This window comes from Jiella marina (genome assembly GCF_024359545.1).
Classification (GTDB): domain Bacteria; phylum Pseudomonadota; class Alphaproteobacteria; order Rhizobiales; family Rhizobiaceae; genus Jiella.
Genome location: NZ_JAKQZG010000001.1, coordinates 1 through 56835, shown reverse-complemented (window position 1 = coordinate 56835; position 56835 = coordinate 1). Strand labels below are relative to the sequence as shown.

General features: G+C 63.5%; 54 protein-coding genes and 1 pseudogene (1 of these 55 only partly in view). 34 read left to right on the top strand and 21 right to left on the bottom strand.

Annotated elements, in window-relative coordinates; translation table 11 throughout:
* Positions 1-399 carry the 5' portion of a cytochrome c oxidase assembly protein gene (locus MF134_RS00280; protein WP_255337395.1) on the bottom strand. It extends 285 nt beyond the left edge of the window, so 399 of the gene's 684 nt are visible here — the first part of the coding sequence; the start codon lies at positions 397-399; its stop codon lies off the left edge, out of view.
* Positions 400-641: 242 nt separating this feature from the next.
* On the opposite strand from MF134_RS00280, the gene MF134_RS00275 reads away from it, so the two are divergent.
* From MF134_RS00275 to MF134_RS00235, 9 genes are all read left to right on the top strand, one after another.
* A complete protein-coding gene (locus tag MF134_RS00275; protein WP_255337394.1) occupies positions 642-1112 on the top strand; it encodes a hypothetical protein in 471 nt (156 codons plus the stop codon).
* Positions 1113-1381: 269 nt separating this feature from the next.
* Positions 1382-3253, top strand: a complete 1872-nt coding sequence (locus MF134_RS00270) for a PQQ-dependent dehydrogenase, methanol/ethanol family (protein ID WP_457589936.1) — start codon at positions 1382-1384, stop codon at positions 3251-3253.
* Complete coding sequence (locus MF134_RS00265) at positions 3237-4064, top strand: substrate-binding domain-containing protein (protein ID WP_255337392.1); 828 nt, start codon at positions 3237-3239, stop codon at positions 4062-4064. The genes MF134_RS00270 and MF134_RS00265 overlap by 17 nt, the downstream gene beginning before the upstream one ends.
* A 137-nt stretch (positions 4065-4201) precedes the next feature.
* Complete coding sequence (locus MF134_RS00260) at positions 4202-4963, top strand: c-type cytochrome (RefSeq protein WP_255337391.1); 762 nt, start codon at positions 4202-4204, stop codon at positions 4961-4963.
* Positions 4960-6045 (top strand): cytochrome c oxidase subunit II, encoded by a 1086-nt coding sequence (gene coxB, locus MF134_RS00255; protein ID WP_255337390.1) that lies wholly within the window; start codon positions 4960-4962, stop codon positions 6043-6045. Before MF134_RS00260 ends, coxB begins: the two co-directional genes overlap by 4 nt.
* 11 nt (positions 6046-6056) lie before the next feature.
* Entirely contained in the window at positions 6057-8003 is a 1947-nt protein-coding gene (gene ctaD / locus MF134_RS00250) for a cytochrome c oxidase subunit I (protein ID WP_457589921.1), read from the top strand.
* Entirely contained in the window at positions 7996-8613 is a 618-nt protein-coding gene (locus MF134_RS00245; protein WP_255337389.1) for a cytochrome c oxidase subunit 3, read from the top strand. The genes ctaD and MF134_RS00245 overlap by 8 nt, the downstream gene beginning before the upstream one ends.
* Positions 8610-9071, top strand: coding sequence for a hypothetical protein (locus tag MF134_RS00240; protein ID WP_255337387.1), 462 nt, complete (start codon positions 8610-8612; stop codon positions 9069-9071). Before MF134_RS00245 ends, MF134_RS00240 begins: the two co-directional genes overlap by 4 nt.
* Positions 9059-9439, top strand: coding sequence for a c-type cytochrome (locus MF134_RS00235; protein ID WP_255337386.1), 381 nt, complete (start codon positions 9059-9061; stop codon positions 9437-9439). The genes MF134_RS00240 and MF134_RS00235 overlap by 13 nt, the downstream gene beginning before the upstream one ends.
* A 167-nt stretch (positions 9440-9606) precedes the next feature.
* On the opposite strand, the gene MF134_RS00230 is transcribed toward MF134_RS00235, so the two are convergent.
* The 7 genes from MF134_RS00230 to MF134_RS00200 form a co-directional block, all read right to left on the bottom strand.
* On the bottom strand, positions 9607-10485 hold the full coding sequence (locus tag MF134_RS00230; protein ID WP_255337385.1) for an SMP-30/gluconolactonase/LRE family protein: 879 nt from the start codon (positions 10483-10485) through the stop codon (positions 9607-9609).
* 66 nt (positions 10486-10551) lie between these two features.
* Positions 10552-11508 (bottom strand): BKACE family enzyme, encoded by a 957-nt coding sequence (locus tag MF134_RS00225; RefSeq protein ID WP_255337384.1) that lies wholly within the window; start codon positions 11506-11508, stop codon positions 10552-10554.
* A gap of 125 nt (positions 11509-11633) precedes the next feature.
* A complete protein-coding gene (locus MF134_RS00220) occupies positions 11634-12587 on the bottom strand; it encodes a 3-hydroxyacyl-CoA dehydrogenase (protein ID WP_255337383.1) in 954 nt (317 codons plus the stop codon).
* On the bottom strand, positions 12587-13387 hold the full coding sequence (locus tag MF134_RS00215; protein WP_255337381.1) for an SDR family oxidoreductase: 801 nt from the start codon (positions 13385-13387) through the stop codon (positions 12587-12589). Before MF134_RS00215 ends, MF134_RS00220 begins: the two co-directional genes overlap by 1 nt.
* A 3-nt stretch (positions 13388-13390) precedes the next feature.
* A complete protein-coding gene (locus MF134_RS00210; protein WP_255337380.1) occupies positions 13391-15475 on the bottom strand; it encodes an ABC transporter permease in 2085 nt (694 codons plus the stop codon).
* On the bottom strand, positions 15472-17055 hold the full coding sequence (locus tag MF134_RS00205) for a sugar ABC transporter ATP-binding protein (RefSeq protein ID WP_255337379.1): 1584 nt from the start codon (positions 17053-17055) through the stop codon (positions 15472-15474). Before MF134_RS00205 ends, MF134_RS00210 begins: the two co-directional genes overlap by 4 nt.
* Positions 17056-17265: 210 nt before the next feature.
* Positions 17266-18396: a sugar ABC transporter substrate-binding protein gene (locus tag MF134_RS00200; protein ID WP_255337377.1), complete on the bottom strand. Its 1131-nt coding sequence runs from the start codon at positions 18394-18396 to the stop codon at positions 17266-17268.
* A 213-nt stretch (positions 18397-18609) separates the two neighbouring features.
* Here MF134_RS00200 and MF134_RS00195 point away from each other — a divergent pair, with 213 nt between their 5' ends.
* Positions 18610-19233, top strand: coding sequence for a GntR family transcriptional regulator (locus tag MF134_RS00195; RefSeq protein ID WP_255337376.1), 624 nt, complete (start codon positions 18610-18612; stop codon positions 19231-19233).
* 84 nt (positions 19234-19317) lie between these two features.
* Here the strand turns inward: MF134_RS00195 and MF134_RS00190 are convergent, their stop codons facing one another.
* The 9 genes from MF134_RS00190 to MF134_RS00150 form a co-directional block, all read right to left on the bottom strand.
* Complete coding sequence (locus MF134_RS00190) at positions 19318-20205, bottom strand: shikimate dehydrogenase family protein (RefSeq protein WP_255337375.1); 888 nt, start codon at positions 20203-20205, stop codon at positions 19318-19320.
* A complete protein-coding gene (locus MF134_RS00185) occupies positions 20202-21032 on the bottom strand; it encodes a sugar phosphate isomerase/epimerase family protein (RefSeq protein WP_255337374.1) in 831 nt (276 codons plus the stop codon). Before MF134_RS00185 ends, MF134_RS00190 begins: the two co-directional genes overlap by 4 nt.
* Before the next feature lie 47 nt (positions 21033-21079).
* Positions 21080-21919 carry an ABC transporter ATP-binding protein gene (locus MF134_RS00180; protein ID WP_255337373.1) on the bottom strand — a complete coding sequence of 280 codons (840 nt, stop codon included), beginning with the start codon at positions 21917-21919 and terminating at the stop codon, positions 21080-21082.
* Positions 21920-21936: 17 nt separating this feature from the next.
* Positions 21937-22809, bottom strand: a complete 873-nt coding sequence (locus MF134_RS00175) for an ABC transporter permease (protein ID WP_255337372.1) — start codon at positions 22807-22809, stop codon at positions 21937-21939.
* 143 nt (positions 22810-22952) lie between these two features.
* The gene (locus MF134_RS00170) at positions 22953-23951 is read right to left on the bottom strand and encodes an ABC transporter substrate-binding protein (protein ID WP_255337371.1); all 999 of its coding nucleotides are present in this window, start codon (positions 23949-23951) and stop codon (positions 22953-22955) included.
* 121 nt (positions 23952-24072) lie between these two features.
* On the bottom strand, positions 24073-24831 hold the full coding sequence (locus MF134_RS00165; protein ID WP_255337370.1) for an ABC transporter permease: 759 nt from the start codon (positions 24829-24831) through the stop codon (positions 24073-24075).
* On the bottom strand, positions 24828-25664 hold the full coding sequence (locus MF134_RS00160; protein ID WP_255337369.1) for an IclR family transcriptional regulator: 837 nt from the start codon (positions 25662-25664) through the stop codon (positions 24828-24830). The genes MF134_RS00165 and MF134_RS00160 overlap by 4 nt, the downstream gene beginning before the upstream one ends.
* Positions 25665-25770: 106 nt before the next feature.
* Positions 25771-26586, bottom strand: coding sequence for a shikimate dehydrogenase family protein (locus tag MF134_RS00155; protein WP_255337368.1), 816 nt, complete (start codon positions 26584-26586; stop codon positions 25771-25773).
* Complete coding sequence (locus MF134_RS00150) at positions 26580-28550, bottom strand: FG-GAP repeat domain-containing protein (protein WP_255337367.1); 1971 nt, start codon at positions 28548-28550, stop codon at positions 26580-26582. The genes MF134_RS00155 and MF134_RS00150 overlap by 7 nt, the downstream gene beginning before the upstream one ends.
* A gap of 88 nt (positions 28551-28638) precedes the next feature.
* Here MF134_RS00150 and MF134_RS00145 point away from each other — a divergent pair, with 88 nt between their 5' ends.
* The gene (locus MF134_RS00145) at positions 28639-29580 is read left to right on the top strand and encodes a dihydrodipicolinate synthase family protein (RefSeq protein WP_255337365.1); all 942 of its coding nucleotides are present in this window, start codon (positions 28639-28641) and stop codon (positions 29578-29580) included.
* 176 nt (positions 29581-29756) lie between these two features.
* Here MF134_RS00145 and MF134_RS00140 read toward each other — a convergent pair whose 3' ends face one another.
* The 3 genes from MF134_RS00140 to MF134_RS00130 are packed head-to-tail and all read right to left on the bottom strand — an operon-like array spanning position 29757 to position 32877.
* Complete coding sequence (locus MF134_RS00140; protein WP_255337364.1) at positions 29757-31274, bottom strand: tripartite tricarboxylate transporter permease; 1518 nt, start codon at positions 31272-31274, stop codon at positions 29757-29759.
* A 1-nt stretch (position 31275) separates the two neighbouring features.
* The gene (locus tag MF134_RS00135) at positions 31276-31722 is read right to left on the bottom strand and encodes a tripartite tricarboxylate transporter TctB family protein (RefSeq protein ID WP_255337363.1); all 447 of its coding nucleotides are present in this window, start codon (positions 31720-31722) and stop codon (positions 31276-31278) included.
* Between the two features lie 9 nt (positions 31723-31731).
* A complete protein-coding gene (locus tag MF134_RS00130) occupies positions 31732-32877 on the bottom strand; it encodes a mandelate racemase/muconate lactonizing enzyme family protein (protein WP_255337362.1) in 1146 nt (381 codons plus the stop codon).
* A 135-nt stretch (positions 32878-33012) separates the two neighbouring features.
* Between MF134_RS00130 and MF134_RS00125 the strand changes: the two genes are divergently transcribed.
* The 6 genes and pseudogenes from MF134_RS00125 to MF134_RS00100 all read left to right on the top strand — a co-directional run bounded on the left by MF134_RS00125 (position 33013) and on the right by MF134_RS00100 (position 38964).
* Positions 33013-34005, top strand: coding sequence for a dihydrodipicolinate synthase family protein (locus tag MF134_RS00125; protein ID WP_255337361.1), 993 nt, complete (start codon positions 33013-33015; stop codon positions 34003-34005).
* Between the two features lie 12 nt (positions 34006-34017).
* A complete protein-coding gene (locus MF134_RS00120; protein ID WP_255337360.1) occupies positions 34018-34788 on the top strand; it encodes a FadR/GntR family transcriptional regulator in 771 nt (256 codons plus the stop codon).
* 126 nt (positions 34789-34914) lie between these two features.
* Complete coding sequence (locus MF134_RS00115; RefSeq protein WP_255337359.1) at positions 34915-35889, top strand: Bug family tripartite tricarboxylate transporter substrate binding protein; 975 nt, start codon at positions 34915-34917, stop codon at positions 35887-35889.
* A 15-nt stretch (positions 35890-35904) separates the two neighbouring features.
* On the top strand, positions 35905-36909 hold the full coding sequence (locus tag MF134_RS00110; protein WP_255337358.1) for an NAD(P)-dependent oxidoreductase: 1005 nt from the start codon (positions 35905-35907) through the stop codon (positions 36907-36909).
* A 137-nt stretch (positions 36910-37046) separates the two neighbouring features.
* A pseudogene (locus MF134_RS00105) lies at positions 37047-37236 on the top strand (IS21 family transposase); the annotation flags it as partial.
* Between the two features lie 534 nt (positions 37237-37770).
* Positions 37771-38964, top strand: a complete 1194-nt coding sequence (locus MF134_RS00100) for an L-tyrosine/L-tryptophan isonitrile synthase family protein (RefSeq protein WP_255337357.1) — start codon at positions 37771-37773, stop codon at positions 38962-38964.
* A 654-nt stretch (positions 38965-39618) separates the two neighbouring features.
* Here the strand turns inward: MF134_RS00100 and MF134_RS00095 are convergent.
* A complete protein-coding gene (locus MF134_RS00095) occupies positions 39619-41763 on the bottom strand; it encodes a TonB-dependent siderophore receptor (RefSeq protein WP_255337356.1) in 2145 nt (714 codons plus the stop codon).
* A 303-nt stretch (positions 41764-42066) separates the two neighbouring features.
* Here MF134_RS00095 and MF134_RS00090 point away from each other — a divergent pair, with 303 nt between their 5' ends.
* From MF134_RS00090 to MF134_RS00005, 17 genes are all read left to right on the top strand, one after another.
* A complete protein-coding gene (locus MF134_RS00090) occupies positions 42067-43059 on the top strand; it encodes a helix-turn-helix transcriptional regulator (protein ID WP_255337355.1) in 993 nt (330 codons plus the stop codon).
* A 58-nt stretch (positions 43060-43117) separates the two neighbouring features.
* A complete protein-coding gene (locus MF134_RS00085) occupies positions 43118-43897 on the top strand; it encodes an alpha/beta hydrolase (RefSeq protein WP_255337354.1) in 780 nt (259 codons plus the stop codon).
* 114 nt (positions 43898-44011) lie between these two features.
* Entirely contained in the window at positions 44012-44989 is a 978-nt protein-coding gene (locus tag MF134_RS00080) for a siderophore ABC transporter substrate-binding protein (protein ID WP_255337353.1), read from the top strand.
* Between the two features lie 52 nt (positions 44990-45041).
* Positions 45042-46139, top strand: coding sequence for an ABC transporter permease (locus MF134_RS00075; RefSeq protein ID WP_255337352.1), 1098 nt, complete (start codon positions 45042-45044; stop codon positions 46137-46139).
* An 85-nt stretch (positions 46140-46224) separates the two neighbouring features.
* Entirely contained in the window at positions 46225-47157 is a 933-nt protein-coding gene (locus MF134_RS00070; protein ID WP_255337990.1) for an iron chelate uptake ABC transporter family permease subunit, read from the top strand.
* Positions 47154-47912, top strand: coding sequence for an iron ABC transporter ATP-binding protein (locus MF134_RS00065; RefSeq protein ID WP_255337351.1), 759 nt, complete (start codon positions 47154-47156; stop codon positions 47910-47912). Before MF134_RS00070 ends, MF134_RS00065 begins: the two co-directional genes overlap by 4 nt.
* 212 nt (positions 47913-48124) lie before the next feature.
* Complete coding sequence (locus MF134_RS00060; protein WP_255337350.1) at positions 48125-49924, top strand: DUF6538 domain-containing protein; 1800 nt, start codon at positions 48125-48127, stop codon at positions 49922-49924.
* A gap of 51 nt (positions 49925-49975) precedes the next feature.
* Positions 49976-50614 (top strand): hypothetical protein, encoded by a 639-nt coding sequence (locus MF134_RS00055; RefSeq protein WP_255337349.1) that lies wholly within the window; start codon positions 49976-49978, stop codon positions 50612-50614.
* An 88-nt stretch (positions 50615-50702) separates the two neighbouring features.
* Entirely contained in the window at positions 50703-51956 is a 1254-nt protein-coding gene (locus MF134_RS00050) for a phage portal protein (RefSeq protein WP_255337347.1), read from the top strand.
* The gene (locus MF134_RS00045) at positions 51943-52296 is read left to right on the top strand and encodes a gene transfer agent family protein (protein ID WP_255337346.1); all 354 of its coding nucleotides are present in this window, start codon (positions 51943-51945) and stop codon (positions 52294-52296) included. The genes MF134_RS00050 and MF134_RS00045 overlap by 14 nt, the downstream gene beginning before the upstream one ends.
* Positions 52293-52808: an HK97 family phage prohead protease gene (locus MF134_RS24165; protein WP_457589920.1), complete on the top strand. Its 516-nt coding sequence runs from the start codon at positions 52293-52295 to the stop codon at positions 52806-52808. The genes MF134_RS00045 and MF134_RS24165 overlap by 4 nt, the downstream gene beginning before the upstream one ends.
* A gap of 2 nt (positions 52809-52810) precedes the next feature.
* Complete coding sequence (locus tag MF134_RS00035) at positions 52811-53959, top strand: phage major capsid protein (RefSeq protein WP_255337345.1); 1149 nt, start codon at positions 52811-52813, stop codon at positions 53957-53959.
* Between the two features lie 93 nt (positions 53960-54052).
* On the top strand, positions 54053-54427 hold the full coding sequence (locus MF134_RS00030; protein ID WP_255337344.1) for a phage tail protein: 375 nt from the start codon (positions 54053-54055) through the stop codon (positions 54425-54427).
* Positions 54428-54429: 2 nt separating this feature from the next.
* Positions 54430-55011 carry a phage tail assembly chaperone gene (locus tag MF134_RS00025; RefSeq protein WP_255337343.1) on the top strand — a complete coding sequence of 194 codons (582 nt, stop codon included), beginning with the start codon at positions 54430-54432 and terminating at the stop codon, positions 55009-55011.
* A 689-nt stretch (positions 55012-55700) separates the two neighbouring features.
* Positions 55701-56066 (top strand): phage tail protein, encoded by a 366-nt coding sequence (locus MF134_RS00015; protein WP_255337341.1) that lies wholly within the window; start codon positions 55701-55703, stop codon positions 56064-56066.
* A gap of 14 nt (positions 56067-56080) precedes the next feature.
* Positions 56081-56275, top strand: a complete 195-nt coding sequence (locus MF134_RS00010; protein WP_255337340.1) for a hypothetical protein — start codon at positions 56081-56083, stop codon at positions 56273-56275.
* A 4-nt stretch (positions 56276-56279) separates the two neighbouring features.
* Positions 56280-56591, top strand: a complete 312-nt coding sequence (locus MF134_RS00005) for a hypothetical protein (protein WP_255337339.1) — start codon at positions 56280-56282, stop codon at positions 56589-56591.
* Positions 56592-56835 lie beyond the last annotated feature (244 nt).

The following is a 56835-nucleotide window of genomic DNA, read 5'->3' as shown; positions in this document are numbered from 1 at the left end:
CAGAAGTCCGGCTGCGAGAAACGAGGCTTGCTGAAAGACGAAAACACCGTCGTTTCGCGCCGCCGCCTCGTGCAGCGCCGGCGCATGCCAGAGCCACACGACGACCATGTCGAAAAGCGAGGCGGCAACCGCCGACCGGACTCCAAACAGGCCGGCCAAGGGTCCGGCCGGCATCAGCGCGACCGCGAGGGCGATCAGGGGCGCCGCAAGCGATACGATCCCGAGATGCAGGATCATATGGGCAGAAAAGGAGATGGCAGAGAGGCCGACCAGCGGGCCACCCCAAAGCAGTGCGAGGACAGCGAGCCCTGCCAGGAGCACCGCAAGAGAGATGAACGACCGGTGCCTACCCGCCGATTGGCGGCCGGCCGCTCCCGATCGAATGACGTTCTCGCTCATGAATCGCATGCTCACGCGCTCTCGGGTTGATAACGCTCAACTGGGCGCGACCTGCATGCCCGCCAGTCGATTGCAGGGTCGCGCAATCGCCCGGACGAGGAAACCTTCTAGGCGGCCAGCGATATTCTGCCACCATCCGGGGCGGACATGGATGCGGGTAACCGTAGCTCTCCGCCCCGATAGCGACAGAGACAAGCCGATCTCCATGCCGCACAGAAGCCTTAGTCAGGAAAGGGTTCCCGATGCGTCGAACCGCTCTTCCCGCCATCTTCTTCGCAACCGCCCTCGTCACGGCCTTCCAGACCATGGCGCCCGCCGAAACCTCCGAGGACACCCAAGCCGACTGGCATGTGGAGAAAACCCGAACCGAACACCGCTACCAACTTCGGTCGGGAAAGAACCGTCTGACCATTGAATGCGTGACTCCGCGCTTCGGGGGCGGCGCTGTGCTCGACATCGTCGTCGACGGGACGGATCCCGAGCCGCGTTCCACGACCGAAATTTTTGTGGGTGACGACCGATACCTGATCAGCCACGACATCGCCGGCATCGGCGTGACGGACTGCCCTGCCTGCCGAGAGACTTTCCTCGCGCTCTGGGCCGCACTCAAACGGCCGGAGGTGAAGGAAGTCACCATCAAACGAGGTCAGAAGCGCGAATACCTGCCGGCGCGAGGCGGTACCGAGGTGCTCGGCGCATGCCCGCCAGGGTAAGCAGACAGGGACCATGGAGAAGTTCCGTAGTCCGCTAATCACATTTTCTGGAACATCCACCATCCGAAGGCGGTTCGAAAACTACTGGTTTCTGCGTTGTGGGCTTTGGCCCCCATTGCCATCCCCATCTCGCGGCCGACGATGTTGAGTCCGACACGACGAGGGGAGACGTCATGGCAATCGCTCATCGGCATTTCACGAGAGAAGGCCGCAATCGGCCCGCATCGCGCCGCGGTCTGATCGCCCCGATGACCGCCCTCGCCGCACTCATGGCCCTTCCGGCCATCGCGCTCGCTCAGGACGATGACGATACGGGGGGATCCGGCTCTGATCCCGAGACCTCGAATGCTTCGGAAATCGGCCAGCTTCAAGATGACCCCGCCCAATGGGTGATGCCGGCCAAGAACTATTCGAGCACCCGTTACAGCGAACTCGACCAGATCGACACCGAGAACGTCGACCAGCTGCAACTCGCCTGGAGCTTTTCCAACGGCGTAAACCGCGGCCAGGAGTCGATCCCGCTCGTCGTGGGCAACACGATGTATATCGTCGGGCCGTTTCCGAACGATCTTTTCGCGCTCGATGCGACGACCGGCGAACTGAAATGGGTGTTTTCGCCGCCGACCGATCGTGCCGCGCAAGGGGTTGCCTGCTGCGACGTCGTCAATCGCGGCGCGACTTACGGCGACGGCAAGATCTTCTACAACACGCTCGACAATCATACGGTCGCGGTCGATGCCAAGACCGGCGAAAGGGTCTGGCACACCAAGCTCGGCGAGATCTCCAAGGGCCAGACCATGACGATGGCGCCCCTCTTCGTGAAGGGGAAGGTCTTCGTCGGCAATTCCGGCGGCGAAATGGGTGTACGCGGCTGGCTGACGGCGCTCGATGCCGAAACCGGCGAGATCGCATGGCGGGCCTATCATACCGGCCCGGACGAGGACGTTCTGATCGGCGAGGATTTCGAGGCGCCCTATGAATGGATGCGCGGCGAAGATCTCGGCGAGAAGACCTGGCCTGCCGGCGCATGGCAGACCGGCGGCGGCTCGGTCTGGGGCTGGATTTCCTATGATCCCGAGCTCGATCTGATCTTCTACGGCACCGGCAATCCGGGCCCATGGAACCCGAACCAGCGCAAGGGTGACAATCTCTGGACGACGACCATCTTCGCGCGCGATCCGGACACCGGAATGGCGAAATGGGCCTACCAGACCTCACCCCACGATCTTTGGGACCACGACGGCATCAACGAACTGGTGCTGCTCGATCTCGAGATCGATGGCGAAGAACGCAAGGTGGCGATCCGGCCCGGCCGTACCGGCTACATGTATGTGATCGACCGGACCAACGGAAAGGTCATCTCGGCCGAGCCTTTCGACACGATCACCGCCTATAAGGGTGTCGATCTGGAAACCGGTCGGATCATTCCGAACGAAGAGTTGCATCCGGACGTTGGTCGGACGGTGGAAAATGTCTGCCCTGCCCCGCCGGGCGCCAAGGACTGGCAGCCGACAGCCTGGTCGCCGAAGAACCAGCTTCTCTATGTGCCGCACCAGCATTTGTGCATGAACTTCAAGGCGTCGGAAGTCGGCTACATTGCGGGCACGCCCTATCTCGGCGCGACCGTCGACATGTATGCCGGACCGGGTGACGGCTATCGCGGCGAGTTCATGGCCTGGGACCCGGTCGAGCAGAAGGAAGCCTGGTCGATCAAGGAGCGCTTCCCGGTCTGGTCGGGCACGGTCGTGACCGCCGGAGACGTAGCCTTCTACGGAACCATGGATCGGTGGTTCAAGGCGGTAAACGCCAAGACCGGCGAAATCCTCTGGCAGTTCCGCGCGCCCTCCGGCTTCATCGGCCAACCGTCCACCTATCAGGGCGCCGACGGACGGCAATATGTGGCGATCCTGTCGGGAATCGGCGGCTGGTCGGGCGCCGTTGCGACCGCCGAGCTCGACCCGCAGGTGCGCAATGGTGCGCTCGGTTTCGTCGGTGCCACCCAGGACCTGCCGGCCTTCACCAAGGGCGGCTCGACCCTCCTGGTCTTCGCGCTGCCCGAAAGCGTGGCCGGCACCACCGGCACAGAAAGCGCGCCCGGGGGCGTTCTCGATGCGGAGGGTGACGATGTTTCGCCGCAGTAAGGGCGGGGCGATCGGGCTCGGCCTTCTTGCCGTCATCGCCTTCCCCGGCACCGCACAGGCAGCGCCATCGACCTCGGACAACGACACTGACCCGCTTCGCGTCTGCTCGGATCCGAACAACATGCCGTTTTCCAACCGGCGCAAAGAAGGCTTCGAGAACCAGATCGCCGAACTGATGGCCGATGAGCTCGGCACCGCAGTGTCCTACACCTGGTGGCCTCAGCGGCGCGGTTTTCTGCGCAACACACTGATGGCCGGGCGCTGCGACGTCGTGATCGGCATTCCGCCCGTCGACATGATCGACACGACGCATCCCTATTACGGCTCGACCTATGTCATGGTGAGCCGGGCCGAGGACGATCTCGACATCTCCTCGCTGAATGCGCCGGAACTGGAAGATCTCACCATCGGCGTCAGCCTGATCGGCGACGACGGCACCAACACGCCCCCCGCCCATGCGCTGGGCAGGCGCGGCCTCACCGAGAACGTCGTGGGTTATCCGATCTACGGCGATTACCGTGAGGAAGCGCCTGCAGAGAACCTGCTGCTTGCCCTTGAGAAGGGCGAGATCGATGTCGCGATCGACTGGGGGCCTCGGGCCGGCTGGTTCGCAAAACACTCGAAGGTTCCGCTGACGGTGAAACCGGTCACCGGCACCGAAAGCTACCTTCCCCTCGTTTTCCAGTTCCTCGTCGCCATGGGCGTGCGGAAGGGAGACGTGGAACTGAGAGACAAGCTCGATCGCGCCATCGCGGACAGGCAGGAAGACATCGACGCGATCCTCGCCGAATACGCCGTGCCGCGCCAGTAGCACCCCGCGGTGGCTCCTCCGGCATCTCGCGTAGTGGCGGCCGGATTCGATGGCGGGCGCAAAGCACGAACGGCACCGACATCTCGCCAGGTCCGAGGCGGGAGTCGATCCGACAGGACAAGGGGAAAGGGAGACCCATGATCCGATTTCCAGGCCACCAGACTACGCCAGTCCGGCTCGGCCACCCGGTTGTGTCAGGGCTCATTGCAGTGTTTCTGGTCGCGACGCTGCCGGTCCTCTCCTTCGCCCAAGATGACGGCCAGAGCGTCGACCGCACGGCCGAACCCGGCGCCTCCGCCACCAGCGACGGCCAGTCGCTCTCGACGGAAGAGCAGGCCGCGGCCGCCGTCGGCGCGGCGCCGAACGGAGATATCGACCCGAGCGCCCTCCTCCGCACGCCGGTCACCGGGGTCTATCCCGGGAACGTCAAAATCGAGGCGCCGCAGAACCACCCTGAGGAAAACACCGCCGCCATCGAGCGCGGTATGACCCTTTTCAACCAGATGAACTGCGTCGGCTGCCATGCGCCGAACGGTGCCGGCGGCATGGGCCCGTCGCTCTCGAATGCGGCCTTCATCTTTGGGCGCGAACCGGCCAACGTCTTCCTGACCATTGTCCAGGGTCGGCCCGCCGGCATGCCGGCCTATGGGGAACTCCTGCCTGACAGCGCGGTGTGGGATCTCGTCGCCTATGTCCGGGCGATCGCCAAGGATCCTCCCGAAGATTCCTGGGGGCAGACCATCTCCCTCGACAATTTTGGACCAGAACAGGTCCCGGCCGAGTATCTTTCGACGACCGATCCCTGGGCTCATACGCAGCCGTTTTCCTACGGGCAGGCACCTTTCAAGAAGGTGGACAGGCCCGTTGCCGAAAACGGGGAGGAGCAGACCGGGCAATGACATTAAGCATCGCCAAGTCCATCATGGCGAAGGCTATCTCGGGCTGGAGACAGGTGGGCCAGCGAGCAGGCCTGGCGGTAGCCGGACTGGCTCTCGGCACGCACGCAGCCTCGGCGCAGACGCCGATGTACTACCTCGAAACCTTTGGCCCGAAAGGCGAGATCACCGCTTCGCTCACCTGGGGCCTGCTGGCAATCTCCGTCTTCGTCGTCGTACTGATGTCCGTGCTCGTGCTCGTCGCGATCTTTCGTGCGAAGCGCCTCGAACCTGCCGAGTTGGGCTCGAAACTGCCCGTCTCCCATCCCGGTGGGGGCCATCGCTGGATCTATCTCGGCCTCGCGCTGACGACCGCCGCCCTGATCGTCATGGTCGTTTGGACGATGGAGGTCCTCGCCGAGATCGACGAGCCCGCGGTGGAGCCTGCTTTCACCATCGAGGTCACCGGCGAACAATGGTGGTGGGAAGCCCGCTATGTCGATCCTGACGATCCCTCGCGCACATTCGTGACGGCGAACGAGTTGCACATCCCCGTCGGCGAACCGGTTCGCATCAGGCTCGCATCGGCCGACGTCATTCACTCCTTCTGGGTCCCGGCGCTCGCCGGCAAGACCGACGTGATCCCCGGCCAGATCAACGAGACCTGGCTGCAGGCCGATCGCAAGGGCGTCTATCGCGGCCAGTGCGCGGAATATTGCGGAGTTCAGCACGCCCATATGGCGATGCGTGTCTTCGCCGATCCGGCGGAAGAGTTCCGATCCTGGTGGGAGCACCAGCTCGAGCCCGCCGACACCATACCGGAAGACGACGAGCTCCTGCGGGTGGGTCAGGAGCAGTTCGTGCTCAAATGCGGCGCCTGCCACGCCGTGCGCGGAACGCTCGCCGGCGGCGAAGCCGGTCCGGATCTCACCCACTTCATGGACCGCACCACCATCGCGGCGGTGACCCTGCCCAACACGCCGGGTCATCTGTCCGGCTGGATCGCCGATCCGCAGCATCAGAAGCCCGGCAACAAGATGCCGAATCTCGATCTCTCCGGGCCCGAGCTCAACGCCATCCGCCATTATCTCGAAACGCTCGACTGAGGAGACCGCAATTGGCTGCCGCCGACTATCAGAAACGGCCCGAAGCCGGTTTCGTCACCGAGGCCCTTGAGAAGAAGCTCCACGACATGTGGGAGACGAAGCCGGGGCTGTTCGGCGTCATCGCGACGGTCGATCACAAGGTGATCGGCATTCGCTACATCGTCACAGCGTTCGCTTTCCTCGTCATCGGCGGCCTCCAGGCCCTGATCATGCGCATCCAGCTCGCGCAGCCGGACCAGACCATCCTGACGCCGGAACAGTACAATCAGCTGTTCTCGATGCACGGCATCACGATGATCTTCCTCTACGCCCTGCCGATCCTGTCGGGCTTTTCGAACTATCTGTTTCCGCTGCTCCTTGGCACGCGGGACATGGCGTTCCCGCGGCTGAACGCCTTTTCCTACTGGATCTACCTCGCCTCCGGCCTCTTCATGTATGCGAGTTTCCTGATCGGCGAGGCGCCGAACAATGGCTGGTTCAACTACGCACCCTATGCGCTGAAGTCGTTCAATCCCGGCCTCAACATGGATTTCTACGCGCTTGGGATGGTCTTCTTCGGCATATCGACCACCGTGGGCGCGGCGAATTTCGTCGTCACCGTCATGCGCAACCGCGCACCGGGCATGTCGATCAACCGGCTGCCCATCATCATCTGGGGCACGACCACGGTCTCCGTCGGAATTCTGCTCGCCAATCCGGCCGTCAGCCTCGCCTTCTTTTTCCTGTGGCTGGATCGCCAGTTCGGGACCCATTTCTTCGACACGGCCGGCGGCGGCCAACCGCTCTTGTGGCAGCACCTGTTCTGGATCTTCGCCCACCCGTGGGTCTACATCATCGTGCTGCCGGCGATGGGCATGGTTTCCGATGCCCTGCCGGTCTTTTGCCGGCGCCCGCTCGTCGCCTACACGCTCGTGATCCTCGGCACGATCACCACCATGCTTCTCGGCTTCGGGGTGTGGGTGCACCACATGTTCGCGACGGGCATTCCGTTCCTGTCGATGTCGTATTTCTCCGGTGCTTCCTTCATCATCACCATTCCGAGCGCCATCGCGACCTTCGCCTGGATCGCGACGATCTGGACGGGCCGCATCGTCATGACGACGGCGTTCCTGTACTTTGCCGGTTTCATCTCGATGTTCGTCATCGGCGGCGTTTCCGGCGTCGTGACCGCCTCCGTGCCGGCGGACCTTCAGCTCCACGATACCTATTTCGTCGTCGCGCACCTCCACTATGTCCTGATCGGCATCAATCTCTTCGGTGTTCTCGGCGGGCTCTACTTCTGGTTCCCGAAAATGACCGGACGGATGCTGAGCGAGCGTCTGGGCCGCTGGAACTTCTGGCTGACCTTCCTCGGCTTCAACCTCGCCTTCCTGCCGATGCACTGGACGGGCCTCCTCGGGATGCCGCGGCGCATCTACACCTATCCCGAAGCCACCGGCTGGTCCTGGGTGAACATGCTGACCACCGTCGGCTCCTTCGTGCTGGCCTTCGGCATTCTGCTTCTCTTCGTCAATGTCTGGATCAGCCTTCGGCGGGGTGCGATTGCCGGGCGCAATCCGTGGGATGCACCGAGCCTCGAATGGGCGACATCCTCGCCGCCGCCAGCTTACAATTTCCCGGTCATGCCGGTGGTCGCAAGCCGCCACCCGCTCTGGGAGGACCGCCTCGACGAGAGCGATGGGCATTCCTCGATCGACAGGGGTCTCGTCCTCGACGATGGCAAGGAAATGCTGGCCACCTCGGTCATCGACGCCGAGCCGCGCGCGATCCTGAAGATGCCCGAGGACGATCCCTGGCCCTTCCTGGTCACGATCGCGCTGACGGTCGGCTTTACGGCCCTGCTGCTTCATTGGTGGTGGATCGGGGTTGCCGCCGGTGTCGCGACGCTTCTCGGCTGTGTCTTCTGGCTCTGGCCGCGGGACGATCTGGCCCAGACCAAGGGAGCGGCCCATGAGTGATATCAGTCTCGAGACCCGGAAACCGATGGCAATCGGCCGCCTGCCCATCGGCTCGATCGGACGCCTTCCGAATGGCTGGTGGGGCATGATGATGCTGGTGGCGACGGAGAGCTTCCTGTTTCTCTACCTGCTCTTCACCTACTACTATCTTGCAGCGCGGGCCGGTTCCGGATTTCTGCCGGAAGCGCCCCCCTTCTTCCATCTCTCCGGGCCGAACACGCTCATCCTGATCGCCTCCAGTGCTACGCTCTGGTACGGCGAACGCGGCGCCAGGAAGGGATCGCGCGGCCAGCTACTCATCGGCTTTCTTGCGACTCTCGTGCTCGGTGCGATCTTCGTCGGCATCCAGATCGTCGAGTGGACCGAGAAGCCCTTCACGATTGCCTCTCATGCCTATGGTTCGACTTTCTTCACCGTGACGGGCTTCCACATGGCCCATGTGGTGGGCGGGCTGATCATGCTCCTCGCGCTCACCCTGTGGAGCGCCATCGGCTATTTCGACGAGAAGCGCATGGCCGCGATCTCCATCGGCGCGATCTACTGGCACTTCGTCGATGCCGTCTGGATCGCCGTTTTCTTCACCTTCTACATCACGCCGTATCTCAGATGACGCCTGCACGACACGAACGAACCCCTCCGATCTTCGACATCGGCGATCCCGCGCCCGATCGCGGCAAGGTCTCCGCCGTCATGCTGCTTGCGACCTTCTCGGCGGGTCCGATCGTATGGTCGCTGCAACTCTTCTTTGGTTCGGCGGCAAGCGGCGTCGCATGTATCGGCGGCGACGGCCAGAAGCTCGACGCCGCATCCTTCGCCTGGGCGACGCCGGCGATGGTCGGCGTGAGCCTGATCGCGCTCGTGGTCAGCCTCGCGGCGCTCGCCGCCTCCTTCGTCTTCTTGCGTCGCACAGGTGAGCAGGAAGACAGCAACGAGGAGAGTGTGATGGAGGCCGGCGAAGGCCGCACGCGGTTCATCGTCATCTGGTCAATCTGGTCGAACGTCCTTTTCGCGGTCGCGATCGCGGTCAATCTCGCCGTGTTTCTGTGGGGTGGACTATGCGGAGTTTGAAGCGTTTCGGCGCCATCGCCGGGGCTTGTCTCCTGATCCTCGCCGGCTGCAACGGGGCGGAGGAAACAAGCACCGGCTCTGACCCACAGGGCGATATGGCCAGGGGCGCAGAGCTGATCGCCGCCAAGGGCTGCGGCACCTGCCATGAAATTCCCGGGATCGACGGGGCAACCGGCCGTGTCGGCCCGCCGCTGGATCATGTGGGCGAGCGCATGTTCATTGCCGGTATGCTGGACAACACACCGGAAAACATGCGGACCTGGCTCATGGACCCGCAGGCGGTCGTGCCCGGAAACGCCATGCCCGACACTGGTCTCGACCAGGAGGAAGCCGACCAGGTCGCCGCCTATTTGCGGTCGCTACGGTAGCGGCCTATCCGGAGAAGGCCCGAGCCGACAGGCGTTCGATCGCGTCCCGAGGAGCGGTGTAGCTGACGCAGGCCTTCGGGGGATCGTCACCCGCAGCGTCGAGTTGATCAGTCTGTCATGCAGCAGGCAGACTGATGATGGGATCATCGCAGACGGGATTGTGGTTTTCACGCGCCAAAGCGCGGTTCCGGAACGCCCTTAATGCCGAGATCGTGGATCGCAAACAGGCTGCCGCGCAGCGGTCCGTCACCGGGGAAACGCGGCAATGGCGGCTTCGCCATCGACGTCACATAGAGAATGTCGAGATTCGGGCCGCCGAAATTGACGCTCGTGACCTTCTTCACCGGCATCTCGATCACACGGTCGACCGTGCCGTCGGGGGCGTAGCGCACCAGCTTGGAATCGTAGACGAGTGCGTTCCAGACATAGCCTTCCGCGTCCACCGTCGAACCGTCGGCGGCGCCTCCCCCGGAGGTGTCGACCTTGGCGAAGGTGCGGCGGTTCGACAGATCGCCGGTGTCGACGTCGTAGTCATACGCCCAGATCTCGCCGGTCCAGGTGTCGGTGAAATAGAAGGTCTTGTCGTCGGGGCTGAAACAGGGCCCGTTCGAGCAGATGATGCCGTCGTCGACCTTGGTGACCGAAAAGTCCGGATCGAGCCGATAGAGCGCGCCGGACGGTCCCTCCTCCATTGTGTCCATCGAACCCGCGAAAAAGCGCCCGCGTCGGTCGGCCTTGCCGTCGTTCAGCCGATTGGCCGTCTTTTCCGGTTCCGGATCATGGATGCGCTCGACCTCGCCGGTCTTGAAATCGAGCGTATGGAAGCCCGACTCGAGCGAGACGATCGCGCCCTCGCCGTTCTTTCGAAGCACCATCGAGCCGATCTTCCCCGGCACGTCCCAGGCCCGGATCTGGGAGCCTTCCGCCGTGGTGCGAAACACGCGTCCGTCGAAACTATCGATGAAATAGAGGCGTTGCTGGTCGACGTCCCAGACCGGCCCCTCTCCAAGGGTTGTCTTCACGTCGACGAGAACTTCGATACGCATGGCGTTTTCTCCCGATGTATCTTGTTTGCGGCTTGGCGCTCACGGCCTTGCTGTGAGGGCGGGCGGTCAGAACGCGACCGCGTCCCCGCCCTTGAGCGAGAGCATCGCCCGGGCTTCATCAGGCGTTGCGAGTTCGAGGCCGAGGCCTTCGACGATCGAGCGCACCATCCGCACCTGATCGGCGCTTTCGGTCGCGAGCTTGCCCTTGCCGGCCCAGAGCGAATCCTCGAGCCCCACGCGCACGTTTCCGCCCATTGCCAGGGATTGAGCCGCGATCCGAAGCTGGGAGCCCCCGGCGCCAAGAACCGACCAGCGGAAATCCGTCCCGAACAGCCGATCGGCCGTCCGCTTCATATGCGTGACATCTTCCGGATGGGTGCCGATACCGCCGAGAAGGCCGAAAACCGACTGGACGAAGAAGGGCGGCTTGACGAGGCCGCGATCGGCGAAATGGGCAAGGTTGTAGAGATGGGCGATGTCGTAGCACTCGAACTCGAAGCGCGTGCCGTTCCCGTAGCAGGTCTCCAGAATGTACTCGATATCCTTGAAGGAGTTGCGGAAGACGAGGTCCCGCGTCGCTTCGAGATGCTGCTTTTCCCAGTCGTGTTTGAAGCTGTCGTATTTTGCGGCGAGATGAAACAGGCCGAAATTGATCGAGCCCATGTTCAGGGACGCGACTTCGGGCTGATAGGTCTCGGCCGGCAGGACGCGCTCCTCGACCTTCATATAGGGGCTTCCGCCGGTGGTGATGTTGATCACCGCATTCGTCGACTGCTTGATACGCGGCAGAAAGCGGCCAAAGGCCTCGGGCGTCTGGTCCGGGCGTCCCGTCTCGGGATTGCGGGCGTGAAGATGCAGGATCGCCGCGCCGGCTTCGGCGGCCTTGATCGCATCCTCGGCGATCTGATCCGGCGTGATCGGCAGATGGGGGGACATGGTGGGCGTATGGATCGCCCCCGTCACCGCACAGGTCACGATGACCTTGCCAGCGCTTTTTGCGGCCTTCTTGTCTTGCTCCGCCATGATCGCGTCGCCTCCTTCTGGAATGTGGCTCGATCCCGCCGTTCGCTCGTCGAAACTGGTCGAGGTCGTTTCTGTGTGTGTGCCGGTAGCTGCGCCGAACGGCCCGTGGCCATCCGACCTGACGGCTACCGTCCGATATCCTTGTCCGCGTCACGCTTGTGCTTGCGCAGCGCCATCAGGCGCCGGTCTCGCCAGACCTGACGATCGTTCAGCCCCGACACGGTCGTGTGTTCGCGCCGCGCTGCCTCGATGCCGCCTTTGACGGCGTCCGCCCAGTCGACTCGATGCTTCATGCCTTCAAACATCTCGGCATACATGCCCTCGTATCGCGCCACATAGTCGGCGACGCCGCCGGGTGCGTTGAGATCGATTGTCTCGAAGGGACCGATGAAGGACCAGCGCAAGGCCAGCCCATCGGCGAGCGCCCGGTCGATGTCGTCGGCACCCGCATAGCCTTCGGCAACGAGCCGAAAGGCCTCGTGCAGCAGTGCGCCCTGCAGGCGATTGACAATGAAGCCGTCGATCTCGCGTTTCATGACCATCGGCGACTGCCCGACTGCCGTCATGACGCGCTCGGCTTCGGCCATGGTCGCATCCGAGGTCCGGTCCGAAGGCACGAGTTCGACCGCGGGAACGAGATAGGGCGGATTGATCGGATGCGCGACGAGGCAGCGCTCGGGCCGCGCGGCGGCCTCGAAGATGGCCGAAGGAAGAAGCGCCGAGGAGGAACTCGCAAGGATCGCTTCCGGGGCGGCATGCGCTTCGATCTCGCCAAAGATCGCGCGCTTGATGTCGATCTTCTCCGGGCCGTTCTCCTGGACCCAGCCGGCACCGCTCACCGCCTCGCCAAGATCGACGGTCGTCCTCACCGCATCGAGAACCTCATCGGGCGTGCACCCGCCGAGAAGCCCGTTTGCTTGGAGATCTTCGCCGACCGAGGCAATGAACTGCCGCGCTGCATCGAGGGCGGCGGATTCCGGGTCGTTGAGCCGCACCTTGCAGCCGGCCCGTGCGAAGGTGATCGCCCAGGAGCGCCCGATCAGCCCTGCCCCAACGATTGCGACCGTCATGTCTTTCATCACAGCGTCTCCACATTGCCATCCACATTGAAGGACATGGCCGAGAGGTTCGCGCCGAGATCGGACAGGAGAAAGGCCACCGACCCTGCCACGTCCTCTTCGGTGACCATGCGCCTCAGCGAGATGGTCTGGAGATAGCGTTCCGTCATCGCCTCTTCAGAAATGCCGAGCCGTTCGGCCCGATTGCGGATGACGCCCTCCATGCGTGGGCCCGAGACGATGCCCGGAAGGATCGCATTGACCCGGATGTTGGACGGTCCGAGCTCCTTGGCGAGGCTCTGAGTAAAGCCGATGACGCCGAACTTCGCGGCCGAATAGGGCGTGCGGTAGGCATAGCCGTGGCGTCCGGCCGCCGACGACATGTTGACGATCGAGCCGCCGCCGGCCGCCTTGAGATGCGGAACGGCGAGCCGGGCGCAGAGAAACTGGCCGGTCAGTCCGATGGCGAGGCAGCGGCGCCAGTCTTCCGGATCGATATCTTCGATCGCGCTCGTCGGCCCCGCGATTCCGGCATTGTTGATCAGCGCATCGAGACCGCCCAGAGCATCCGTCGCCTGTTTGAAGAAGGCTTCGACCTCCTCGTCCCGGGAGACGTCCGCCTTCACGGCGGTCACACCCTCAAGTTCGGAAGCGACCCGGTCGAGATTATCGTCCGAGACGTCGCAGACCGCGATCCGGCACTCGCTGGCATGCAGCATCCGAGCGATTGCGAGGCCGATGCCGCCGGCACCGGCGGTGATGACGACCCGCTGGCCCTTGAGGCTCGCGGAAAGATCCGTCGAATGGTTCATTGCGGACATCGGTCAGCTCCTGCGTTCACGAAGGGCGATCACCGCCGCAAGGACGACGCCGCCGAAAAAGATGCTGCGGAATGCGAAAGGCAGAGTGGTGCCGGCCAGAAGCGTCTGCAGCGCGGTGAGAAGCAATGCGCCGCCCACCATGCCGAGGAAGTGGCCGCGCCCGCCGGTGATCAACGCGCCGCCCACCACGACGACGGCGATCGAGGGGAGGAGATAATCGTCGCCCATGCCGAGGCTGGCCTGGCCGGAAAAGCCGGTGAGCAGGATGCCGAGAAGCGCCGCGCAGAGGGAGGAAAGCACGTAGACGCCGATCGTCACACGCCCGGTCCTGACACCCGACAGGCGCGCGGCGGCCAGACTGTTGCCGATCGCATAGACCCGGCGCCCGAAAGTGGTCTTCGACAGGAGCAAGGTGCCCGCAACGACGAAGAGGACGAGGAGGACCAGAACCGGCGTCGCACCGAGGATGCGCCCCGTCATCAGCCATCTGAGCAAGGGCGGCGCGAAGCCGGAGGGCGTTCCGTCGGAATAAAGCAGCGCGGCGCCTTGCAGGATCCCGTTCGCCGCCAAGGTCACGACGATCGGCGAGAGGCCGAGGGCGACGACACCGAGACCGTTCATGACGCCGATCAGCGCCGCAATGGCAAAGACCAGCGGAACGGCCCAGAGGAGCGCGGCATCCGATCCGCCGGCGAGTCCCGCGACCATGATGCCCGAAAGCGCGATGGTCCAGGGCAGCGAGAGATCGAGCCCGCCGGTCAGGATCACCGCCCCCTGACCGAGTGCCAATATGACGAGGAAGGTCGAGAGCACCAGGAGCGAATTCCAGAAGGTCCAGTTGGCCAGTGTATTGCCCAACACGAATTGCGTCGCGATGAGGACGAGCATCAGACAGACCCAGGCCGGCAGCGCATGACGAAGGGTTCCGCGATGGCGTTCGAGGAACCCGGCGCGCGTCGCCTCACCCGCCGCCGAACCCACGAGGCGATCCGCGAAGGCAAAGCGCCTGTCGGCCTTGTCTCTCTGGCCAACATGCAGCCCGCGCCGCCGCGCGTCGAAGCCATCGCGGATCTGGCGGATTTGTGTCGCCAGCACCGATCGGCGCGAGATCGAGCCCAAGAGCACCGCAGCGATCAGAACGCCGCCTTCGGCGATGGTCGAATAATAGGCCGAGATGTTGAGGGCGAGCAGGATGTTGACGACGATCATCAGGATGAAGGCGCCGAAGATCGTTCCGATCAGTCCCCCTGCGCCGCCGCCGAGGCGCGTGCCGCCGATCACCACCGCCGCAAACATCGGCAGAAGAAGCGCGTTTCCGACGAGAGGATCGCCCGAACCGGTCTGCGCGCCCACGAAGACACCCGCCAGCCCGTAGAAGCCACCGGCGATGACATAGGTCGCAAAGCGGATGAGGATGACCGGGATTCCGCTCGCCTCGGCGGCGTCGGCATCGCTTCCAACCGCGTAAAGCCCGAGCCCATAGGACGTCCGCTTCAGCCAGGACCAGAAGAGAGCGGCAAAGCCCATCACCACCACCGACATCGGCAGGAATTGCGGGATCGCGTCGCCCATGTAGAAATTGCCGATCGACGGAGCGATGAAGCCGCCCGGCTGATCCATGACCAGCAGCGTGAGCCCCTGGACGATGAACATGGTCGACAGGGTGACGACGATCGGCTGCAATCTGAGGACGGCGACGAAGAAGCCGTTGAAAGCCCCGATGGCCATGCCGATTCCGATGCCGACCAGCGTCCAGAGCGTGACGGAGGCTTCGAAATCAGTCGGCGACATCGAGGTCGCGAGCACGGCGTTGACGAACGAGATCACCGCACCGGCAGACAGGTCGAAACCGCCCGACAGGATCACCAGCGTCTGGCCCATGGCGCTGATCGCAAGGGGTGCCGTCCCGCTCGCCTGGAACGAGACGTCGAAATAGGTCATCGGACCGGGGCTGATCCAGTCGACCGTGAAGAAGAGAAGGACGGCGACCGCGAAGGCGACGAGCGGTTTGGGATCGAGACGGGAGACGATGCCCCGGGCGCGACCCCTGCCCGTTTCCAGGTTCGAATGGGATGTCACGCTGCTCATACGGCCACCGCCTTGCCGCGCGCGGCATCCTCGACCTTCGAGTCTCCGCCGAGAGCCGCATGCATGATCGAGACCTCGTCGATCGTGTCGCCCTCGACGACGCTTGCGACGCGGCCTTCGTAGAGCGTGAGGACGCGGTCGGAGAGATTGACGAGTTCAGGGACCTCGGTCGAATGGAACAGGATCGCCCCGCCCGCGTCGGCAAAGGCGCGCATCAATTCATAGAGCTGGTGCTTTGTCCCGACGTCGATACCGCGGGTCGGATCGAAAAGGAGCAGGATGCGGCTTTCGGCGACCAGCCATTTTGCGATGGCAATCTTCTGCTGATTGCCGCCCGAAAAGGCGCCGGCATCGGTGTAGGTGGCCCGCGGGTCGACCTCGACGGCAGCAAAGGCCTTTTTCGCAGCGGCCGTCTCAGCGTCCGCGTCGATGAGCCCGCCCTTGGTGAAGCGGTCGACCACTGGCAAGGTGGCGTTGGTCATGCCGCTGAGCTTGAGAAAGAGGCCATCCGTCTTGCGCTCTTCCGGCACATAGCCGATGCGGAGCGAGGGATGCAGGGCATCGGCCGGGCTGGCGAGGCGAACGGGACTGCCGTCGACTTCGATCACGCCGCCATCCACCCGCGTTTCGCCGAAAAGCGCGGTGAAGAGATCGTGCTGCCCCATGCCCTGAAGACCCGCCACACCGAGGATCTCTCCGGCATGGAGCGAAAGATCGACCTCTTTCAGCTTCTTGCCGGCCGTCAGGCGCTTTGCCTGAAGAACCGGTGTGTTGTTGGTGTTGTCGGCAAGCTTGCGCTTTTCCGGAAAGGTTTGCTCGATCGAACGTCCGATGATCAGTTCCACCACCTGCGCATCGGTGAAGGCGGCGACGTCGTCGGTCTTCACGTGCTGGCCATTGCGCAGGATCGTCATCCGGTCGCAGAAGGCGCGCACCTCCGGCATGCGGTGAGAGATGAAGAGGACAGTGACGCCCTCCGCCTTGGCGCCCGCGATGATCTCCCCCAGCCAGTCGACATCGCCGCCGGTCAGCGCCGAGGTGGGCTCGTCGAGAAGCAGGATCTTCGGCTTGCGATAGAGCGTCCGGCCGATCTCGATCTTCTGACGCGTGGCCAGATCCAGCGTCTGGGCCTTGGCATCGAGATCGACGCGGATTCCGAGCTTTGCGAAATGGTCGGCGACCTGCTGGCGGACAGCACCCCGGCGAAGAGTCGCGGCAATGCTCTTCGGCGCCCGGGGAATGAGCATGTTGTCGAGGACGCTGAGGTCCGGGATCAGCGTCAATTCCTGAAACGCGGTACGGATCCCGAGACGATGGGCGTCCTTCGGGCTCTTGAGGCGCTTCCGGGTCCCGCCGATCTCGACATGACCGCTGTCGGGTTCCAAGAGACCGGAGAGGATCTTCATGGTCGTCGACTTGCCCGCGCCGTTCTCGCCGAGCAGCGCATGTACGCTGCCGGGCTCGACGCGAAAGCTGACGTCGTCGACCGCCTTGTTGGCGCCGAAGGACTTCGAAACGCCCCGAAACTCGACGGCAGCCGCGCGTTGCGGCTCGGCGCTCACTGAACTGGTCGCTGACACGCTGTTCTCCCCTGCCCGGCCGCCTGGCGCCAGACGACGGCGAGCGGCGACGGATCGGCATGGCCAGCCGTTGGACCGACCATGCTGTCGAGCGTCGGGCATCCTGGTGGATGCCCGACGGCCCTTCTCACTTGGCGAACCTGCGGATCACGCCTTCGGACGGTCGATTCAGGTCATCCGAACGCAAAGCAGGTTCGACCAAGCCCGGGCTTATTTCTCGGGTTCTGCGACGAGCGCCGCATTGAGGCCGACCTCCGGGGTCTGGTCGGAGAAGATGGAAGCGAACCAGCCCGGATTGGCGACGATCGAAGGCTTGAAGGCGTTGCAGCCGGACTGCATTTCCTCCCAGCTGCCTTCCTCGCAGAGCTGCACCGTGTCATTGGTCACGATGGGCAGCGGCAGCGTCGTGTGCTGAGGCACCTCTTTGCCCTCGAGAATATCGACAGCCAGCTTCAGCGCGAGCGCGCCGGAATAAGGCGGTGACGCGTAGGAGATGCGACGCGCGCCCTTTGGTGCGTACGGCCCATCGGCGCCTTCGACTTCCGTACCCTCGGCGAGCATCTGGATGCGGCCGCCATTCGAACCCTCACCGGCACAAGGCTTGAGATCGGCCGGCGCAGCACCCGACTCCATCTGCATGGCGTTCGCCGTGTAGCAGCCGACCTGCATCCAGAGTCCGTCAATATCGCTCCAGTCGCGGGTGGCAAGCAGCTTCGACAACTCGGTGCGCGCGACCGCCTGGCTCCACATGCCGACGGCTTCGCCGACGACGTTGATGCCCTCGTGCTGCGAGAACACCTCCTTGGCGGCCTGCGTGCGAGCCGTATCCACGGAGGTGCCGGGAACACCGGTGACGAGCACGATGTCGCCCTCACCGTTCAATTCCTCGACCAGCCATTCGGCGGTCCGGCGTCCGGCTTCCGCCTGATCGATCGTGACGTTGTAGGCGCATTCCTCGGTGATCTCGCCATCATAGGCGATGATCGTCACACCCTTGGCACAAGCGTTGCGAACCACCTGATTGAGGGCCGTCGGCGAGATCGGATAGACGACGATCGCGTCGGCCCCGGCCTGGACCATGGCGTTGATCTGCTGGATCTGGCGCTGGGCGTTGGGACCCGCCACCTGCACTTCGAGATTCACTTTGTCGCGCAGGGTCTCGGAGGCAGCCATGGCCTTGATCATGTTCGAGGCTTCGGCCTGCCAGTCGTTCCCGATGTAACTCATCGAGAGATAGATGTCGTATTTCTCGCCGCCGTCCTGAGCAGCGGCGGGGCCTGCGGCGATCACGGAAGCCGCAACGGCAGTCCCCGCGAGCAAGCGTTTGAAAGCGCGTGCCATCGATTCTCCTCCCATAAGGTATTCGCGCCGCATGCGACGCGCCGATGATCTCGGAAGGCGCCTCCTCGCGCCTTGTTTTGATATTAGATCAAAAATCAAATTATGCAAACGCTTCCGCTCGGTGCTATGTACCGAGGCTCAGTTTTCAGCCGAAGATGCCCACGCCTTATGTCCCTACTCGAACGAAACCTCGCTCCTTTGCGCAGAGAGACCTTGCAAGATGGGGTTTATCGGCAGTTGTGCCGGCTGATTCTGGAAGGCGGTCTCGCACCGGGTGAATCGATCACCGTCGCCAAGCTCGCGGACGCCTTCGGTGTCAGCCCGATGCCGGTCCGCGAAGCTCTGGCGCGGTTGACGAATGTCGGAGCGCTGACGACCGTTTCGGGGCGCACCGTCGGAATTCCGGCGCTTTCCCGCGAACGCCTGATCGATCTCAGACGCGTGCGACTGGACGTGGAGACGACGGCCACACGCTGGGCAATCGAGCAGTCCGGAGAGGATTTGCCGTCAGGACTCGACGAGCGGCTGGCAAAGCTCTCGGAAGCCGAAGCGCGCGAGGACACGCAGAGCTACGTGTCGGCGAACTACGACTTCCACTTCGCGATCTACCGTGCCGCAGGCTCGCCTTTGATGCTGAGCTTCATCGAGACCCTCTGGCTGCAAATCAGCCCGTTCTTCCATCTCCTGCGGACCTCGGGAAACTACCGCTTCTCAAACATCCAGCACGAGGCGATCCGCAACGCGATCCATGAGCGTGACACGGACGCGGCCGTGGCGGCGCTGACGGCCGATATCGAGGGGGCCTATCAGGCGCTCCTGGCGATCCTGCAAGATTAGAACCCTGGCGGGCGCTGGGCCGCCGGGGCGCCCGGAGCAGGCAACAAGAGGCCTCCGGGCAATCCGGCCACGAAGCGGCGACTATCATCCGTTCGCGGCGGGCATTGGATCGACCTGAACAGGGTTGATGAGCGCCACGCCGGCTCGCTGGCCCACCGCGAAGCCTGCGATCAGTGCGATCTGCGCGCTCAGCATATCGTTTCCGTCCGAGGTGGCCGCTCCGATGGAGCGCGCGTGGCGCAAGAGCGGCGTCTCGGCGGACAGCGCCGCGATATCGGCGACGAGACAGCCAGGCCGGATGGCCGCGAAATCGACCGGGAAGGCCGCGTCGCCCTTCAGCCCCAACGGCGATGCGTTGATCAGAACGTCGTGGTTGAATGCGCTCGGATCGCCGGGACCTGCGAGGTCGCGACCGGCGGCCGCGTTGACCATCGACGCAGTGAAGTCGACGGCCACCTTGTCGATATCGAAAATGTCGAGACGCTCCAAACCCTCGGAGCAAAGGGCATGAGCGATCGCCCGGCCCGCTCCGCCGGCGCCGACCATCATGACCCGCGCGCCGCGCAGGCATTTGCGGTGCTCGCCCAATCCGTCGATGAAACCCTGGCCGTCGAACAGGGCGCCATGCATCCGGCCATCGGCCTTGCGCTGGATGGAATTGACCGCACCGACCACCCTGGCAGTCTCGGTCAGTTCGTCGCAAAGCGCGAGCGCCGCCACCTTGTGCGGGACGGTCACACCGATGCCGGCGAGATTGGGAAGCGCCGCAAGCGCAGTCCAGGTCGCGGTCAGGCGCGAGGCGCTGACATGAAAGGGCACGGCGAAGAGATTGCATCCGGCGGCCGCGAAGAGCGGGTTGATCAGACGCGGCGTTTGAACCTGCGCGACCGGATCGCCGAAGACCGCATAGATGCGCGAGTTGCCGTCCAGATTGGGCACGAGATCGCCGCGAGAAAGCGCATTTGCCGTCATGTCAGCGCGCCTTCGTTTGCACAAGCGTCGGGAAAGATCGACCGGCAGCGCGCGATTGCGGTGTCGATCACCTCCGCCGGGTCGCGCTGCCACCAGGCATCGGAGAAGATCTCGACCTCGATCGGCCCGCGATAACCGGCATCGCGGACCATCCGATCGATGCCGGGAAGATCGATGACGCCATCGCCCATCATGCCCCGGTCCTTGAGGAGATGACGGGTCGGCACGAGCCAGTCATTGACGTGAAAGCCGAGGATCCGCCCGGCCCGGCCGGCCCGCTCGATCTCCGCGCGAAGCTGCGGATCCCACCAGACATGATAGACGTCGACCACGAGGCCGATCCCCTCGCCCAGCCGGTCGCACAGATCATTGGCTTCGCGAAGGCTGGCCAGCAGCGTGCGATCGCCGAACAGCATGGGATGCAAGGGTTCGAGCGCCAGTTTCACTCCGGCACGGCGAGCGATGGACAGGAGTTCGGCGATGGTCGCCTCGCATTGGCTCCGGGCCGCTGCAAGGTCACGCTCGCCGGGCGCCAGACCGCCGGTGAAGACGAAGACGTGATCGGCCTCAAAGCGCGCGGCGCGTTCGAGTTCGGCCTCTGCCCGGGCCAGATGAGCCTCGTCGAACGGGCCGATCCGATTATAGCCGAAGACCTCGAGGCCGGCCTCGGCGAGCGCCTTCGACGCTTCCGCCTCGCCGACCTTGTCGATCTCGTCTCCCCAGATCGAGACGGCCTCGAGCCCGCGCTCGGCACACAGCGCGATGAAGCTGAGCATATCCGCCCGCTCGCGAACGGTCGCATGATTGATGACGATCTTGTCGGGCACGGGGATTCCGTTGGTCGATCGAGAAAAGGGCGGAACGCTCACAAGGGTCAGAAGCGATACACGCCGAGCTTGGAGAAGATCTCGTAGATCTGTTGGGCGTAGCGGGAGAATTCGGGATATTCGCCGAGATGGGCCGGTCGCGGGCGCGGCAGATCGATCGGGATTTCCTCGACGATCCGGCCGGGGCTCGTCGACATGACCAGAACGCGGTCCGACAGCCCGACCGCCTCTTCGATGGAGTGGGTGATGAAGAGAACGGTCTTGCGCGTCTCCAGCCAGAGCATCTCGAGATCGTGACGGATCTGGGTGCGCGTGATGGCGTCGAGCGCGCCGAACGGCTCGTCCATCAACAGCATCGACGGGTCGTGGACGAGCGCGCGGGCGATCGAGACGCGCTGGCGCATGCCGCCGGAAAGCTGTCGCGGATAGCGGTCCTCCGCTCCCTTGAGGCCGAGCCTGTCGAAGAGATTGGCGGCCCGCTCGCGCAGTTCGGCCTTGTCGAGGCCGCGGATCTCCTGCTGCAGCATGACGTTCTTCAGCGCGGTGCGGAAATCCAGAAGCAGGTGATCCTGGAAGACGATGCCGACCTCCGAAATCGGCCGCGTCAGCGGCATGCCATCCACCTCGACGCTGCCTTCGCTCGGAGGTTCGAGACCGGAGACGAGCAGAAGCGTCGTGCTCTTGCCGCAGCCCGAGGGCCCGATCAGGCTGACGAACTCGCCGGGCTTGATGTCGAGATCGATCGGGCCAAGAGCGCGAAAGGCGTTCTCGCCGGACCCGTAGATCTTGCTGATCCCCTTGGCGTGGATCGAGGCGCCCTTGGACGATCCGCCGGACGAGGCGAGAGCGCTCGCGCTCGGATTCGTTTCGGATTGGACTGCGGTCATGGGGAAACTCATGGGTGTCAGCGCCCGGTATGGGCCCAGGGCATCATCTGGCGTTCGAAGACGCTCATCAAACCATTGAACAGGAGGGCAACGATGGCGGCCGCGACGAGGCCGGCGAACATCAGGGGCATGTCCATGAAGCTCGATGCCTGCATGATCATGAAGCCCAGTCCCTTATTGGAGGCGATGAATTCGGCGATGATCACACCCTCGACCGCCTTCACGACGCCGATCTTCATGCCGGAGACGATATGCGGCATCGCCGCCGGCAGACGGAACTTGGCAAAGCTCTGCCACGCACCGGCGCCCATCGAGCGGGAGATGTAGAAGAGCCGCCGGTCGACCGCCTTGAACCCGGCCATCGCGTCGACCAGGACCGGGAAGAAGCACATCAGGAAGACGATCAGCGCCGCCACCAGCGGCCCGATCCCGAACCAGATGATGAGAATCGGGCCGACGACGGTCTTCGGCATGATGTTGAGAAAGACGATCACCGGGTAGAGGCCGCGTTCGAGGGCGCCGATGGAAGAGATGGCGAGCGCCAGCGGCACGGCGACGAGGACGCCGAGCGCAAAGCCTTCGACGATGGTGATCGAGGTGGCGACGGCGTGTCCGGCGATCAGCTGCCAGTCGCTGACCAGCCGGCCGAGGAAATCCGACGGCTTGGGAACCAGCCAGGTCGGCACGTCGAAGGCAATCGCGAGCCACTCCCACAGGCCGAGGAGAGCGGCGATCGAAATCAGCGCGATCAGCGCCGATCCGGCAAACGAGCCGCGCAGTTGTCCGATCGCCGCCAGCAACCCTCCCTCGCGGCCATTGTCGAGCGACGGGCGATATTCGGCGGTTCGCTCCTCGGTCATCGTGCGGTTCATACCCATGATCGGGCCCATGATCGGGCAGGCTTTCGGTCAGGCGGCAGTTGCGTCCCGGCCTGCCGCTCTCTCACGTGACAGGCCGCCGTATTCTTCCGCAGCCGTCGATCGACGGCTGCGGAAGGGGGCGACCGGAAGGTCCGAGCCGTCCCGGTCGGCTGTCAGGGGCAGGTGACGTCCGTCTCCGGCGCGACCTCCTGGGTGTAGTAGTCGGTGACCGGCTTGTCGGAGGGAAGCTCCATCGCCGTGGTCATCACCTCGTACATCTTCGCCCAGGTCTCGTCGCTGGTGACCGCGATGACGTCGCCCGAGCCGCCCGGGCAGACCGAGGCGAAGCTGTATTCGGCAGCTTTCAGGAGATCGTCGCGCGAATGCTCGGTCTCCGGAAAGGTCTTCATCAAGGCGTCGACCGCCGCTTCCGGATCGGCCATCGCCTGCTTCCAGCCTTCGGCGGTCGCCTCGACGAAGCGCTGATAGACCTCAGGGCGCTCGGCGATCTTGTCCTCACGAGCGACGAGGCTGAGGCTCGCGATCGGAACGCCGTAATTGTAGAAATACATGTTGCCGGCCTCCACGCCCTGGGCGGCGAGCGGCACGACGATGTTCTCCGGGGTCTGCGAGACGGCATCCACCTGGCCGGAGGTCAACAGGCCGATGAAGGCGCTTTCGGAGGCGGTGACGATCTCCACGTCGGATTCATCGATCTCGTTTGCCTTCAGGAAGACCGGAATCAGCGGCAGCATCGCCGAGCCCGGCGAGACGGCGAGCTTCTTGCCGACAAGGTCCTTCGGTTCGGAGATGCCGGAATCGGCGAGGTACTGAATGCCGAACTGGCCGGACTTCCAGATCGTGGCGATGATCTTGATCGGGGCGCCCTTCGAAGCGACGTTCAGCGCCGCGCCGGCATCGGCATAGCCGAGCTCGGCCTGGCCCGTCGCCACGAGCTGTGCGGCGACCGACGAGCCGCGCCCCTCGACGAGATCGACGTCGAGATCGCGGTCCTCGTAAAGCCCTTGCTGCTGGGCGACGGCGAAGCCGAGATGGGCGGAATCGGCCGTCCAGTTCATCTGCATTGTCAACTGATCGGCCGCGTAAGCCGACCCGACAGGCGCTGCCGCGAACGCAGCAGCCAGGAGCGAACGTTTCAATATCGTCTTCATGGTTTCCTCCTCTTTGAATGAGCCGTTCGTCGGAGATCAGCCGCAAGGCCGGCAGGCCAACGAACGATCAGGTCTTCTCCCGCCCATCCGGGCGGATGTGTTTCGCCGCAAAGGCCTCCCGTCACACGCGCGTCCAGGGCAGCATCAGTCTTTCGGCGACATTGACCAGCGCGCTGAGCACGACGCCGATCAGGGAGCCGACCACCAGAATTGCGAAGATCATCGGCGTATTGGCCGAGTCCATCGCGCGAAGGACGAGATAGCCGAGGCCGTTCTGGGAGTTCAGCCATTCGACCACGATGACGACCGTGACCGAGATCACCACCGTGATCCTCAGGCCGGAAAAGATGCTCGGTGCCGCGGTCGGCAATTCGAAGCGGGTGAAGGTCTGCCACCACGAGGCGCCCATCGAGCGGCTGAGATAGTATTGACGCGCATCCACCGACTTGAATCCGGTGACGCTGTCGACCAGCACCGGGAAGAAGACGATGAGCGCCGTCAGAAGGATCTTGGGGAAGTCGCTGAAACCGAACCAGACCAGCATCAGCGGCGCCAGGGTGATCTTCGGCAGACCCTGGATGAAGACGACGATCGGATAGAGGATCTGCTCGGCAAGGCGGAACTTGGCGATCAGATAGGCGAGGACGACCGCGGGGATCACCCCTGCTGCGAGCCCGAAGAGGATGATCCGCAAGGTCATCGCGGCGTGGTAGGCGAGCCGCTGATACTGCGCGATCAGATCGCCCAGGAACGCACTGGGAGCCGGCAGGACGTAAACCGGGACGTCGAAGATCCGGATCAGCACTTCCCACAGGAGCAGGAGCCCGACGAACCAGAGAGCCGGCTCGAGAAAGCGCCAGAGGGTGTCGAAAACTCTCATTGTGCAGCGGCAGCCTTCTGGTCGGCCCGCGAGCCATGATCGCGCGGGCGGCGCTGTCGACTTCGCAGCGGCCAGATGGCGGCGATCTCCCGAGCAGCCTCATGCAGGGCTTCGGCGAGCTCCTCGTAGCGATCCGGGGTGATGCGCACGACCGGGCCGGCGACGCTCAGGGTCCCGGCCACGGCCGCATCGGCGAATGTGGTGTCGTAGAACGGAACGGCGATCGCGGCGGTGCCGGCTTCCGCCTCTTCGATCGAGGTGCCGTAGCCGCGCTCGCGGGTTTCGTTGAGACGCGCGCGGATCGCGTCGATGGAGGTGGCGCTGTTCGGACCGAGCGGGCGCTGGCTGGCAAAGCCTCGGCTGTAGAGGATCGTCAGCGCCTCTTCCTCGCTCAAGGTGGAGAGCCACGCCTTGCCGTTCGCTGTGGCGTGCAGGACGATCTCCTGGCCCATGTCCGGGTCGTAGCGAAGGCCGGACGTCGCGCCCTGCGCCCGAGCGACCCAGACCAGATCCTGGCCTTCCACGATCGCGAGACGGCAGTATTCCCGCGTGCGGCGAGCGAGCTTTTCGAGGATTTCCTGCACGACGTCGGGCACGGCCCGCGCATCGAGGTTCCGGAACGCCAGCGTACTCATGCGCAAGGACAGGGAATAGCCCTGGCTGACGGGGTCCTGGATCGCCCAGCCATTCTTGACGAGGGTCGTGAGGAGCCGGTGGGTAGCGCTCGCCGGCATGTCCAGCTGATTGGCGAGATCGGTAATCTCGGCCGGCTCCTTGCGGCCCGCCAGGACCTCCAGAAGCCTCAGACAACGATCAACGGCGGCAACGGACACTGAAAATTCCTCCCACAAACAAGATACGACATGTGTTTCTAAATTGGAATGGCTTTCCAGATTTTTTCACGCGGATCCAAGCGTCGCCTCGTCGGCGGCTTGCTGATCAGTTGGTCTCAGGGGATCCGTAAAGTTCACAGAAATGGTCGGCGATCAGCCCGACCTGCCCGCGGATCATGTGAATCCCCGAATGGGTCCGGGCGCCTCGCTTGCGAGCGAGGTGCAGAAGCCGTGTGGTTTCCGGCTCGGCGATCACTTCCGCGACGGTCATCGTTGCGTCGATTTTCTCCGCATCGAGCGGAAGCGGATCGTCGGCGTTCAATCCGAGCGAGGTCGCATTGATGATCAGCTGGCCCGTCTCCGGCACCGGCGCGCCGGCTCGCGCGAAGCCCTCGCGCGTTCGGTCTGCCAGCGTTTGGGCGAGGTGCTGGGCCTTGTCCTCCGTCCGGTTGGCGACGACCAGCGAGGCCGCTCCGGCCTGTTCGAGCGCGAAGGCAATGGCAATTGCGGCGCCGCCCGCGCCGATCATCAGGCATTCCCGCCCCTCGACGCCTATACCCTGCTCCTCAAGCCCGCGAAGGAACCCCTGCCCGTCGAACTGATAGCCGCGAAACGAGCCGTCCCGCTCCCGGCGGACCAGATTGACGGCGCCTCCCAGCTCGGCGAGCGGATCGAGACTGTCGCAGAGCGGCAGGATCGCCTGCTTATGGGGAAGCGTTACGCCGAAGCCGACGATATTCGGCATCGCCTTCAGTCCCGCCCAGGCCGCCTCCAGTCCGCTCGGGGGAATGTGGAATGGAACGCAGGCGATATCCGCTCCGTGCCGTGCGAAATGCGGCTCGATCGCGCCCGGTGTCTTCGCCTGGACGATCGGGTCGCCGATCACGCCCATCAGCCGCGTGCGGCCGGATATCGTCACCATGACAGATCCTCGCGCTTCAGCCAGACGAGACTGCCGTCCTCGACACCTACGATGAGGTCGAGCGCGCCCCGACCGGCCCAGTCCACCGCTTCAGGCGAAGCCACATGCATCGCCATGGCGATGGTCCGGCCGCGATGGGCCATCGGCACCGGCTTTGCAAAGCGCGGCTCCTCCGGCGTGCCGACATTGCGGCAGTAGAAAAGGCCCGCCTGACCGGTGGTGTTGCGCGGCATGCCCTTCGGGCCGGGCGGAACAGAGGCACGCGCATGGGTGCCGAAGATCAGGTCGATGCGTCCCTCTCCCTCCCAGTCGCACAGGCAGAGCTTGACGCGGCCCCGGCCACCGCCGACATCCACGGTGAAGGCGATGATTTCGCCGTCGTCCCACCGCAGATGACGCTTGTCGGCCAGTTCCGTATCGCTTTGGCGCCGAAAGTCCGACAGAAGCCCGTCTTCATCGAGGGCGACGTAGTGCAGCGCGCCGTCGCCCCGCCAGTCCGCCACGGCGGGCCGGACGCGCCAGACGGTTTTCAAGGGCTTTCCGCGATAATGCAGCAGCTGTTCGCCGGCAAAGCGCGGCGGCTTCTGTTCGCCGCCCAAATTGCGGAAGAAGCGGTGATAACCGGTGACGTCGCTGACGAGAAGATCGGCGAAGCCGTCCCCGTCCCAGTCGACGATCGTCGGGCAGGAATAGCCGAACATCTTTTCCGAGGGACCCTGCACCGAACCGGTCGGCCCTGCCGCGATGCGGACCGGATGGCCGTCCGCCTGAAGCATGGTATCGGATCCGAGACAGGCGCGCCCTTCGCCGCCGCCGGTGTTCTCATAGAACAAGAGTTCGCCGGTGCTGTTTCCGACGACGAGATCAGGGCGGCCGTTGCCGGTGAAATCGAACGCCGCGGGAGACGGGAGCACGCCGGCATGGATCAGCGGCGTTTCGGTGGTGACCCGGCCCATCTTGCGAAAGCGCGGCAGGCCATCCTCGCCATCGGCGACGTTCTTCAGGAACGTAACGTAGCCGTCCTCGGCGCCGACCAGAATGTCCGGCCGCCCGTCCCCGTCCCAGTCGACGACGCAGGGAAAGTGGATGCACTGATCGAGCTCGATCGGACGGTCGTCCTCGCCGCAAAGAAGCTGGGTCTGCGTAAAGCCGTCCGCCGAACGGCGGGCCAGGTGCAGAATATTCCAGAACTCGCCGGCCACCAAGCACTCGCCGGCCGGCCCGAAGTTGCCGAATGCCGGCGCCAGCTGGCCGTAGACCTCGAGCGGGATATCGCCCGCCAGGACCGGCCGGCCGCGATCGAGAACCGGACGCTCGATCGTCCCGCGATTCCTGAAGGCGTAAAGAAAGCCGCGCAACGGTCCGCCAAGCCAGCGATCGGCGGCATCGAAGCCCCGGTAACCCTCGTCGTTCCATTCCCGGCCATTCGGCCAGTAGTCGCCCCAGAAGTCGCTGCCGACGACGAGTTCGAGCTCGCCATCCCCGTCGATGTCGTGAAAGCGCGCCGAATGGAAATACTCGTTGCCCTTCACCCAGTCCGCCTCGAGATCGAGGACGGCGGGCTCGCCGAAACGCGGCGCCCCCGGCTCACCGATATCCGAGTAGACATGAATCTGCCGGCGCAGACGCGACGTCGAGACGAGATGAAGACGCCCGCCCACAACGGCGCTGGTGACGTAGCCGCGAACGCCTTCGACCCGCTCTTCGGCGCCGAGGCGCGGCGTGCCGTCCTCGTTCCCACCGGTCTGCCGCCGCAGATAGACCTGTCCGTCGTAGCAGGCATCCCAGCTGGAGAGGAGGAGATCCCGGCTGCCTCGGCCGGTCCAGTCCACCACGTCGACGCAGGTGATGATCCGCCCGGCGACGGCGGCGGAGCGCACGCCTTCGTCATAAGCCAGTGCGTCCTTGCCGTAGTCCGGCCCGCTCCAGACGCGCGCGTCGTCCTCCCAACGAGTAACCCCCAAGACAAACCCTTCCAGTTCCATTTTTGGAATGCTATTCTAAAATGAAATCGTATCATAATTTGTCGAGATTGAAAGAGAAGCCGCGTCCATGAAACACGCCATCGACGGCATCGTCCCGGTCATGATCACTCCCTTCACGGAGGCGAACGCCATCGACTGGGGCGGCCTGGAGAATCTGGTCGAGTGGTACATCGCTCACCGCGCGGACGCGCTGTTCGCGGTCTGCCAGTCGAGCGAGATGCAGTTTCTGTCACTTGAGGAACGGGTCGAGCTCGCGCGGCGAACCGTCGAGATGGCCAAGGGCCGCATCCCGGTCATCGCCTCGGGCCATGTCGCGGAAAGTCTCGACGATCAGCGCGCGGAGCTGCGAGCGATCGCCGAGACCGGCATCGACGGGCTGGTGCTCGTGACCAATCGCCTCGATCCAAATCGCAGCGGAAGGGAGGCGTTTCGAGCCAATCTCGACAGCATGCTCTCGGCCCTGCCCTCCGATCTGCCGCTCGGTCTCTACGAATGCCCGGCGCCCTATCGCCGCCTGCTTTCGGACGATGAATTCAGGCGCTGCGTCGATACCGGCCGGTTCGTCGTCTTGAAGGACGTGTCCTGCGACCTCAAAACCGTGCGCCGCCGGGCGTCGATGGCAGAAGGCTCGCCGCTCAAGGTGGTCAACGCCAACGCCGCGATCGCCTTCGATGCGATGAAGAACGGCTCGATGGGATTTTCAGGCATCGCGACGAATTTTCATCCCGACCTCTATGCCCACCTTTATGCCAACAAGGAGCGGGAGACGCCCCTGATCAAGGAGCTGACGGTGTTCCTCGCGCTTGCCGCGATGGGTGAAGCTTTCGGATATCCCGCCATGGCCAAGCTTCTTCACGTGCGCCAAGGAACATTCACGTCGTACGTTTCTCGCGCCACAGATTACGACATCCTCGAGCGACATTGGGCACTCGAACCTCTGCTTGAGCATATTGAGAACGGCAGCAGCTCGTTTCGAAACCGTCTGCGAGACGGGCCCGAAATGAACTGAGCGGCTTCAAGAGGAGGCTGTAGTTCCGTCTTGTTGCGAACCAAAATGAAGCCGCCGATGCCCTGGACTGAAATGGCTCGCAACGATTATGCGCGAAAAGTGCCTCCATGCCGGTGCAGTTCGGCCTGGTAAGATCTCCACAGATTCGAACAGACGAAACGCGCTGCCGTCGATGGTCACGAGGCGAGCCTGGTCCTTCGTCGCTTCTTGTGAAGGCCAGTCACGCCGCGTCCGACCATCATGGCAAGCAGCAGACCGCACATCGTCAGAAGCACCGCGCTGATGGGGGTCTCGAAGAGGATGGTCGGACTCCCCCGCCCGAGAAGAAGCGCGCGGCGCAGGTTCTCCTCGATCATCGGTCCAAGGATTAGCCCGAGAAGAAGCGGGGCGGCCGGACAATCCAGTTTGATGAACAGATAGCCGAGAATGCCGAGCCCGGCGAGCAGCAGGACCTGAAAGGAACTGTTGGCGACGCTGTAGACCCCGATCGCCAGGAAAATGACAATCATCGGATAAAGGAGCCGATAGGGTATCGACAGGATCCGCACCCACACGCCGATGAAGGGGATATTCACCCACAAAAGAAGGAAATTGCCGATCAGCATGCTGGCGAGAAGGCCCCAGAAAAGGTCGGGATGGCCTGAAATGACGCGCGGCCCCGGCGCGATGCCGTTCATGATCAACATGCCGAGGATCAGCGCGCCCACTGCGTCGCCGGGAATCCCGAGCGTCAACGTCGGGATATAGCCCGTCTGCGCAGCGGCGTTGTTGGCTGCTTCCGGTGCCACGACGCCCTCAATCGCGCCCTTGCCGAAGCGTTCCGGCTCGCGGGTCACGCGGGTTTCCAGCGCATAGGCGATGAAGGAGGCGATGGTCGGCCCTGCTCCCGGCAGCGCTCCAAGGAACGAACCGAGCCCGGTTCCGCGGATGATCGCGCCGACCGAACGTTTCGCCTCGTCGCGGGTGGGCATCATCGAGCGCCAGCCGCCCCCCGTCTTCAGAATTTCTCGCCCGGCATTCGGCTCCAGATTGCGGACGACTTCGGAGAGCCCGAACAACGCCATGGCGACCACGATGAAGCTCAACCCCTCCGCCATGATCGGGATATTGAAGGTGAAGCGCATCATCCCCGAGACGATGTCCATGCCGACAAGGCCCATCAGGATGCCGACGAGCACCATGCCGATCGAGCGCAGGAAGGAATCGGTCGCAAAGAAGGCAGCCGCGAGCAGCCCGAACAGCATCATCGAGAAATATTCCGATGGCCCGAATTCCAGCGCGATCTGGGTGATCGCGGGCGCCGCGAAGATAACGGCGAAGATCGCAACCCACCCGCCGACGAAGGATGCGACCGCCGTCATGAATAACGGCACTCCGGCGCGGCCGGCCTTCGCCATCGGATAGCCATCCAGCGCGACGACCGCCGAAGCCGGCGTTCCCGGCAGGTTCAGGAGAATGGACGCCGTCGAACCGCCGAAAAGCCCGCCATAGAAGATGCCCGACAGCATGATGATCGCCGGCACGGCATCGAGGCCGAAGGTAAACGGCAAGAGCATGGAAATCGCCGTGACCGTTCCCAGACCCGGCAGGACACCGACGAAGGTGCCGAGGACGACGCCGACGAGGCAGTAGAACAGGTTCTCGAGACCGAGAGCGACCTCGAAACCGTGCGCGAGATTGATGAGCGCGTCCATCTTACCACCACGTCCGGAAAGGAAGACCGAGCAGCAGCTTGAAAACGAGGACGGCGAAGACGGCCATGGCGACGGCGATCAGCGCGTTCTCGGTCCATTTCGTCTCGCTGGAGGCTAGTCCTGCGACAAGGACCGTCGCAATGCAGGTCAGAACCAGCCCGACCCTCTCGATCAGCAGGGCGAACGTGCAGATCGACAGGGTCAGCCCGGCCACCGGGCGGAAGTAGAGCCGCTCAAGCGGGACCGGTCTGCGATGGATGACCGATTTGACGATCAACGCCACGCCGATCAGCACAAGCAGACTGCCGATCATCAGAGGGAAATAGCCCGGACCCATCCGGCGCGTCGTTCCGATCGAAAGATCGAGGGCGCCGAGGGCGAAAGCACCCCCGATCGCAAGGAAAAGGAGACCGGAGAGAAGGTCGCGGTCCTTTAGCATTCCAGGCATCACCACCTCCTATCGAACGTAGCAGGGTCCGTCGATCAGAGGATGGTTCGCGATGAAATGCTCGTCGACTTCGACGCCGAGCCCCGGCCCCTCAGGCGCGACCAGATATCCCTCTTCGTCGATTTCGAGCGATGCACCGGAGACGAGATCGGTGCGAAACGGATTGTACCGGGTCGCATCCGCCTCGAAATACCCCGGATTGTCGATCGAGGAGAGAAGGTGCAGCGAGGCGAACATGTTGAGCGCCGTCATCGAGCTGTGGGGGTTGATCTGCTGCTTGCGGGCCGAGGCCATCGCCGCGATCCGGTAAACCTCGGTCAGGCCGCCGGCCTTGGAGAGATCGGGCTGCAAGACCGTGACGACGTCTTCCTCCAGGACGCGCTGGAATTCGTAGCGCGTATAATGGTTCTCGCCGGTCGCCAGAGGCGTCCGCCCGAAGCCTGCCGCCTTGCGGTAGTTGTGGTCGTCATAGGGCGGGAAAGGCTCTTCCAGCCAGCCGACATTCGCCGCGTCGAGCGCCGGCATCAGCTGGCGGACCTCCTCCAGACCATAGGCCGCGTTCACGTCGGAAAGAATGTCGATGTCCTCCCCGAGCGCATCGCGCACCGCCTCGACCCGCTCCGCATCGCGCTTCGGCGTATCGCCGAGCCGCAGCTTCAGAGCCTTGTAGCCCATGGACACGTAGCCCTGAGCTTCTTCGATCAGCGTTTCGGTGGGCTGGTAGCCGAGGGTCAGGCCTCCGGCATAGGCCTTGATCTTCTTCGCCCGGCCACCGGCAAGCCGGAAGATCGGCCAGCCGCACGCTTTGCCTCGCAGATCCCACAGAGCCAGATCGATACCGCTCATCGCGATCGCCGTCCCGGCGCCGAACCCGTGCGTCGCGAAATGGCCGAGATAGAGATGATGCCAGATACCGACATTGTCGCGCGGATCCATGCCGATGATCATCGGCGCGAGCGTCGTCTCGATGAGCTTGGCGATCGCTCCCGGCGAGCGGCCGTGATGCGCCTCGGCCCAGCCGACCAACCCATCGTCGCTGACGATCTTCACGAGCACCGCGTCGCGCTTGACCATCCGCCCGACGCCCATGCGGAAATTCGTTCCCTCCGGCACCCGGTAGGACACCGGATGGACGGTAATCTTGCTGATCTTCATGGTCCTCCCTCCCACCGGCAGGCCTCCCAGATGCGCCGGTGTCATACTGATATTGAGAATTTCTGTAATATAAAGTAACAGATATGCGCAAGCTGTATGCGCAGATTTTCCATGCCTCGACCACAGGATTCCTTGATGAGCCTCAACCTCCGCACCGATATCGCCGATCCGCTCTGGGTTCCGCTGCTCACTCACTACACGACGAGCGGAGCGGTCGACGCCGCGCGCATGCTGCAGCACCGGCACAGCCTGACGCCGCATGTCCGTCAGGTCATGCTGGCCGGCTCGACCGGCGACGGATGGGAGCTCGACGATTCTCAGTTCGATTCGCTGATCGACCTCGGCGACTCGACGGATCTGCCAGAGGGCGCCTCCCTGCTCTTCGGCATCCTCAGACCGACGACGGACGAGGTCGTTGCCAGGCTTCGTCACCTCGAAAGCCGCCTCGATGACGCGCCCCGCCTCAAGAGCCGTCTGCGCGGCGTCGCCATCTGCCCGCCGGTCGAAGAGACGGACGATCAGGCCCGGATCCGGGAGCATTTCGAGACGGCGTTTGCGCAAAGCCGCTTGCCCGTCGCCGTCTATCAGCTGCCTCAGGTAACCCGGTGCATTCTCGCACCGGACACGCTGGCAGCACTGTCGCAGAACCCGCGTGTGATCATGTTCAAGGACAGCAGCGGCGAAGACCTGGTCGCCCGGGACCGGAGCGACTATGATGGCGTTGTCATGGTACGCGGAGCCGAAGGCGGATATCTGGACGCACTGAAACCCTCCGGACCCTATGACGGCTGGCTTCTGAGTACGGGCAATGCTCTCGCCGCGCCGCTGCGCCGGGTGCTCGAACTGAACGCGAGCGGCAACGAAAAGGGCGCGGCGCGCCTGTCCGACGCGATCTCGGCTGCGGTCGAGAAGGTGTTTGCCGCTGCCCAGCAGGAAGGCGGCGCCAACGCCTTCTCCAACGCCAATCGGGCGATGGACTTCCTTCGCGCCCACGGTGCGGACTGGCGCACGGCGCCCCCTGCCCTCAAGGTCGACGGCTCGCCGCTTTCAAGCGATCTTATCGCTGAAGCGCAGATCCACGCAGCCGATCTTCTGGAGATATCAGGGGCCGGCTATCGTCACCTTTGAAGCGACCCCGGTATGAGCCGTTCCTCGACGCAGTCCAAACCTTTCACCATCAACTCGATCGAGCACGCCATTCGCCCGGCGCGCCAGCGCAGCCTGAACGACGAGGTCTATGAGGCCCTGGCGAAGCTGATCGCATCGGGCGAGATGCGCAGCGGTGACAGGCTTCCCGCCGAGGCCGAACTCTGCCAGCTCTTCGCCGTCTCAAGACCGGTCGTGCGCAAGGCGCTGACGCGCCTTCGCGACGAGAAGCTCGTCGTGTCGCGCAAGGGCTCCGGATCCTTCGTGGCGGACGCCGGCTCAGCGACCGCGCCGAAGGAGGCCGAGAGCCGTCTGGCGGTGATGCTGCACGCACTCGAATACCGTCGCAGCATCGAGCCGGACGCGGCCTACTATGCCGCGATCCGCGGCGGACCGAGCGACCTCGCGGCGATCCATGAAGCCCTGGAAGACTTTCGGCGCTTCGACGAGCAGAACGTGCGCCCCAATGTGGACAAGGCGTTTCACCGGGCGATCGCTCGGGCGGGCGGCAACGAGCATTATGAGAAGGCGCTCGACATCATCGGCTACGATATCGATCTCGGTGTCACCCTCGCCCATCACCTCTCCAAGCTGGGTCAGGCCGAGCGGCGGGCCGCGATCTTCGCCGAACACAGCAGCATCTACGAAGCGATCAGGTCACAGGACCCCAAGGCCGCCCGGGAAGCGATGCTGGTGCATCTGGAGCGCTCCCAGGTCCGGGTCATCGCGCGCGGCCAGGAAATGATGCGGCGGTCTGTCACCTGACGAGAGATCCACGACACCGCAAGCCTTGACCGGCAAAGCTGTAACATACTATGACAGATATGTCGTGCCCGACGGCCTGTGGGAGGAGTCGGGCCGAGCCACATCCAATCCGGGAGGATCACAACCTTGCTTAAGAGCCCACGCATTCTCGCCTTTGCCGCACTGGCCGGCACGCTGGCCTTCGCCGCGCCTGCCACCGCGCAGGACAGCTATCCGTCTGACACGATCGACATCGTCGTCTCCTACCCGCCGGGCGGCTTCAACGACACCGTCGCCCGAATGATCGCAGAGGATTTCGACGAGCGCTGGGACCAGCCGGTCGTGGTCGACAACCGGCCCGGCGGCGGCACGGTCGTGGGAACCGAATTTGTCGCAAGCTCCGAGCCGGACGGTCACACGATGGGCATTTCGCCCTTCGCTTTCGCCGTCAATCCGGGGCTCTTTCCCTCGCTGCCCTACGACACGGAAAAGGATTTCAAGCACGCGATCGTTCTGGGCGAGGCCTTCAACGTTCTCGTGGCCCATCCGGATTTCGAGCCGAATACGGTCGAGGAGCTCATCACCTACGCCAAGGAAAACCCAGGCGAAGTCAATTACGCCTCGGCCGGCAATGGCTCGTCGAACCACCTTTCGGGCGAACTCTTCAAGTCGTTGGCCGGGGTCGACGCGGTTCACATCCCCTATGGCGGCAGTGCACCGGCGCGGACGGACTTGATGGCCGGGCGGGTCGATATCCTTTTCGACAACTACACGAATGTTAAGGAGCTGGTGGAAACCGGCAAAGTGAAAGCACTCGGCGTCACGACGCTGAAAGAGACCGAGAAGATGCCGGGCGTGCCACCGGTCGCCGACACCGTTGACGGCTATCAGGTCAGCACCTGGTGGGGCGTCTATGTGCCGTCCGAAACGCCAGACGATGTGGTCACCACATTGAATGAGGCTCTCAATTCCTTCCTCCAAAAGGAATCGACCCTCAAGGTCTTCGACGAGCAGGGCATCACCCCCATCGGCGGCAGCGTTGAAGAGGCAGAAGCCTACGTACAGGGTCAGCTTGAGCAGTGGATCCCGGTCGCCAAAAACGCGCAGATGCAGGTCGACTGACCCGAGCAGCGTTTGATGACTTCATCGCGTCATCTTCCTCGCGTGCTTCTGACCGATCCGATCGATGCACGCGAGGCCGCCCGCCTCGGCGAAAGCGCCGAGGTCTTGGCGTTCGACGAAGCCGACCCCCTCGGCTTGACGGAGGCGATCGAACGCGCCGACTTCGTCGTCGTGCGACGCACCATTCCTGAGGCCGCCCTTTCGAGGGCACACAGGCTCCGCGCCTTGGTCCGCCACGGAGCGGGGCTCGACTTCATTCCTGTCGAGGCGGCGAGCCGGCTCGGGATCGCCGTCACGAACACCCCCTCCGTCAATGCCCGCAGTGTGGCCGAGCATGTGTTCGGCCTCGTGATCGGGCTCGCCCGCCGGATCGCCGAAAACGACGCCGGCATTCGCGGTGGCGAGTGGCAAGCTCTTCGCGCCGCTGCGAACGCCACCTCCGAGATTTCCGGCAAGACCTTGGGCCTGATCGGCTATGGCGATATCGGGCAGGCGATCGGGCAGATCGCGCGGAACGGCTTCGGCATGGACGTCCTTGCCGCAACGCGGCGGCCGCGCGCGGACGAACGCGGCATCTCGTTCTGTCAACTCGGCGCTATTGCAGCGCGAGCCGATATCCTGGTCGTCGCCTGCCCTCTGAGCGACGAGACACGCAATCTCGTCTCCCAAGAGATCATTGCGGCGATGCAGCCGCATGCGATCCTGGTGAATGTCGCGCGGGGTCCGATTGTCGACGAAGCGGCGCTCGCCGCCGCCCTTCACGCGGGACGTCTCGGCGGCGCCGCCCTCGACGTCTACTGCGAGCAACCGCTGCCGCCCGACTCTCCCATACGCACGGCACCGAACACGATCCTCTCGCCGCACGTCGCGGGCGTCACAGCCGAAGCCATGGCGCGGATGAGCCGCGACGCAGTGAGCGACATCTTAGAGATGATCGCCGATCAGCGGCCGAAAAACCTCGTCAACGTTGATGCATGGCCGCAGATACATGCCAGATGGCGTTCCATGCCAGACTTCTGATCGGCGCATGATCCTCTTGCGATGGCCCGGCCCTACCGGGTGATCCGGGGCGAATATTGGTGCAGTCAATCTTCCGCCGGACCCGCGAGCCGGGTCGGCTGGGTTTGTCGGATTTTAGCGACATGGTCAGCCTCGGCCTGACGATCGCCGGCCAGCCGCTCGACCATCTGCCGTGTCCCTTTCGGCTGATCTGGTCGGGCTTCGAGCATGCCCATGTCATCCTTGGCGGCGAAAGTTTCGTCGCCCTGGCCGAGGGGCTTCAGAACGCCCTGTGGCTGGTCGGCGCCCCTTTATCGCCGCAGCGACAGCCTTTCGGCCGCGTTCCGCTATCCCGATGCCGATGCCGATGCAAAAGCCGAATCCAAAATCTCAATGGAATCCATTAAATCTCAACAGGTCCCAGTCGAGCAGTGCATCAGGTATGCGGAGTTCCTTGTGGCAGACCATATGATCTCCTTCGATCCCACTATGCATACCCAGATACGGAATTCCTGGTGGTCCCCGCCGATGTCGACCACCATCGCGCTGCCGTGACGGCCCCGCTCGGGGCCTCCCGCCCCCGTATGAATCCAAGCCACGAGCGGATTGCGGTCGCCGTCTATGCGCATCTCACTGACCTTTGCCGTCGCTGCGACGCGCATGGCCAGCGCCCTTACCGCTGCGTGACGTACGACACAGCGGGACGCGGCAGGCGGAATTACATCTGATCCAGCACTCAGCGGGGTCCAAGGCAAAGCCCCGTGCCACGGCCCAGGCTCCAGCAAAGGCCCGCCCGAAAACACCCTGTGGTTTCGGACCCTTCCGTCGGATCCTGCCGTCCCGAACAGATGTCTTCATTTCGTTTGCAGAGGAACCAGACCCATGAACTGTCTCGCCCCATCCTATCTCGACGTCGGCCGCAACGGTGAGGCCATCAGCGACGCCCGACTGAGCTTCCACGACGCATGGCCGGAGAGCGACCCCCGCCTCCAGCCCCAGAAGTCCCGGCTCGCGGGCCCCGAAGACGCGCAGATGATCGCCGAATGCGTCCATATCCGTCGTCTGGACTGGGAGGCCTTTCAGAAGAAGACGGCCGGGAAGCCCGTTCACGAGCGCGTCTTCGACCTGATCAATCACCGCACCATCCAGTTCAACTCCCGCAGCCGCTTTGCCGAGAGCGAGATCTGGAAGGGCCGGATCAAGGACGCCTGCGACAAGGGCGAGCCGATCTCGATCCTGCTTCCCGTGTTCTGCGTCATCCGCAATCCGGTGAAACGGCTGCAGCTGACCGTGCCGACCACCGCCGAGGAGGTCTCGCTCCGGCACATGGCGAACATCGCCGAGATGATCCGCCAGATCTATCCGGCGGGCGCCGTCTTTCATCTGATCACGGACAGCACCTTCTACGGCCTGCCCTTCGGCGTCACCGCCGTCGAGGCGCTGCGCTATGTCGATCTTCTGCGCCAGATGGTCGAGACGATCGGCTGCGGGGATACCATCAAGCTCCACGACATGGCGCAGATCCTGTCCGGCCGCTTCGAGGCGTTTCAGGAAAGCTACGAGCGCTGGTCGGCGCGCTTTCACGACGATCCCTTCGCCGACGGCCTCAGCCCCGAATTCTACGACGTTTGGCTCGCCAGTATGGCGGCGAGCCTCAACACCGCCAAGCGCCAGATGAGCTACGACGCCCTTCGCGAGCAGTTCGGCGGCTCGGGCATCGGCGCCGCGGCGGAAGACCTCCATCTCAGGGCGCGGGCAGGCCTTGCCGAATACCGGGCGCTGAAGGCCGCCGCCGCGGACCTCAAATGGGAAGAACAGTTCTTCCCCAATGCGGTGCGCGCGACGATCCACACCAAGGGCGTGCCGGTGCTGGGCCTCCGCCTCTACCCGGAATACAAGCTCCGCTCGAACCTCTTGCCCTATCACGGCATCGGGGTCGTCCGCTTCGGCCCGAAATACGGGCTCCACTACATGACGGTGGAACCCGAAATGTTCATCTGCGGCCGCGAGCAATTCACCCGCATCACCGACGCGAACGGCACCACCTTGCACTATCTGGAAGACCGGGCGGACTGAGAGACTGCTATCTGGCCGGCGGACGGGGCCTCCGCCGGAAGCCAGCCAGATCATAAGCAGGCACGCGATAGCCCAATGCTTTCACGTGCTTCAGAAACCCATCGAGGTTCCCGAGATGTCTTCGGATGGTCTGGGGCGAGAGGCCGAGCGCAACTGGCACTTTGCCCCCGGAGACCGCATCAGCGACACGCTTTGCCGACGCCAGGCGCAGGTTCTTCGAATTGAGACACAGGAACTGGCCGCTTTGGCCGAAGTTTGGAAGGGTCCGATCCGTCATGGCGTGCGGCAAGCGCTGTGCCTTGAGGGCCATTCATGGCGCGCGTCGGACCGTGCCGCATCCGGGGTTACGGAGGCCGTCCTCCGGCGGTTCGGAGTCCCTCGACCCTCCTGGATGCAAGGGCAGCCGGACTATGCCGGCGACCGGGAATATTGCTCATGGTGCCACGGGCCGATCGACAACCCGCGGCGCTCTGGCCTGCCCCACCGGGTGGTCCATGTTCAATCTTGATGCAGGGTGGACCTGAGGTGCGCCCCGTCTTCGGACCGACTGGTTACATCACGCGTTCCACGGGCGAGGATTTCGCAGGCTCAAGGTCGAGCGCCAGCCCGGTGGGCTGGCGCTTGCGTGTGGTCTTCAGGTCGAGATGCGATGATTTAGAATTTCGCCTTTACCGAGAACATCGCATTGCGCGGTTCGCCGTAAAAGTCGAACACCGAGTTCGAGCCGACCCGGGCATAGTACTTTTCGTCGAAGACGTTGTTGACGAGAAGGTTGGCTTCGAGGTTCTCGTTGAACTCGTATCCGAGGCGAAGGTCGACGACCTCGTAACCGGGGGCATTGATGGTCGTGCCGCGCGAGACGGCCGAGAAGTCGCTGTAGATTTTCACGCCGCCACCGATCGAGAGCCCGTCCCACCAGGCATCGGCATCGCGGAAGGTGTAGTCGGTCCAGATCTGAACCTGATGCTCGGGCGTGTAGGGGCTGAACACCGAGCCGGCGTCGGTGCCGTTCAGATATTCCGTCTTCGTGTAGGTGTAGCCTGCAAGGATCTGCCATTCCGGCAGGATTTCACCGGCCACCTCGAACTCCACGCCCTGGGCCTCGACCTCGCCGAGCGCTTCGAAATCACCGGCGGTGTTCTGCAGCGCGCGATTGTCGTCGCGAAGGTTGAAGTAGGCGAGCGTCGCGTTGAGGGTGCCGCCGAAGAATTCGCCCTTGAGGCCGCCCTCGTACTGGCGACCTTCGCGCGGGTCGAGGAGATCGGCGTTGGAGTCGAACTGGTTCTGCGGCTGGAAGATCTCGGTATAGCTGGCATAGGCCGAAATCTCGTCGGTCAGATCGAAGATCGCTCCGACATAGGGCGTGAAATGCCCCTCGATGTCGATTTCGTCCTGCGTCGCGCCGGTCAGAAGGTTCTCGGTCGAGGAATCGTACCAGCTGACCCGGCCGCCGCCGATCAGGGTCAGGCGCTCCATCGGCTTGATGCGCAGCTGACCGTAGATGCCGGTCTTCGTCTGGTCGCTGTCGGTCTGCTCGTCATAGGTGACGCTCGGCTCGGGGATCGCCGAAGCGTCCCAGTCGAACAGATTGTAGGTGCCGGGGATGCGGCCGCGGGTCGACAGGAGCGTCGTGTCGATATTCTGATAATCGGCGCCGACGAGAACGTTGTGCTCCTGGCCGAACAGCGTGAACGGCTTGGAGACGAAAGCATCGAGCACGAGCGACTTTTCCTCGAAGTCGCGGGCAAGATAGGCAATGGAGCTGATGTCGCCGCTGCGGTCCGCCGAACTCCCCGCCCAGCCATAAAGGAAGTCGGCGTGACGATCGGAATAGCGGAGCGCGACGCGGGCGTGGCCGCCATCGACGAACTCGTGCTGGATTTCGGCGATATAGTCCGTGACCTCGTTGTCGAAGCGGTTCCAGTCTCCGCCGGTAAAGGTCGAGCGGTCGAGGTCGATCAGCGTGCCGTCGGCATAGGTCGGCAAGCCGTTGAACGGCGTGATGTCGCGCTGAAGATGGCTAACACTGAAGGTCGCGGTGGTCTGTTCGGTGATGTCGAAGGCAACGGTGCCATAGGCAACGCCGGCGCCGTTCTCGACAACGTCGACGAAGTTCTCGCCGTCCTGATAGGCGCCGACGATCCGGCCGCGGATCGTACCGGCCTCGTTCAGCGGCCCGCCGACGTCGAGCTCACCGCGCCCCGTCTCCCATGAGCCGTACTGCGCTTCGAGATAGCCCTGCCAGGTCTCCGGTGCCTTCTTGAGCGCCATGTTGACGGCGCCCGCCGGTTCGCCCGTGGCGCTGAAGAGGCCTGCCGGGCCGCGCAGGATCTCGATGTGATCGACGATGGCGAGATCGGGCTGCGTTCCGTAGACGCTCGAAAGCGGCGCCGGAAGACCGTCGAAATAGAGCGAGTCGAATTCGAACCCGCGCGAGAAGATGCTAGAGCGGCCATTGTCGTTGTTGAGCACGACGATGCCGGGCGTCTCGCGCAGCGCCTCGTCGAGCGAGGAATACTGGCCGTCCTCGATCCGTTCGCGCGTGATGACGGTGGTCGATTGCGGGATCTCGCGCGGCGAGCGCGCTTCCTTCTCGCCGACGCTGATCAGATCGGTCGTGTAGCTGTTCGACCCTTCCGTGACATAGCTCGATCCGCTGACGGTCACGGTGTCGAGATCGATGACCAGCCCCTGGTCCTGCGCGAAGCTCTGGCCGGCCCCCATCCCGGCCAGGATGCTCGACGTCATGAGCAGTCTGGCGAGCGTTCCTCGCCCCTTGCGCTGTGTGTGAATCGACATCGTCGTAAGCCCCCTTGCGATTCCAGCCGGCGACGCCCCCCGCAGAGGGTTGCACCGGCGCCGTAAAACCTGTCATTCGTGATCAAGTTTTTACGGAGCGGCTCGCCGGAGGGCTAGAGGGCGGATTTTGCGGCTCTGTCAAAGACGTTTGCATTCCGTCCATTGGGGTGGGCGGGCGTGAACGTGGCGCAAATATGTTGCTTTCATGACACGGGCGAAAAGCAGCATCGGGAACGCGTGCAGGCGAAGCGAGTCGCCGACGGGCCACAGCGGTGTTCTCGCCGCATATCGAACGAGGTCAGGATGGGCGTGGCATTCGACAAGGGCGAGGAGACGATCGCGGCGAGCCGCCTTGCCGACGCTTCGGCAATCGTTGGCGACCGCTTCGCCTGGCGCCGCGGCGGCGCTGAGGAAGACGGCCTCGCTCTCAAGGGTCGTTATCGCCTCCTCGAACTGAGGCCAGGCCTCGTCCTGCATTCGTCCGAAACGGTCGAACTCGTCGACCTCGACACCCGCCTCGAACAAAAGCCGGGCGTGACCTTCTATCTCTTCCTCAAGGGCGTGGTGCGCGCGACCATCGACGGACGCCCGGTCATGCCGGAAAGCGAAGGCGACGGCGACACCGTGCGCGCAGCCATGATGGTTCGAACCCGCCCGACGGCTTTTGCCCGGCGCTCCCGCCGCGGCGAGCATCTGCGCAAGGTGAACGTGACGGCGTCCCACGAATGGCTTGCCGAATGCCGGCTCGCCGACCCCCAGAACGTCCCCGCTATTGCCGAGTTCTGCCGAATCCATCTCGCCCGCCACGCCTGGCGCCCGAGCGCCAGCATGGTGGCCATCGGCGAGCAGATCCTGCGACCGCCCTCCTACGAGCCGGCCCTGCAAAGGCTCTATCTCGAAAGCCGCGCGATCGAGCTGATCGCCGAGGGACTGTCGCAACTTCAATCCAGAGAGGCCTGCTGGGCAGCGGGCCATGTGGGCTCGCGGGATCATCACCGGATGCGCCGGGTCGAAGACTATCTGCACGAGGTGAAGACGCCCTCGCCGTCCCTCGACGAGATTGCAGCCGCGACCGGCCTCAGCGTCAGCACGTTGCAGCGCCTGTTCCACGCGGTCCATGGCATGAGCGCCTTCGACTACATCCGCCGTCGCAATCTCAATCTCGCCCGCAGCGCGATCGAACAGGAAGGGCTGTCCATCGCCGAGGCCGCGCATCTCGCTGGTTACACGAGCGCGGCGAACTTCTCGACCGCCTTCAAGCGCCATTTCGGTATTTCGCCGGGAAGCGTGCGGTAACGTCTGGCGAAGTATCCGCTTTGAAAAACGCGACGGGCGATCCCAGAGGCAGGCGAGAATGTGGGAAGAACACGGGTTGAGCTTTGCCGGTCGACCCTACCGGGTCTTCCTGCAGACGATCGGCCAGGAACCGCCTGCGGGCTGGCCGGTGAAACTGGTTCTCGATGGCGATCAGGTCTTTAAGCGGGCGAGCGAGATCGCGCGCGGTGAAGGTGTGTCGCAGCTCCTCGTTGGAATCGGGCTTCCCGAACCTGACGCTTCGGCGCGCATTGCCCGTCGTTATTTCGAAATGACCGACCGGGCGCCGGCGAGCGCCATTCCGCTCCGGCCGGGCACGCCTTCGCCGGAGACCGGGGGCGAGCGGCTGTTTGCCGGATTCATGCGCTCGAGACTTCTGCCCTGGCTGCACGAGGAGATGCGGTTGGACAGAAGCGACATTGCACTATTCGGCCACTCGCTTGCTGGCCTTTTTACCCTGCGCTCCTTCTTGCGCGCCGATCTGCCGGTGACGCGGTTCTTCGCGGTCGACCCTTCGGTATGGTGGAATCGCCATCGCATCATGGCCGAACTCGACGAATCGATCGGCCACCGCCGTCTCGTGCCGTCCGACGACGTCCGGCAGGTGACGATCCTGACCGCCGGTCGACGCCTTCGAGGTGACCTTTCGCTTCGCGAGTCCGAGCGTCTTGCTGACCTTCGCGGCGGCCCGAACGGCGAGAGCTTTGCCCTTTCCCTCTTCCAAGCCGGTCACCGCTTCGTCCGGACCGAGGAATGGCCGGACGAATCGCACGGCTCGATCATCGCTCCGGCGCTGCGACGATTCCTTCACGTGCCATGACGGCAAAAGCTTCGAACGCCCCCTTTTCGTTTCGCCGGACTATTTATTGACATTGCCGGTCAACTATTGCGATTTCCGCGACGCGCATCGCCGCCATGTCAGAAAGGACCGATCATGACCGGATTTTCCCAAGCCCTTCGCCTGGCCACCCCGCGCAAGGTCCTGATGTCTTTAGCGCTCGCAGCCGCCTCGACATTCAGTGTCGGCGGTCTGACGCAGGCAGAAGCGGCGGGCGAGGAAACGGTGAGCATCGAGACTGCCAGGGGGCAGTCCAACGTTCCGCATGATCCCCAGACGGTCGTGGTCTACGATCTTGCGACCCTCGACACGCTCGACGCCCTCGGCATCGAAGTCGCAGCGGCACCATCGGCACCCTACCCTGACTATCTTGCGAAATATGCCGCCGACGATGTTGAAAAGGTGGGCACGCTCTTCGAGGCAGATCTCGAAGCGGTCGCGGCCCTCGGCCCGGATCTGATCGTTACCGGCGGCCGTTCGTCGAGCCAGACGGAGGCGTTGTCGCAGATTGCCCCGACTATCGACATGACCGTCGACGAGGCGGAGTATTACGATTCCGCCCTCGCCCGTGCGCGCGCGATCGGCAAGATCTTCGACAAGGAGGAGGAAGTCGATCGCAAGATCGCGACCCTCGAACGCTCGATCGCGGAACTGAACGAAAAGGCCGGCACCATGGGCACGGGGCTGATTGTGCTGACCACCGGCAACCGGATGAGCGCCTTCGGTCCAGGTTCCCGCTTCGGGCTCCTTCACGGCGCCTTTGGCGTCACCCCGGCCGATACCGGCCTCGACATCGCGAACCACGGCGAAGCGGTCTCCTTCGAGTATATTGCCAAGATCGATCCGGACTGGCTCTTCGTCCTCGATCGGGACGCCGCGATCGGCCAAGGGGCCGCGGCCTCGATGCTGGAAAACGAATTGGTCGCGCAGACCAAGGCCTGGAAGGCCGATCAGGTGGTCTATCTCGATTCGGCGACATGGTACCTCTCCGGCTCGGGCCTCACCGCCATGCAGCGGAATGTCGATCAGATCGCCGATGCCTTCGCCAAGGCAGGCGAAAACGTCGGTCAGTGACGGCAAAAAGCCGGTCAACGCATTCCCCGAGACACGAGCCGCGCCTCATCCCATGGTCGAACGCCATCATGCCGGTGAAAGCCCCACGGCAGCGCTTCCGCGCGAGCCGGCAGCCCGAGCCGCCCCTGAACCGGATCGCCCCGTTGCGCGCGATGGCCATCCGGGTTCGCCGTCCCGGCGGAACGGACAGAAGCTCCTGAGCCTCGGCCTTCTGACCCTCGCGGTGCTCTTCGTGATCAGCCTATTCGTCGGGGTCGGCGATCTCTCCGTTCGCACCCTTCTTGCCGGGACATGGGACGCGGAAACCATGCGGCTGATGCTCGTCAGCCGCATTCCCCGGTCGGCCGCGGCAGTCCTTGCCGGTGCGAGTCTCGCCGTGGCGGGGCTTCTGATGCAGATGCTCTCCTCCAACCGCTTCGTCGAACCCTCCACGGTCGGCACGACCGAAGCGGCGGCGCTGGGCATGGTGGTGATCACGATCTTCGCCCCGGACGCGTCGATCCTCGCCAAGATGCTCTTTGCCGCCAGTTTCGCGCTCCTCGGGACCCTGCTTTTCCTCGTCCTGATCCGCCGGTTGCGATCGAAGAGCAGCCTTCTCGTCCCGCTGGTGGGATTGATCCTCGCCGGCATCATCGAGTCGACGGCCTATTTCGTCGCCTATCGAAACGACCTCCTGCAGTCGCTCGGCGCCTGGAGCCGGGGCGACTTCTCGATGATCCTCCAGGGACGCTACGAACTTCTGTGGATCGGCCTTGCCCTTGCGGCGATCGCCCTCTTTGCCGCCGACCGTTTCACCCTGGCCGGTCTCGGCCGCGACATCAGCGTCACCCTCGGCATTGCCTATGAGCGGATCGTCGCGCTCGGCCTCGTCATTGTCTCGCTGATCGCAGCGCTGACGGTCGTCACCGTCGGCGAGATCCCCTTTGTCGGGCTCGTGGTTCCCAATCTCGTCACCATGGCGATGGGCGACAACGGCCGGCGCATCGTCCCGGTCGTCGCGATCTGCGGTGCCGGTCTCGTTCTCGCTTGCGACATCATCGGTCGGCTCGTGCGATTCCCTTATGAGATTTCGGTCGGGGCGATCATGGGTGTCGCGGGCTCGCTCCTCTTCCTCATCCTTCTTTCCCGAGGGAGGCCGGCCCGTGGCTGACGTTGCCAAGCCGGCGAACGGCGAGACGCTTCGTGACCGCGAACATCGATCCGGCCGCCGAGTCGCCTGGCCTACCTCCCGGCAGATGCTGGCGCTCCTGGCGATTCTGGCGCTCGCCAGCTGCCTTGTCTTCATGACGGTCGGCGTCAGGGGAAACTGGGGCTTCGTTCTTCAACTTCGCGCGCCGAAACTCCTCGCGATGATCGTCGTCGGCCACGCCATCGCGCTGTCGACCGTCACGCTGCAGACGCTGGCTGGAAACCGCATTCTCGCGCCCTCGATCATGGGGTTCGACTCTCTCTACATCCTGATCCAGACGCTGATGGTGTTCCTGGCCGGCACGGCCCTCGCGATGGCGATCGATCCGATCGCCCTGTTCATCGCAGAGACCGCGGTGATGGTCCTTTTCGCGCTGACGCTCTACGGCAAGCTCCTCGGCGGCGCGACGCGCGATCTCCACCGCCTGCTCCTCGTCGGCGTCATTCTCGGCGTGTTTTTCCGCTCCACCGCCAGCTTTCTCCAGCGACTGCTCGACCCGAACGCCTTCCTCGTCCTGCAGGATACCTTCTATGCGAGTTTCAACACGGTGCGGAGCGATCTCCTCCTCATTGCCGCCGTGCTGATCGGTATCGTCACCGCGATCTTCTGGCGGCTCGTGCCGCAATTCGACGTATTGAGCCTGGGACGCGACACCGCGACCTCGCTCGGCGTCGACTCCACCCGTCTCACCCGTATCAGCCTCGGCCTGATCGCCGTCCTCGTTTCAGTTTCCGTGGCCCTGGTCGGGCCTTTGACCTTCTTCGGCCTTCTGGTCGCGAGCCTCGCGGTCGTCCTGGTAGGCTCGCGCCGTCATGCCGAGACGATCCTTGCCGCTTCGCTGATCGCCGTGATCTGTCTCGTCGGCGGACAGACGGTCCTCGAGCGCGTCTTTCAGTTCGACACGGCGCTTGGGATCGTCATCGAGTTCTTCGGCGGCATCGCCTTCATCGCCATCATTCTCAAGCGCGGGTTCACATGATCGAAGCGGCAGCCCTGACCAAGCTCTACGGCAAGGCCCGCGTCGTCGACGAGGCATCGCTGACCCTTGCCTCGCCGGGCGTCACCGCGATCATCGGGCCGAACGGCGCCGGCAAATCGACGCTCCTGTCGATGATCGCACGCCTGCTTCCGATCGATGGGGGACGTGCCCTTATCGACGGCCTGGACGTGACGCGCACCAGAGGCGACGAGCTGGCAAAACGCATCTCGATCCTGAAACAAGAAAATGGCCTGATGGCGCGGCTGACGGCGCGTGACCTGATCGGCTTCGGCCGATTCCCCCATTCCAAGGGTCGCCTGACCCCGACCGACTACGAGAAGATCGAGGAGGCCCTCACCTTTCTCGATCTTCTGCCCTTCGCCGACCGCTTCCTCGACGAGATGTCGGGCGGCCAGCGCCAGCGCGCCTTCGTGGCCATGGTGCTGGCTCAGGATACCAGGGCGATTCTCCTCGACGAGCCGCTCAACAATCTCGACATGCGCCATGCGGTCGCGATGATGCGGCTCATGCGGCGAGCCGCCGACGAACTCGGCAAGATCGTCGTCGTCGTCCTCCACGACATCAACTTCGCCTGCGCTTATGCCGACCGCATCATCGCCATGCAGGGCGGGCGCATCGTCGTGGACGGCCCGGTCGAAGAGGTCGTGAGCGAGGAAACCATCGAGGCCGTGTTCGGGCTGCCTGTCATGGTTCGCGACGTCGAAGGACAGCGCACCTGCCTGTTCAGGGCCTGAAATTGCGTCTTGAAGGGGAAGTTCACGCCCTTGGGAGACGCCCAAGCCGAGAGGGGATCAACAATCGAACCAATGCACGGAAGCGTGTTGGCTGGGGAACCTGGAACATAATCCAACTATTTTTAAGCCCTTATAATCCCTATAGCTATCTGAATTCGTTGCCCTTTTCAAACGCGATTGCTACACCGGATTGCTACACCGACCCCTTCCGAATGGTCTTCAAATTGGCTCGAATTTCCTACCTCACCCGACGCGGCTCTTCCTATTATGCGCGCATGAAAGTCCCCGCCGAACTCGTTGCGGTCGTCGGCCGAAACGAACTGACGAAGGCGCTCGGCACGAAGGACGAGAACGAGGCCAAGCGGCGGCTATGGCCTGTCATTGAAGGATGGCGGACGCAACTCGACGACGTGTCGCGGCGGCGGACCCTGAGCGACGATGATCGTGCAGCGGCACCATGGGCGCACTACGAAGGCACCCTCGATCGCGACGACGCCAGTCGGGCGGCGAGGCCGACGCAAGACAAGATCGACGCGGCGACGAAATCCTTGTTTGCGAAAAAGGCCACGATCGACGGCAGCGATCCCCTCGCAATGATGGACGCTACGCTAGAGGTGATGGCGATGCACAGCGCGGGCGCGCTCGACGCTAAGCTGAGACAGGCAAAGGCTGCCGATCTCCGCAAGCACCTCGCCTCCGGCGAGCTTGCCCTTATCCGGCACGAGATCGAAGAGTTCGCCCGTAAGCATGATCTCATTATCCCGCGCGGTTCACCTGAAGAGGCGGACGTCGGCCGACGCATGATCCGTGCCGAGATCGAGGCGCTTGAGCGCACCTTCGAACGCGACCGGGGCGATTACGGCGGCACCCCGCGCGACTCGATCGTGAAGCCGGCGACGACCCAGGTTCGCGAACGCGCCAAGCCCGGCGAGACTATCCCCGAACTCTTCGAAGCCTATGCCCGCGACAACCCGAAGGGCATCACGGCGGACACGTTGAACCAAGCCCGGCGCGATATTGGCACCTTCCTCGATCTTCACGGCCGGACGCTTCCCGTTCGCCGGATCGACCGCAAGGCCATTCGAGATTGGAAGGCGCTTCTTCGCGAGTATCCGGTGAAGGCGACCGAAACGAAAGCGTTCGCCGGCATGGGCTTAGCGCAAATCATCCGGGCGAACAAGGAAGTTGGAAAGCCGGTGATCACACCGCGCACGGTTAATCGATACCTCGCGAGCATGGGCGCCTTCTGCCAATGGCTCGTCATCAACGGCTATCTCGACACGAACCCGACTGCCGACATGTCGCTCCCGAAGTCAAAGGGGCGCACAACGAGGCCATTCACGACGGAAGAGCTCCGAACCTTGTTCGCCTCGCCACTCTTCACCGGCTGCCAATCGGCGGACGAGTGGCGCTTCATCGCCAAGCCCGGCAATGTGCGGATCGACGATCATCGTTATTGGCTGCCGCTCGTCATGCTCTACAGCGGCGCGCGTCCTGCCGAAATTGCGCAGCTTGAAATTGCCGACGTGCGGCAAGAGCATGGTCATTGGATCATGCACATCACCACGGAAGGCAGCGACGACAAGAGCGTGAAAACCGAAGGGTCGATGCGCGTTGTCCCGGTCCACTCCGAACTCGTTCGGCTTGGCTTCATCGCCTATCGAGAACGGATGGCCACGCAAGGCCACACCCGGCTTTTCCCAGAAGCGAAGCGCAACAGCCGAGGCCAGATGATCGCGGAGTTCTCACGCGAATTCGGGCGCTACCTTGGACGCATTGGTTTGAAGGAAGGGCGCGGCCTCTCGCTCTATTCGTTTCGCCATGGCGTTGCCGACGCGCTACGTCTCGCCGGGCATCTTGACGACGAATTCGGCTTCATTCTTGGACATGTGAAAGGCAGCATGACGGGGCGCTATGGGCAACTGCCGCAGGGGCTGCTTGAACAGCGGGTCGCGCTCGTCGAGAGCATCGCTTACCTTGGGCTTGATTTGAATCATCTAATGCCAGTCTAAAACAAACAGGAAGCGATAGAACAGTAGATATTGCGGTAAAGGACAATCATTTTGACGAATGGAAGCGCCTCAAAATGGATGGAAGACCGAGGTGGCGTATTAAATGCATCGTCGGCGATTAATGAGGCGCTGGGGATTGCCATGATGAGATGGCAGCACGTTGAGAGCAGCCTCTATGTTGTAGCGCATTGCCTAATGAGAACCGATTACGAGACAAGTTCTACTTGTTTCTTTTTGATCCGAAGTGCGGATCAAAAACTAAATCTCTGCAGCAAGCTGATTCACAACAGGTTTGGAGATGTTAAGGAGAATTGTCCCGAGTGGCGCGCTATCGCGAGAAATGTCGAGGATGCGGTAAAGGTTCGAAACGGGATGGCTCATTTTGAGCTTGGACTGATGAGAGTTTCAGATGTGAATGCAGATGAATTCGAACTGGTTCTGACTCCGCATCATCTTGACCCCGGGCGGCTGCAACGGGATGGCACGTCCAAAATGCTTTCTTCCGCTGGATTGCGCGAGAACGCTGACGGCTTTCTAGAACTCGCTAAAGAGATATTGCACTTCACCAAGAATCGGATTCCGGGCGCTGAGAGACGCATACGGCGCCTGCCACCGGTTGCTAGGGATTGGATTGATCCGCTCATGAAGCAGAGCGTGCCGGATGCAAATCAGACAGCGCCGAAAAGGTAGGAAAATTTTCATTAATTAGGATTATTTACTTGCGCACCGACTCGCGCCATGAGACAATATTGCCAAGTCAAAGAGCTTGGATTGCTTCATGCGCCTGTCCGCGATCAAAGAAAAGATTGGTAATCTTCTCGCGCCCATCGAGAGCAAAAGCATATCTACGTCCACTAACTTCTTTGGTCTAGATAGCTTTTTCACGCCAGCGACGATCTCTAACGTCGCCGTTACGGCACAATCGGCCATGCGCGTTCCTGCCGTCTCCGCTGCCGTCACCTTGATCTCGACCTCGATCGGCTCGATCCCGGCCTCGATCACTCGCACCGTCAACGGCTCCAAGGTCGAGGCCACCAATCACCCCGCCTTCCGTCTCGTCGCCAAGGCCGCAAACGATCGCGTCTCCGCCGGCAAGCTTCGTGAGCGCCTGATCTTCGATGCCCTTACGACGGGCAACGGCTACGCCTTCGCAAACCGCGTCAATGGCCGTGTGATTGAGACCGTCCGGCTCGACCCCGCGGCCGTCTCGATCCAGCTCGACCAGATGACCGGCGAGGCGATCTATCGCTCGACCGCTAACGGCGCCGTCCTCGATCCCGCCGACCTTATCCACGTCCCGGCACCCGTCACCTTCGACGGCGTCACCGGCGTCTCGCCGATCCAGCTCGCTCGCGAGGCCATCGCCCTGGCGATTGTCCTCGAACAGCGGGCCGCACGACTGTTCGGCACGTCCGCACGTCCTGCCGGCGTCATTCAGGCACCGCAGGGCGTCACGCCCGAAGCCGCAGCCAAGGCGAAAGCTTCCTGGGAAGCCTCGCACGGCGGCGCCGAAGTCTCCGGCAAGACGCCTGTCCTCTATGACGGCATGACCTTTGAGCCGCTGATCTTCTCGTCGGTCGACGCTCAGTTCATTGAGTCCCGGCGCGAACAGACGGTCGAGATCGCCCGCGCCTTCAACGTCCCGGCGACGATGCTTCAGGAGCTGCAGCACGGCACCTTCAGCAACACCGAGCAGATGGCGAGGCAATTCGTCACCTACACTCTGACGCCTTGGCTCTCGACGATTGCCGGCGAGCTTGAGCGCGCCCTTCTCTCCGACGAGGACCGCGACGATCACTCGATCGAATTCGACACCGACGCCCTTCTCGCCGTCGATACCGCGACCCGCGTCGACCGTATCCAGAAGCTCCGCAGCGCCGGCGTCCTGACGGCAAACGACGTTCGCCGCGAGGAAGGCTATCCGGCCTTGCCCGATGGCGACACGCTCGCCTCGCCTTTCACGACATCAAACACCAACGAAATCACGACTGAAACATCGTTAAACAGTGAGGCCGTCAATGACGCCGCATAAGGCCTTCTTTGGCGACAGCGAGCACGACTTCGCCCTTCAGTCCGATCAGATCGCCGAGCTTGAGCGCGTCACCGGAACCGGCATCGGCGCCTTGTGCAAGCGCGTGTTCAACCGCGACTTCCGCTTCGCCGACGTAAGCGAGACGATCCGCCTCGCTCTGATCGGCGGCGGTTTTGATCCGCAGGAAGCCGCGGCCTTGGTCAACGCCTACGTGCCCATGGCGCCCCTCGAACAGTCCATCAGCCTCGCCGTCGACATTCTGGCCGTCCTCTTCTTCGGACCCACCCAGGAAGAAGAAGTCGACATCGACATGTCCGGCGAGATCGAGGTCACGCCATGACCCAGGCCCTCGAAATCAAGGCGGCGATCACCGCCGACGATGCCGGCGAGATCACAGGCATTGCTTGGCCCTTCGGAACCGCTGATCGCGTCGGGGACATGATCGAGAAGGGCGCTTTCGCCAGTGCCATGCTCCCGGTCCCTATGCTGTTCGGCCACAACCCCAACGATCCCGTTGGCGTTTGGGATAGCGTCGAGGAAACCGACACCGGCCTTCAAGTTAAAGGGCGCCTCCTCGTCGCTGACGTGACCCGCGCTCGCGAGGTTCACGCCCTCGTCGCCTCCGGTGCCGTTGGCGGTCTCTCGATCGGTTTCAGCACGAAAAAGGCCGCACCCCCCTTGCGGCGGCGGTCGCACGATCTCCGCACTCGATCTTGTCGAAATTTCCCTTGTGACGGTCCCGGCTCATCCCGGCGCCCGGATCACGAGCCGGAAAGCCGCAGCGAACGCCATTGCGATCGCCGAGGCCATCAACCGCGCCGCTGCGGCGCTCAAGCACTGAAAAGGAAATAGGCTTGGAACTGACTCCGCAGGCGTTTTCGAACGCCATCGAACTGAAATCGGCCGAGGACGGCGGCGACGAGGACGCGAACGCGATCGTCACCAAGGCACTCGGCGACCTGTCGCAGACGGTCAATGACCGCCTCGCGGCTGCCGAGAGGAAAAGCGCCGAACGGCTGGACAAGCTCGAAGCTCGTCTGAACCGTCCGGGGGCGCCTTTCCTGTCGGCAGCCAATGAGACCGACGCCGAGATCGAGAAGAAGGCGCTCGACGCCTATCTCCGCACCGGCTCGACTGTTGAGGTTAAGACCCTGACGATCGCAGGCGGCAACGCGAATAGCGTCGTCACCCCGCCGACCGTCTCGACGACGATCCTCGAGAAGATCGCCGAACAGTCGCCGGTGCGCTCGCTCGCAACCGCCATGTCTGTCGGCGGGCCGCTCCTCCAGATCCCGCGTCTCGTCAACCGCGTCACTCCCGGCATGGTGACGGAAACTGGCGCCCGTCCCGAGTCCGAACCGTCCTTCGAACAGATCGACATCAAGACGTTCGAAATGGCCGTGACCGTCCCGGTTTCGCGTATCCTTCTGGAAGACGCGAACGTCGACCTCAACAGCTACATCGCCGCTCACATCGGCCGCGAGTTCGGCCGCAAGGAAGCCGCACAGTTCGTCGTCGGCAACGGCACGACCGAGGCCGAAGGCGTCCTGACGAGCATGGAAGTCGGCACCTTCAACGCCAGCGCGGCCGTCATCAAGGCCGACGAGCTGATCGACCTGTTTTACAGCGTCAACAGCGCATACGCCGCGCGCGGCGCCTGGCTCATGAACCGGGGCACGATGGCCGCTGTTCGCAAGCTGAAGGACACGGATGGTTCCTACCTCTGGCAGCCCTCGATTGCCGCAGGCCAGCCGGCGACCCTTCTCGGACGCCCGGTCTATGAGGCCGTCGACATGCCGTCGATCGCCGCAGGAGCCGTGCCGATCGCCTTTGGAGACTTCGCAACCGGCTACCTGATCGCCGATCGCGTCGGTTTCGAGCTGATGCGCGACGACTTCACCGGGGCCGACAACGGCATCGTGAAAATTCGGGCTCGACGCCGCGTCGGCGGCAAGGTCGTCATGGGCGAAGCCCTGACGAAGCTGAAGCTGAAGACGGCGTAAGGGGAGACAGAACCAATGCCTGCCACCCCTTCTAATCAGGCCTCTAAGCGCACCCGCTTCTATGTCGGAACGCCGTGCGCTCGTGACGCCGACATGACCACCATCGCGACCTGGACCGAAGTTCTGGACGTGATGAAGATCGACGGCGAAATCGGTGATGAAGCCGAGCTGACCAGTTACGAGGTCTATGGCGCCGACAACCGCACCCGCAAGCTCAAGGGCTCGCGGAATGCGGGCAACGTCTCGATCGGCGTTGCGCTTCTCGCTGGCGACCCAGGGCAGGACGCGATGCGCACGGCCGCGCTCGCCGACAGCCCGGTCGCCTTCAAGTGCGCACTCGCCGATGGTCGCACCGTCATGTTTCCCGCGCTTTGCATGGCGGCGAAGCGGTCTTTCAGCGACGACGTGGTCATGCTGACGTTCCCGCTTGAGCTGACGGATGACGTGACCGAGGTCGCGGCGGCCTAATCATGAACTCGCGGCTCGCATCTGAACAGATCAGGATTACGCTCGACGGCCGACCCGTCGAGCTGGTCCCCTCATTGCGGGCCGCGCTTCGCCTTGCACGGCGTTACGGCACATATGCCGACCTGATCGCCAAGCTCGCCGATGGCTCAACCGCGGCCATGGCCGACACGATCGCCGAAGGCAGCGACCTTCCTGCCGCCTACGACATGGTCAACCGCGAGATCATCGCCGGCGGCGTCATGCGCCTTGCGCTCATCATCCCGGCGCTGATCGACTTCGTGATCTCGCTCGCCGGTCCTTCGTCCGACGAGAAGGGCAACGGCAAGTCCACGGGCAAGCCGATCACCTTCGAAGCCTTTCACGAAGGGCTTTTCGAAATCGCGACCGGCTGGCTTGGCTGGACTCCGGCCGAAGCATGGGCCGCGACCCCTGGCGAGATCATCGCCGCGAATAAAGGCCGCGTTGCCATGCTCCGGGCGATCTTCGGCGGCGGCGAAGGCAACGCCGAGACCAAGGCCCATGACGAACTGTCTCTCGACGATCAGGCCCTCGCCGTCTTCGGCCGTCGCCGGAAGGGGCGGTGATCCGATGCCGATCCGCCCGCCTCGCATTTGCGGTTGTGGCCATCGCGTTCCGTCTGGCGTTCGGTGCGCCTGCCAACTCAAGGCTGATGCCGCGAGAAAGGCCCGCTTTGATCAGACCCGCCCCGCCGCGTCACAGCGCGGCTACGGCAGCAAGTGGCGCGAGGCCCGCGCCGAGTTCCTGACGAAGCACCCGACATGCACCCGCTGCGGCGCACCGGCGACCGTCGTCAATCACCGCACGCCCCACAAGGGCGACCGCAAGCTGTTTTGGTCCCGCTCAAACTGGGAAGCCGTCTGCAAGCCTTGCCACGACGGGCCGATCCAGTCCTCAGAACGAACGGACCGGCCATGACAGCAAGCCATGACCGGTCCTGGTCGTTACATCTATCGACGACGAAGTCGGTTAATTGCCAAAGCCAGAAGAGAGGCAATGGACAATATGGAAATGTCGAGGCTTATATAGATGTTTATGGTATTTTCTACTATTATGTGAGCCATATCAGCTCCTTCTTTAAGGAGCAGCGCGGCGCTTTTCACAAAGTAACTAACGGCCACTCAGGGCTAATAGTTATTTTCTATAACAAATACTTAATCGCACCTCTCTGCTCGGTTGATATTCAGCGACCAATTTCGCTGAGCCGAGACGCAATTTCGTTTCGGCCGCGTCTATATAGTAACGATAAGCAACGGTGTCAAGCTTCATGATCGCCACCTTCACCCCGCCGGACAATCCATCGCCCGGCACCACCGAGACCCACGAGCCGAAAGTGATCCGCGCCGACTTCGGCGACGGCTACACCCAGGCAGCACCCGCCGGCCTCAATTCCGATCGCGCCGAGATCGAAGCGACCTGGGAGATCCTGACGCCGCCCGAGCGTGACCAGCTCGTCGCCTTCTTCACCGAGCGCGGTGGCTTCGCGCCCTTCTATTACCGTTTCCCCTGGCACGCCGAGGCCCGAAAATGGACCGTAGAAAGATGGTCCGAAACGCTCGTCGTCGGCTCTTACCACCGCATCAACGCAACCTTCCGCGAAAGCTTCACGCTCGCCGTCTGAAAAGGAAATCCCGCATGGCCTTCACCCTCAATCAATACGCGGTCGACCGCGTCGCAAACACCGTCACGGTCTCTGGCAACGCCACCGAAGGCAACGCCTCGATCTACCTCGTCGCCAAGGTCGAGGATGGACAGAAGGAAGCCGACGCCGTCGCCGCGGCCATCGCCGATCTCGCCAAGGCTGCAAAGGCCGCGGTCGCGAACGTCTAAGACCATGCTCACCGCTCGCCAGCTCGACGCCCTCGAAGCCCGCAAGGAAAGTGACGAAGCCCTCGCTCGCGCCTTGGCCTATGCGAAGCAGAAGCGCGCCGAGGAGCGAGCCAAGATCCTGGCATTCGTCCCGAAGCACGTCCCGGCCGACATCACACGTCTGCAGTCGATCTCCTACCAAGAGATTGCCGATCGTCGCGCCGAGATCGAGGACGTTACGAAGCCGTCGAAGAAGTCGAGGGGCGAGAAGGCCGCAGGCTTGAGGCCTTCGGTCAACGCAAGACCATGGCGGTATGGGCAGCCGAGTTCGGCTTGAAGGAAGACAGCATTCGAAACCGCATCGGCAAGGGCTGGACGCTTGAACGCGCCCTGTCGACGCCCATCGCGCAAAGGGGGCGGGGGAGGGTCGAAGGTTCGCCAAAGCCCTTGGGACCGGCGAGGGACCATTCGTGCAAGATAGCGCGTAATTGAGATTTTTTTCGGAAGGAATGAATATGCGCAGCCTAGCCCTCGCTCTAACCATCGCTCTGGGAACCGCCACTCAGGCCCAAGCGGCTAGC

Coding starts and splice junctions, on each gene's coding strand:
- MF134_RS00215 (WP_255337381.1), bottom strand. CDS start 13,387: ATGTCCGCAATGAACCATTCGACGGATCTTTCCGCGAGCCTCAAGGGC.
- MF134_RS00030 (WP_255337344.1), top strand. CDS start 54,053: ATGACCACCATCGCGACCTGGACCGAAGTTCTGGACGTGATGAAGATC.
- MF134_RS00265 (WP_255337392.1), top strand. CDS start 3,237: ATGTTTCGCCGCAGTAAGGGCGGGGCGATCGGGCTCGGCCTTCTTGCC.
- MF134_RS00075 (WP_255337352.1), top strand. CDS start 45,042: ATGGTCGAACGCCATCATGCCGGTGAAAGCCCCACGGCAGCGCTTCCG.
- MF134_RS00130 (WP_255337362.1), bottom strand. CDS start 32,877: ATGAAGATCAGCAAGATTACCGTCCATCCGGTGTCCTACCGGGTGCCG.
- MF134_RS00135 (WP_255337363.1), bottom strand. CDS start 31,722: ATGCCTGGAATGCTAAAGGACCGCGACCTTCTCTCCGGTCTCCTTTTC.
- MF134_RS00065 (WP_255337351.1), top strand. CDS start 47,154: ATGATCGAAGCGGCAGCCCTGACCAAGCTCTACGGCAAGGCCCGCGTC.
- MF134_RS00010 (WP_255337340.1), top strand. CDS start 56,081: ATGGCCTTCACCCTCAATCAATACGCGGTCGACCGCGTCGCAAACACC.
- MF134_RS00045 (WP_255337346.1), top strand. CDS start 51,943: ATGACGCCGCATAAGGCCTTCTTTGGCGACAGCGAGCACGACTTCGCC.
- MF134_RS00050 (WP_255337347.1), top strand. CDS start 50,703: ATGCGCCTGTCCGCGATCAAAGAAAAGATTGGTAATCTTCTCGCGCCC.
- MF134_RS00220 (WP_255337383.1), bottom strand. CDS start 12,587: ATGAAAGACATGACGGTCGCAATCGTTGGGGCAGGGCTGATCGGGCGC.
- MF134_RS00275 (WP_255337394.1), top strand. CDS start 642: ATGCGTCGAACCGCTCTTCCCGCCATCTTCTTCGCAACCGCCCTCGTC.
- MF134_RS00245 (WP_255337389.1), top strand. CDS start 7,996: ATGAGTGATATCAGTCTCGAGACCCGGAAACCGATGGCAATCGGCCGC.
- MF134_RS00225 (WP_255337384.1), bottom strand. CDS start 11,508: ATGGCGGAGCAAGACAAGAAGGCCGCAAAAAGCGCTGGCAAGGTCATC.
- MF134_RS00170 (WP_255337371.1), bottom strand. CDS start 23,951: ATGAAGACGATATTGAAACGTTCGCTCCTGGCTGCTGCGTTCGCGGCA.
- MF134_RS00080 (WP_255337353.1), top strand. CDS start 44,012: ATGACCGGATTTTCCCAAGCCCTTCGCCTGGCCACCCCGCGCAAGGTC.
- MF134_RS00060 (WP_255337350.1), top strand. CDS start 48,125: ATGGTCTTCAAATTGGCTCGAATTTCCTACCTCACCCGACGCGGCTCT.
- MF134_RS00110 (WP_255337358.1), top strand. CDS start 35,905: ATGACTTCATCGCGTCATCTTCCTCGCGTGCTTCTGACCGATCCGATC.
- MF134_RS00155 (WP_255337368.1), bottom strand. CDS start 26,586: ATGGTGACGATATCCGGCCGCACGCGGCTGATGGGCGTGATCGGCGAC.
- MF134_RS00090 (WP_255337355.1), top strand. CDS start 42,067: ATGGGCGTGGCATTCGACAAGGGCGAGGAGACGATCGCGGCGAGCCGC.
- MF134_RS00125 (WP_255337361.1), top strand. CDS start 33,013: ATGAGCCTCAACCTCCGCACCGATATCGCCGATCCGCTCTGGGTTCCG.
- MF134_RS00095 (WP_255337356.1), bottom strand. CDS start 41,763: ATGTCGATTCACACACAGCGCAAGGGGCGAGGAACGCTCGCCAGACTG.
- MF134_RS24165 (WP_457589920.1), top strand. CDS start 52,293: ATGACCCAGGCCCTCGAAATCAAGGCGGCGATCACCGCCGACGATGCC.
- MF134_RS00025 (WP_255337343.1), top strand. CDS start 54,430: ATGAACTCGCGGCTCGCATCTGAACAGATCAGGATTACGCTCGACGGC.
- coxB (WP_255337390.1), top strand. CDS start 4,960: ATGACATTAAGCATCGCCAAGTCCATCATGGCGAAGGCTATCTCGGGC.
- MF134_RS00165 (WP_255337370.1), bottom strand. CDS start 24,831: ATGAGAGTTTTCGACACCCTCTGGCGCTTTCTCGAGCCGGCTCTCTGG.
- MF134_RS00180 (WP_255337373.1), bottom strand. CDS start 21,919: ATGACCGCAGTCCAATCCGAAACGAATCCGAGCGCGAGCGCTCTCGCC.
- MF134_RS00100 (WP_255337357.1), top strand. CDS start 37,771: ATGAACTGTCTCGCCCCATCCTATCTCGACGTCGGCCGCAACGGTGAG.
- MF134_RS00270 (WP_457589936.1), top strand. CDS start 1,382: ATGGCCCTTCCGGCCATCGCGCTCGCTCAGGACGATGACGATACGGGG.
- MF134_RS00085 (WP_255337354.1), top strand. CDS start 43,118: ATGTGGGAAGAACACGGGTTGAGCTTTGCCGGTCGACCCTACCGGGTC.
- MF134_RS00240 (WP_255337387.1), top strand. CDS start 8,610: ATGACGCCTGCACGACACGAACGAACCCCTCCGATCTTCGACATCGGC.
- MF134_RS00070 (WP_255337990.1), top strand. CDS start 46,225: ATGCTGGCGCTCCTGGCGATTCTGGCGCTCGCCAGCTGCCTTGTCTTC.
- MF134_RS00145 (WP_255337365.1), top strand. CDS start 28,639: ATGAAACACGCCATCGACGGCATCGTCCCGGTCATGATCACTCCCTTC.
- MF134_RS00140 (WP_255337364.1), bottom strand. CDS start 31,274: ATGGACGCGCTCATCAATCTCGCGCACGGTTTCGAGGTCGCTCTCGGT.
- MF134_RS00190 (WP_255337375.1), bottom strand. CDS start 20,205: ATGACGGCAAATGCGCTTTCTCGCGGCGATCTCGTGCCCAATCTGGAC.
- MF134_RS00210 (WP_255337380.1), bottom strand. CDS start 15,475: ATGAGCAGCGTGACATCCCATTCGAACCTGGAAACGGGCAGGGGTCGC.
- MF134_RS00230 (WP_255337385.1), bottom strand. CDS start 10,485: ATGCGTATCGAAGTTCTCGTCGACGTGAAGACAACCCTTGGAGAGGGG.
- MF134_RS00175 (WP_255337372.1), bottom strand. CDS start 22,809: ATGGGCCCGATCATGGGTATGAACCGCACGATGACCGAGGAGCGAACC.
- MF134_RS00005 (WP_255337339.1), top strand. CDS start 56,280: ATGCTCACCGCTCGCCAGCTCGACGCCCTCGAAGCCCGCAAGGAAAGT.
- MF134_RS00120 (WP_255337360.1), top strand. CDS start 34,018: ATGAGCCGTTCCTCGACGCAGTCCAAACCTTTCACCATCAACTCGATC.
- MF134_RS00235 (WP_255337386.1), top strand. CDS start 9,059: ATGCGGAGTTTGAAGCGTTTCGGCGCCATCGCCGGGGCTTGTCTCCTG.
- MF134_RS00260 (WP_255337391.1), top strand. CDS start 4,202: ATGATCCGATTTCCAGGCCACCAGACTACGCCAGTCCGGCTCGGCCAC.
- MF134_RS00200 (WP_255337377.1), bottom strand. CDS start 18,396: ATGGCACGCGCTTTCAAACGCTTGCTCGCGGGGACTGCCGTTGCGGCT.